Annotated in this window: 28 protein-coding genes and 1 pseudogene (1 of these 29 running past the window's edge); 16 read left to right on the top strand and 13 right to left on the bottom strand. The window is 71.4% G+C overall.

Going from position 1 to position 57,671, the window contains the following annotated elements:
* From ABD932_RS30480 to ABD932_RS30450, 7 genes are all read right to left on the bottom strand, one after another.
* On the bottom strand, positions 1-444 hold the 5' end (the start) of the coding sequence (locus ABD932_RS30480; protein WP_345017506.1) for a M4 family metallopeptidase. It extends 1,221 nt beyond the left edge of the window; the window shows 444 of its 1,665 coding nt (coding positions 1-444); the start codon lies at positions 442-444; the stop codon falls past the left edge of the window.
* Between the two features lie 210 nt (positions 445-654).
* Positions 655-2,721, bottom strand: a complete 2,067-nt coding sequence (locus tag ABD932_RS30475) for a M4 family metallopeptidase (RefSeq protein ID WP_345017504.1) — start codon at positions 2,719-2,721, stop codon at positions 655-657.
* 348 nt (positions 2,722-3,069) lie between these two features.
* Positions 3,070-5,115, bottom strand: coding sequence for an NAD(+) synthase (locus ABD932_RS30470; protein WP_345017502.1), 2,046 nt, complete (start codon positions 5,113-5,115; stop codon positions 3,070-3,072).
* Positions 5,116-5,168: 53 nt separating this feature from the next.
* Positions 5,169-7,034 carry an ABC transporter ATP-binding protein gene (locus ABD932_RS30465; protein ID WP_425587538.1) on the bottom strand — a complete coding sequence of 622 codons (1,866 nt, stop codon included), beginning with the start codon at positions 7,032-7,034 and terminating at the stop codon, positions 5,169-5,171.
* On the bottom strand, positions 7,031-8,743 hold the full coding sequence (locus tag ABD932_RS30460) for an ABC transporter ATP-binding protein (protein ID WP_345017500.1): 1,713 nt from the start codon (positions 8,741-8,743) through the stop codon (positions 7,031-7,033). The genes ABD932_RS30465 and ABD932_RS30460 overlap by 4 nt, the downstream gene beginning before the upstream one ends.
* Before the next feature lie 40 nt (positions 8,744-8,783).
* Positions 8,784-10,640 carry an ABC transporter ATP-binding protein gene (locus ABD932_RS30455; protein WP_345017498.1) on the bottom strand — a complete coding sequence of 619 codons (1,857 nt, stop codon included), beginning with the start codon at positions 10,638-10,640 and terminating at the stop codon, positions 8,784-8,786.
* Entirely contained in the window at positions 10,637-12,472 is a 1,836-nt protein-coding gene (locus tag ABD932_RS30450; RefSeq protein ID WP_345017496.1) for an ABC transporter ATP-binding protein, read from the bottom strand. The genes ABD932_RS30455 and ABD932_RS30450 overlap by 4 nt, the downstream gene beginning before the upstream one ends.
* Before the next feature lie 206 nt (positions 12,473-12,678).
* Here ABD932_RS30450 and ABD932_RS30445 point away from each other — a divergent pair, with 206 nt between their 5' ends.
* Genes ABD932_RS30445 through ABD932_RS30430 form a run of 4 tightly spaced genes read left to right on the top strand, consistent with a single transcriptional unit; the run spans position 12,679 to position 16,255 of the window.
* Complete coding sequence (locus tag ABD932_RS30445; protein WP_345017494.1) at positions 12,679-13,584, top strand: ABC transporter ATP-binding protein; 906 nt, start codon at positions 12,679-12,681, stop codon at positions 13,582-13,584.
* Positions 13,581-14,315: an ABC transporter permease gene (locus tag ABD932_RS30440; RefSeq protein ID WP_345017492.1), complete on the top strand. Its 735-nt coding sequence runs from the start codon at positions 13,581-13,583 to the stop codon at positions 14,313-14,315. The genes ABD932_RS30445 and ABD932_RS30440 overlap by 4 nt, the downstream gene beginning before the upstream one ends.
* Before the next feature lie 25 nt (positions 14,316-14,340).
* Positions 14,341-15,594 carry a sensor histidine kinase gene (locus ABD932_RS30435; RefSeq protein ID WP_345017491.1) on the top strand — a complete coding sequence of 418 codons (1,254 nt, stop codon included), beginning with the start codon at positions 14,341-14,343 and terminating at the stop codon, positions 15,592-15,594.
* A complete protein-coding gene (locus ABD932_RS30430; RefSeq protein WP_345017490.1) occupies positions 15,587-16,255 on the top strand; it encodes a response regulator in 669 nt (222 codons plus the stop codon). Before ABD932_RS30435 ends, ABD932_RS30430 begins: the two co-directional genes overlap by 8 nt.
* Here the strand turns inward: ABD932_RS30430 and ABD932_RS30425 are convergent.
* Both ABD932_RS30425 and glgX read right to left on the bottom strand, forming a co-directional pair.
* Complete coding sequence (locus tag ABD932_RS30425) at positions 16,252-17,667, bottom strand: sulfatase family protein (protein ID WP_345017488.1); 1,416 nt, start codon at positions 17,665-17,667, stop codon at positions 16,252-16,254. The two genes, ABD932_RS30430 and ABD932_RS30425, sit on opposite strands and share 4 nt — an antisense overlap.
* Positions 17,668-17,804: 137 nt before the next feature.
* A complete protein-coding gene (gene glgX / locus ABD932_RS30420; protein ID WP_345017486.1) occupies positions 17,805-20,057 on the bottom strand; it encodes a glycogen debranching protein GlgX in 2,253 nt (750 codons plus the stop codon).
* A 158-nt stretch (positions 20,058-20,215) separates the two neighbouring features.
* Between glgX and ABD932_RS30415 the strand changes: the two genes are divergently transcribed.
* From ABD932_RS30415 to ABD932_RS30380, 9 genes and pseudogenes are all read left to right on the top strand, one after another.
* The gene (locus ABD932_RS30415) at positions 20,216-21,457 is read left to right on the top strand and encodes a L,D-transpeptidase (RefSeq protein ID WP_345017484.1); all 1,242 of its coding nucleotides are present in this window, start codon (positions 20,216-20,218) and stop codon (positions 21,455-21,457) included.
* Positions 21,458-21,641: 184 nt separating this feature from the next.
* On the top strand, positions 21,642-22,883 hold the full coding sequence (locus ABD932_RS30410; RefSeq protein ID WP_345017482.1) for a L,D-transpeptidase: 1,242 nt from the start codon (positions 21,642-21,644) through the stop codon (positions 22,881-22,883).
* A gap of 219 nt (positions 22,884-23,102) precedes the next feature.
* A complete protein-coding gene (locus ABD932_RS30405) occupies positions 23,103-23,870 on the top strand; it encodes an enoyl-CoA hydratase/isomerase family protein (RefSeq protein ID WP_345017480.1) in 768 nt (255 codons plus the stop codon).
* A 296-nt stretch (positions 23,871-24,166) separates the two neighbouring features.
* Positions 24,167-24,670, top strand: coding sequence for an ATP-binding protein (locus ABD932_RS30400; protein WP_093911899.1), 504 nt, complete (start codon positions 24,167-24,169; stop codon positions 24,668-24,670).
* A gap of 493 nt (positions 24,671-25,163) precedes the next feature.
* Entirely contained in the window at positions 25,164-26,348 is a 1,185-nt protein-coding gene (locus ABD932_RS30395; protein WP_345017477.1) for a YncE family protein, read from the top strand.
* Between the two features lie 90 nt (positions 26,349-26,438).
* A complete protein-coding gene (locus tag ABD932_RS30390) occupies positions 26,439-27,110 on the top strand; it encodes an ADP-ribosyltransferase (RefSeq protein ID WP_345017475.1) in 672 nt (223 codons plus the stop codon).
* 134 nt (positions 27,111-27,244) lie between these two features.
* Positions 27,245-27,295: pseudogene (locus ABD932_RS44075) on the top strand (hypothetical protein); the annotation flags it as partial.
* 259 nt (positions 27,296-27,554) lie between these two features.
* Positions 27,555-28,049 carry a hypothetical protein gene (locus ABD932_RS44070; RefSeq protein ID WP_425587537.1) on the top strand — a complete coding sequence of 165 codons (495 nt, stop codon included), beginning with the start codon at positions 27,555-27,557 and terminating at the stop codon, positions 28,047-28,049.
* A gap of 68 nt (positions 28,050-28,117) precedes the next feature.
* On the top strand, positions 28,118-28,336 hold the full coding sequence (locus tag ABD932_RS30380; protein ID WP_126395194.1) for an EF-hand domain-containing protein: 219 nt from the start codon (positions 28,118-28,120) through the stop codon (positions 28,334-28,336).
* A gap of 295 nt (positions 28,337-28,631) precedes the next feature.
* Here ABD932_RS30380 and ABD932_RS30375 read toward each other — a convergent pair whose 3' ends face one another.
* The 4 genes from ABD932_RS30375 to ABD932_RS30360 form a co-directional block, all read right to left on the bottom strand.
* Complete coding sequence (locus tag ABD932_RS30375; RefSeq protein WP_345017471.1) at positions 28,632-29,174, bottom strand: MOSC domain-containing protein; 543 nt, start codon at positions 29,172-29,174, stop codon at positions 28,632-28,634.
* Between the two features lie 53 nt (positions 29,175-29,227).
* Positions 29,228-29,785 (bottom strand): glycoside hydrolase family 25 protein, encoded by a 558-nt coding sequence (locus ABD932_RS30370; protein ID WP_345017469.1) that lies wholly within the window; start codon positions 29,783-29,785, stop codon positions 29,228-29,230.
* An 82-nt stretch (positions 29,786-29,867) separates the two neighbouring features.
* Complete coding sequence (locus ABD932_RS30365) at positions 29,868-30,869, bottom strand: TauD/TfdA family dioxygenase (protein ID WP_345017467.1); 1,002 nt, start codon at positions 30,867-30,869, stop codon at positions 29,868-29,870.
* Positions 30,870-30,951: 82 nt separating this feature from the next.
* Complete coding sequence (locus ABD932_RS30360) at positions 30,952-31,890, bottom strand: TauD/TfdA family dioxygenase (protein WP_345017465.1); 939 nt, start codon at positions 31,888-31,890, stop codon at positions 30,952-30,954.
* A gap of 182 nt (positions 31,891-32,072) precedes the next feature.
* Here ABD932_RS30360 and ABD932_RS30355 point away from each other — a divergent pair, with 182 nt between their 5' ends.
* The 3 genes from ABD932_RS30355 to ABD932_RS30345 form a co-directional block, all read left to right on the top strand.
* Positions 32,073-32,291, top strand: a complete 219-nt coding sequence (locus ABD932_RS30355; RefSeq protein ID WP_345017463.1) for an MbtH family protein — start codon at positions 32,073-32,075, stop codon at positions 32,289-32,291.
* Between the two features lie 431 nt (positions 32,292-32,722).
* Positions 32,723-37,369 carry an amino acid adenylation domain-containing protein gene (locus tag ABD932_RS30350; protein ID WP_345017461.1) on the top strand — a complete coding sequence of 1,549 codons (4,647 nt, stop codon included), beginning with the start codon at positions 32,723-32,725 and terminating at the stop codon, positions 37,367-37,369.
* 71 nt (positions 37,370-37,440) lie between these two features.
* On the top strand, positions 37,441-57,671 hold a 20,231-nt coding region (locus ABD932_RS30345), incomplete at its 3' end, for an amino acid adenylation domain-containing protein (protein ID WP_345017459.1).

Genomic DNA, 57,671 nt, shown 5'->3' with positions numbered 1-57,671 from the left:
GGTGATCGCCGGCTTGAGCGAGGCGACCTTGATGGTGGCCTTCGTCGCCTTGGTGACGCCCTGGGTCCTGCCGGCCGCCGACTCGTGGACGACCAGGTCGCCGCCGAGGACGGGCAGGCCCGCGTAGGTGCGCTCGTAGCGGGTGTGGACCGTGCCGTCGGCGTCCTTGACGACGTCCTTGACGACCAGCTTCTCCTGGGCGCCGAGGCCTATCGCGTCGGCGGTCTCGGCCGCCTCGGCCTGCTGGTCCTTGATGAGGGCGGTGCGTGCCGCGGGGGCCAGCGCGACCGGGACCGCGAGCGGGCTCGCCTTTCTTCCGCTCTGCGCCTGGTCCTCGGCGGCGGAACTGCCCGCGGTCAGACCGGTGGTGAGCAGGGCTCCGGCCGCCACGGCGGTGGCGACGGCCAGAGTGGTGCGCTTGCGACGCGCGTAGAGGGGGGTCACACGAGCTCCTTTGTGGGGGAAAAGCGTTGGTGCTGGTGCGGCGGGTGAGGGAAGCGTGACACCTGGGACGCGTACATGTCAGGAGTGGGTCGTGATGTTGGCCAAAATTTGACTGTCCGGTGAACGTTTCAGAAATGTAAACGGGCGCCGTCCCGGCGGGAGTTGAACCCACCGAGACGACGCCCTGTCCTGGTCGGACCGCCGACGGGCCTACGGGAAAGTGAGCTTCCAGCTGTTGATGTAGCCGGTGTCGATGGCCGCGTTGTCCTGGACCCGCAGCTGCCACACGCCGTTGGCCACCTCGGAGGACGCGTTCACCGTGTACGTGGTGTTGAGGTTGTCCGAGCTGCCGCCGGTGCCGTACCCCTTCAGCGTGTACGCCGTGCCGTCGGGGGCGACCAACTGCACCTGGAGGTCACCGACGTAGGTGTGGACGATGTCCACGGCGACCTGGAGGTTGGACGGCGCGTTGCCGGTCCGGCCGGAGACCGTGATCGGGGACGTCACCGCCGCCCCGTTGTCCGGAATCGACACGTCGGTTCCGCTCTCGAAGGACGTGCCGCCACCGCCGCCGCCCCCGTCGGAGCGCGCACCCACGTTGACGCCCGCCCAGGCGTCCTGCACCGCCTTGTACTCGGCGCTCGTGGTGCCGTACAGCTCACCGGCCGCCGCGAGGGTGCCGGTGCGGGCGCCCGAGTAGTTGGTGGTGGAGGTGAACTTGGTGGTCAGCGCGCGGAACCAGATCTTCTCCGCCTTGTCCCGGCCGATGCCGGTGACCGGAAGGCCGTCCGAGGTGGGCGAGTTGTAGGTGACACCGTTGATCGTCTTGGTGCCGCTGCCCTCGCTCAGCAGGTAGAAGAAGTGGTTCGCGGGGCCCGACGAGTAGTGCACGTCGATCGAGCCGATGCCCGAGTACCAGGCGTCCTTCGACGAGCCGTCCTGGCTCGGCTTGTCCATGTAGCGCAACGGGGTGCCGTCGCCGTTGATGTTGATCTCCTCGCCGATGAGGTAGTCACCGACGTCGGAGGAGTTGTTCGCGAAGAACTCGACGGTCGAGCCGAAGATGTCGGAGGTCGCCTCGTTCAGGCCGCCGGACTCGCCGCTGTAGTTGAGGCCCGCCGTGTTCGAGGTGAGCCCGTGGGTCATCTCGTGCGCGGCCACGTCGATCGACGTCAGCGGGTTGGCGTTGCCCGAGCCGTCGCCGTACGTCATGCAGAAGCAGCTGTCGGACCAGAACGCGTTGACGTAGTTGTTGCCGTAGTGGACCCGGGAGTAGGCGCCGACGCCGTCGCCGCGGATACCCGAACGCCCGTGCACGTTCTTGTAGTAGTCCCAGGTCAGCGCGGCACCGTAGTGCGCGTCGGCGCCCGCGGACTCCAGGTTGGACGGGCTGCCGTTGCCCCAGACGTCGTCGGAGCCGGAGAAGAGGGTGCCGGTGCCGGAGGTGCCGCGGTTCAGGTTGTACGTCTTGTGGTTGCCGCGCGCGCCGTCCGTGAGGTTGTACGTCGAACCGGACTGCGTGGTCGTGAGGTTGACCGTGCCCGAGTACACCGTGTTGCCGGTGCCGGTCTCGATGGCCTCCCACTCGTACAGCTTCTCGCCGGTGGTGGCGTCGGTGATGACGTGCAGTTCCTGCGGGGTGCCGTCGTGCTGGAAGCCGCCGACGACCGTCTCGTACGCCACGGTCGGCTTGCCGTTCGCGGCCCAGATCACCTTGCGCGGCGCCTTGTTGACGTCCGGGCTCTTGGCCTTCTCCGCCTTGGCGGCGGCCAGCGCCTGCTTCTCGGCCTTGGCGGTGGACACGGCGGCCTTCGTCGTCGCCGGCTTGATGGCGGCGCGGGTGGCCTTGACGACGGCCTCGGTCGCACCGGACTTCGCGGTCTCGACGACGAGGTCGCCGCCGAGGACGGGCAGACCGTCGTAGGTCCGCTCGTAGCGGGTGTGGACCGTGCCGTTGCCGTCCTTGAGGACGTCACGGACGACCAGCTTCTCCTTGGCGCCGAGGCCCAGGTCCTTCGCGGTGTCCGCCTTCGTGGCGTTGGCCTCGCGTATCAGCGCGGCGCGCTGGGCGGGGGACAGCTTGACGGACTCGGCGCCCGGGATGACCTTGCCCGCGGCCGACGGTGCCTTCTCCGGGGCTGCGGTGGCGGCGCCCGACTGGACGGCCGCGGCGATCAGGGCGGAGACACCGACGAGGGCGACGGCGGCGGCCCGGCGGTGCGTGGTGTGACGGCGCGTGGTGTGGGGGGCGCGTCTGTGGGAGGAACTGTCTCTCAACACTGACTCCTTCTGCGCGGCCGCGGATCACGCGGCCAGGGGAGACCGGCCGGCGGGTGGGCCGTCCGGGCGACACGGGGTGGTACGCAGAACGACGTGCGCGTGCGGGAACTGACGTGCGCGTGCGGGAGTTCAGCCGCGGGCACCGCCATGTGACGGTGTTGTGGGGTTGCTGTGTCGCGGCCGTGGGAAGAGTGCCAGCTGATTGCGGTTTCTGTCAGGAGCGCGTCAGGAAGTTGGCCGGAAATCGTTCGTTGTCCGGGAGTTCATGTTCGGTATACGGACCGGAACGCCGAGGGCCCACACCGTCCCGTAACGGACGCCGTGGGCCCAGCTGTCCCGCCGTGCCTACTGCTCGCCGCCCGGCAGGTCGAAGCGCGCGAGATCGCGCAACCAGGCGTGGGCCGTGCCGTCCGACGGCGCGCGCCAGTCGCCGCGCGGGGAGAGCGAGCCGCCGGCCGAGACCTTCGGCCCGTTCGGCATGGCCGAGCGCTTGAACTGTGCGAACGCGAAGAAACGGCGGCAGAAGACCTCCAGCCAGCGCCGGATCTCCGCCAGGTCGTACGCCACCCGCTTGGCCTCGGGGAAGCCGGGCGGCCAGGCGCCGGCCTCCGGGTCGTGCCAGGCGTGCCAGGCCAGGAAGGCGATCTTCGACGGCCGGAAGCCGTACCGCAGGACGTGGAAGAGCGTGAAGTCGTGCAGCGCGTACGGGCCGATCTTCGACTCGGTGGACTGCATCTCCTCGCCGGGCACCAGCTCCGGGCTGATCTCCGTGTCGAGGATCGCCGCCAGTGTCCTGCCGGTCTCCACGTCGAACTGCTCGCTGCCGATGACCCAGCGGATCAGATGCTGGATCAGTGTCTTCGGCACCCCGCCGTTGACGTTGTAGTGGCTCATCTGGTCGCCCACGCCGTACGTGGACCAGCCCAGCGCCAGCTCCGACAGGTCGCCGGTGCCCAGCACGATGCCGCCGCGCTGGTTGGCCAGCCGGAACAGGTAGTCGGTGCGCAGGCCCGCCTGCACGTTCTCGAAGGTGACGTCGTACACCGGCTCGCCGGACGCGAACGGGTGGCCCATCTCCTTGAGCATCAGCCGCGCGGTCGGCGTGATGTCCAGCTCGGCCGGGGTGACGCCGAGCGAGTTCATCAGCTTGTGGGCGTTGTCCTTGGTGTGGTCGCTGGTGGCGAAGCCGGGCAGGGTGAAGGCCAGGATGTCGCTGCGCGGGCGCCCGGCACGGTCCATCGCCCGGGCGGCGACGATCAGCGCGTGCGTGGAGTCCAGGCCCCCGGACACCCCGATGACCACCTTCGGGCCGCCGATCGAGGCCAGCCGCTGCTGGAGCCCCGCGACCTGGATGTTGTACGCCTCGTAGCAGTCCAGGGCGAGCCGCTCGGCGTCGGCGGGCACGAACGGGAACCGCTCGACCCGGCGCTTCAGGCCCAGGTCCGTCGTGGGCGGGTCCAGCCGGAACTCCACCCGCCGGAAGTCACCGGTGCGCCCGGCGTGCGCGCGGCGGTTGTCGTCGAACGTACCCATCCGGGCCCGCTCCTGCCGCAGCAGGTCGAGGTCGACGTCGGCCACCGCGTACTGGTCGTCGAGCGGGAACCGGTCCGTCTCGGCGAGCAGGGCGCCGTTCTCGTAGATCATGGTCTGCCCGTCCCAGGACAGGTCGGTCGTCGACTCGCCCAGACCGGCCGCCGAGTAGACGTACGCCGCGAGGCAGCGCGAGGACGCCGCCCGGCACAGCAGCCGACGGTCCTCGGCCCGGCCGACCGTGATGGGGCTGCCCGAGAGGTTGGCGAGCACGGTCGCGCCCGCCAGCGCCGCCTCCGCGCTCGGCGGCACCGGCACCCACATGTCCTCGCAGATCTCCGCGTGCAGCACAAGACCGGGGACGTCCTGCGCCTCGAAGAGCAGGTCGACGCCGAACGGCACCTCCGTGCCACCGATGCGGATCGTCCCGCCGCGCTCGTCCTCGCCGGAGGCGATCTGGCGCCGCTCGTAGAACTCCCGGTAGTTCGGCGGGTACGACTTGGGCGCGACGCCCAGGATCCGGCCCCGGTGCACGACCACCGCGCAGTTGTAGATCCGGTGGCGATGGCGCAGCGGGGCGCCGACGACCAGCACCGGGAGCAGGTCCACCGACCCGGCCACCACCGCCCGGAGCGCCTCCTCGACCTCGTCGAGCACCGGGTCCTGCAGCAGCAGGTCCTCGATCGAGTAGCCGGTCAGGCCCAGCTCGGGGAAGACGGCGACGGCCACGCCCTCCTGCGCGCACGCGCGTGCCTGCCGCAGGACCGCTTCCGCGTTGGCCCGCGGGTCGGCGATGACGGTGTGGCCCGTGCAGGCGGCGACGCGCGCGAAGCCGTGCTGGTAGATCGACCAGAAGTTCAACGGACTTCCCCAGGAGAAGCGGACAGTGCTGCCACCGAGCATAGATCGCCTGATCAGGCCCGCGCCGTTCCGGGCGAGGCGGGCCGCTCCCCGTGCCAGGACCGCCACAGCGCCGCGTACGCCCCGTCCGCCGCGACCAGCTCGTCGTGGGTGCCGAGCTCGGTGAGGAGGCCGTTCTCCATCACGGCCACGCGGTCCGCGTCGTGCGCGGTGTGCAGGCGGTGGGCGATGGCGATGACCGTACGGCCTTCCAGTACGGCGGCCAGGGCACGCTCGGTGTGCCGGGCGGTCGTCGGGTCGAGCAGGGCCGTCGCCTCGTCGAGGATCAGGGTGTGCGGGTCGGCCAGGACGACCCGGGCGAGGGCGAGCTGCTGTGCCTGCGAGCCGTCCGTACGGCAGCCGCCGTCGCCCAGCGCCGTGTCGAGGCCGTCGGGCAGCAGCCGTACCCAGGCATCGGCGCCGACCGCGGTGAGCGCCGCCCACAACTCCTCGTCCGTGGCGGACGGTTCGGCGATACGGAGGTTGTCGCGGACCGTGCCGAGGAAGACGTGGTGCTCCTGGGTGACCAGGACGACCTGGCGGCGCAGCACCTCCGGGCCGAGGGCGACGACCGGCACGCCGCCGACCGTCACCGAGCCGGCGCTCGGCGCGTCCACGCCCGCCAGCAGCCGGCTCAGGGTCGTCTTGCCGGCGCCGGAGGGGCCGACCACCGCGAGCCGTTCCCCCGGCCGTACGGTCAGGTCGACGCCGCCGAGGACCTCGCCGCCGCGGTCGTAGGCGTAGCGCACGCCGGTCACGTCGATGCGGTCGTCGGCGGGGGCCGGCGAGTCGGCGTCCGTGGCCCGCGGGGCCTGCGCGAGGCCCTCCACGCGGGCGAACGAGGCGCCGCTGCTCTGCAGTTGCTCGACCCGCATCAGGATCTCGTCCAGCGGACCGACCATCTGCTGCAGATACAGCGCCGCCGCGACCACGGTGCCCAGGCTGATCGTGCCCCGCGCGTGCAGTGCGCCGCCGACGAGCAGGACCGTCGCCACCGGGACGAGGTAGGCGATCTCGACCGACGGGAAGAACACCGTGCGCAGGAAGAGGGTGTGCAGGCGGGTCCGGCGGGACGTCTCCAGCGCGTCCCGGCTCGCCGTCACCCGCCGCCGCTCCAACCGCAGTGCCTCCACCGTGCGGGCGCCGGACGCGGTCGCCGCGAGGATCTCCGCGACGTCCGAGGTGGCCGCGCCCTCGGCGAGGTAGCCGGTGCGGGCGCGGCGCAGATACCAGCGCAGCACCGGCCACAGGCCGGCCAGGCCGAGCAGACCGCAGGCGCCGAGCAGAGGGTCCAGCGCGACGACCGCGCCCAGCAGGAACAGGACCTGGACGGAGTTGATGAGCAGCTCGGGCCCGGCGTCGCGCAGGGTGGTGCCGACGGCGGCCACGTCCGCGGTGCCGCGCGCCGTCAGGTCTCCGGTGCCGGCCCGTTCCACGACCGACGCGGGCAGGGCGAGCGTGCGGTCCACGAACTCCTCGCGGACGCGGGCGAGGGTGCGTTCGCCGAAGCGGTGGCCTACGTAGCGGGCCCAGCGGGCCAGCAACAGCTGGGCTGTGGCCGCTATCAGGATGGCCAGGGCGAGTTTGTCCACGGTCGTTACTCCGCCGCCGCGTCTGACTTCGTCGATGATGCGGCCCACCAGCCAAGGGGCGGCCAGGCCGGTGATCGCTGCGAGGGAGTTCAGGGCGAGTACGACTGTGAAGGAGCGGGCGTCGGCTCGGATCAGGCGGGCGGTGGCTTGGCGTACGTCTCTTGGCTCGGCGATGGGGAGGGTTTTGCGGCTTGGAGCTCGGGACTTGGGGTTGTCTGCCGGGTGCGGGTGCTTCGTGGCTTGTCGCGCAGTTCCCCGCGCCCCTGAGGGGGGTTTGGCTTCCGTCATCTGGCAAGCTCCTCGGCGTCCTCGTCCCGTGCCACCAACGCTCGGTAGCCCGGCTCTGCGTCCAGCAGCTGGTGGTGTGTGCCTGTGGCCGCCACCTTGCCGTCGACCAGGTAGTGCACCGTGTCCGCTCGGTCCAGGACCAAGGGGGACGTCGTCGTCACCAGCGTCGTACGGCCCCGCCTCGTCGTGTGCAGGCGTTCCGCGACCCTTGCCTCCGTGTGGGCGTCCAGTGCCGACGTCGGCTCGATCGCCAGCAGCACCTCCGGGTCCGCCAGCAGTGCGCGGACCAGGCGGACGCGCTGGCGTTGGCCGCCGGAGAGGTTGCGGCCCTGGGCGTCGATCGGGGTGTCGAGGCCGTCGGGGAGGGCGCGGACGATGTCCTCGGCGACCGCCGTGTGCACCGCTTTGGTGATCGCCGCTTCGTCCCGGTCCGCGTGGCCGGCCGCCAGCTCCCGCAGGGTGCCCGCGAACAGGTCGGCCTCGTGGTCGGCGACCAGGATGCGCGCCCGGACCTGCGCCAACGCGATCTCGCTCAGGGGCACTTCGCCCCAGGTCGCCGCCGACGGGACATAGCGGCCGAGGCGGTCGACGACGGCCGTGGCGTCGGCCGGCAGCGCGGCGGCCAGAGCGGTGAGCCGACCCGGTGGCACCCGCACCCCGGACTCGGGGTCGTGCAGCGCCGCCGGCTCCGCGGGCGCGTCCCGCGTGCCGGTGTCCGCCATCGGCTCCAGCCGCAGGAACCGTACGATCCTCCGCGCCGCCACCACGCCACGGCTGACCTGGTAACCGCACTCGATGAAGAACGCCACCGGCCCCACCAGCACCGCGACATAGCCGTAGACCGACACCAACTCGCCCACGGTGATGGTCCCCTGGGCGGCGAGCCGTGCCGCCAGCCAGGTCACCACGGCCAGGAACAGCGTGGGCAGCCCCACGCCGAGCGCCTGCACCCAGCTGGTCACCGCCCCGACCCGGTAACCCTGTGCCCGCAGCCGCTGCGAGTCGCGGTGGAAGGCGTCGGCGACCAGGCCCTTGCCGCCGAGGCCGTTGAGGACGCGCAGGCCGCCCGCGAGGTCGGCGATCCGTGCGGTCAGTACGCCCTGCCGCTCCCGGTACTCCGTCTCCGTACCCTGCAACCGTCCCAGCAGCGGTCCGACGAGCACGCCGACCAGCGGCATCCCGAGCAGTACCACGACGGCGATCGGCACCGACACGGACACCAGCAGCCCGGCGACCACCAGATAGGCGACGACGGCACCGACGCCCGGGCCGACGACGGTCATGGACTGGCTGATGGTCTGGACATCGCCCACGCCGATCGTGACGACCTCGCCGGCCCCGATCCGGCGTGGCAGCGTGGCACCGAGTCGTACCGCGTGCCCGATCAGCACCTTGACCGTGCGGAAGTTGCTGTCCATCCGCACCCGCGTCATCGTGCGGTGCCGCATGATGCTCAGCCAGGCGTTGAACGCCCCCACCGCGAACAGCGCAGCCGTCCACGCAACCAACGCCCCGTAGTCACCGGCCGCCAGCCCGTCGTCGACGGCACGGGACATCAGGTACGGGGTCGCCGCCAGCAGCACCATCCACACGCTGGAGATCAGCGCCCCCATGGCGGACCGCATGGGCTGGCGCATGACGAGCCACCACAGATACCGCCATCCGCCGCGACAGTCGGGTGTCCCCGGATCCTCGTACGCGTCGATCATCGTTCCCCGTGCCCCGTTCGTCGTCCCTGTTGCCGTTCGACTACGCCAGACTGTCCCGCCACGCCCGGTGCAGATCCGCGAACCTGCCCGTCCCGGCGACGAGTTCGGCCGGTGTGCCGTCCTCGACGATCCGGCCGTGCTCCATGACCAGGACCCGGTCCGCTATCTCGACCGTGGACAGCCGGTGGGCGATCACGACGGCCGTACGCCCGTGCAGGACCGTCGACATCGCGCGCTGCACGGCCCGTTCGCCGGGGATGTCGAGGGAGCTGGTCGCCTCGTCGAGGATCAGCACGGCCGGGTCGGCGAGCAACGCCCGGGCGAACGCGACGAGTTGACGCTGACCGGCGGAGATACGGCCGCCCCGCTTGCGGACGTCGGTGTCGTAGCCGTCGGGCAGGGAGCTGATGAAGTCGTGGGCGCCGATGGCCTTCGCCGCCTGCTCGATCTCCTCGCGGCTGGCGTCCGGCCTGCCGATGGCGATGTTCTCGGCGACCGTGCCGGAGAACAGGAACGCCTCCTGCGTGACCATCACCACCCCGCGCCGCAGTTCGGGCACGGCCAGCTCACGCAGGTCGACGCCGTCCAGCAGGACCCGGCCGTCGGAGGCGTCGTAGAACCGGGCGAGCAGCTTGGCCAGCGTCGACTTGCCCGCGCCGGTGGAGCCGACGACCGCGACCGTCTGGCCGGCCGGGATCGTCAGGTCGAAGCGGGGCAGCACCTCGCCGCCGGTGCGGTAGCCGAACCGGACGCCGTCGAAGACGACCTCGCGGCCGGGGTGCTCGGACTCGAGTGCAGGGAGCTGCCGGGGCGACTTCGGCTCGGGGACGGACGGCGTCTGGGCCAGCAGTCCGGCGATCTTCTCCAGGGAGGCGGCCGCCGACTGGTACGAGTTGAGGAACATGCCGAGCCGGTCGATCGGGTCGTACAGGCGGCGTAGGTACAGCACGGCCGCCGCCAGCACACCGAGGGCCAGCGTGCCGCCCGCGACCCGGTAGGCGCCCCACAGCACGATCCCCGCGACGGCCGTGTTGGCGACGAGCCGCGAACCGACGACGTAGCGGGCCATCTCCAGCAGCGCGTCGCCGTTCGTCCGCTCGTGCCGGCTGTTGAGGACCCGGAAGTCGGCGTCGTTGGCGGCCTCGCGGCGGAAGGCGCGCACCGGGCGGATGCCGTTCATCGTCTCGACGAACTTGACGATCACGGCGGCGATCGCGGTGGACCGCAGGGTGTACACCCGCGCGGCGCGCCGCCGGTAGAGCCGTACGAGGAGATACAGCGGCACGAAGGAGGCCATCGCGACCGCACCGAGCCCGAGGTCGAGCCAGAGCAGCATCGCCGAGATGTAGACGAACGACAGGATGACGGTGACGAGTTCCTGCAAGCCCTCGTCGAGCAGCTCGCGCAGGGACTCCACGTCCGTGGTGGAGCGGGAGATGAGCCGTCCCGAGGTGTAACGCTCGTGGAAGTCGACGCTCAGGGCCTGGGCATGGCGGAAGATCCGGCCGCGCAGGTCGAGGAGCACGTCCTGGTTGACGCGGGCGGAGAGCAGGATGAACGCGTACTGGAGTACCCCGGAGGCGAGTGCGCACAGCAGGTAGCCGACGGCGACCGCGATCAGCGGCCCGAGGTCGTCGCGCCGGAACGCCGGTACGGCCGAGTCGATGGCGTACGCCACCAGCAGTGGGCCCGCCTGCACGGCCGCCTGCTGGAGCAGCAGCAGGAGCGTGGTGACGGCGACGCGGGCCTTCATCGGGGCGAGCAGGGAGCGCAGGAGGGCCGCGGTGGCGCCCGGGGGAGTGGGCAGGACGTCGCGGTCGAAGGGGTCGTCCGGCCTGGGTGATTCGGGTTCCTCGGCCGGTTGTTCCTTGCCCGGTGCGGTGGTGGTCGCCGTCATCGGTCGGCCTCCTCGGTCCCGGCCATCAGGTGGGCGTACTCGGGGTTCGTGCGCAGCAGTTCGTGATGCGTGCCGACCGCGGCGATACGGCCACCGGAGAGCAGGGCGACGCGGTCCGCGAGCAGCACGGTGGACGGGCGGTGGGCGACGATGAGGGCGGTGGTGTCCGCCAGTACGTCCCGCAGGGCGGCCTCGACCGCGGCCTCGGTGTGCACGTCGAGGGCGGACAGGGGGTCGTCCAGGACGAGGAACCGGGGCCGGCCGACGACGGCGCGTGCGAGCGCCAGGCGCTGCCGCTGCCCGCCGGAGAGGCTGAGCCCCTGCTCGCCGACCTGGGTTCCGGTGCCGTGGGGCAGGGCGTGCGCGAAGTCGGCCTGCGCGACGCCGAGCGCCCGCTCCAGCTCGGGCTCTCCGGCGCCGTCCGAGGCCCCCATGAGGACGTTGTCCGCGACGCTGGCCGAGAAGAGGGTGGGCTCCTCGAAGGCGACCGCGACGAGTTCGCGCAGCGACTGTCTGGACATCGCGGAGATGTCGTGACCGTCGAGGGTTATCCGGCCGGACGTCACCTCGTGGAGGCGGGGGACGAGGGCGGTGAGGGTTGTCTTGCCGCTGCCTGTCGCGCCGACCAGGGCCATGGACTCGCCGGGGCGTATGTGGAGGTCTATGCGGTCGAGGACAGATGGTGAGTCGGCGGGGGCATCGGGGTAGCGGAACGAGACTTCGTGGAAGCGGATGCCGTCGTTGTCGGCTGCGGGCCTGTGGGGGCTGGTTGCGCCCCGCGGCGGAGCCGCATATTGACTCAGTCCCGCGCCCCTTTGGGGCGCTTCCGTCTCCGGCGTTTCATCCATGACCTCGAAGTACCGCTCCGTAGCCGTCGCCGCCTCCTGGCTCATCGCCAGCAGGAAGCCGATCGAGTCCACCGGCCACCTGAGCGCCAGGGCCGTCGACAGGAACGCCACCAGCGTCCCCGCCGACAACTCCCCGTCCGCCACCTGCACGGTGCCCAGCACCAGCGCCGCCCCGATGGCCAGCTCCGGCAGTGTCACGATGACGCCCCAGATCGTGGCCAGCAGCCGGGCCTTGCGCAGTTCCGTGCCGCGCAGTGTCCGGGACAGCTCCTTGAACGCCCGCGCCTGGCTGCGGTGCCGGCCGAACCCCTTGATGATCCGGATCCCGAGCACGCTCTCCTCGACGACCGTCGTCAGGTCGCCGACCTGGTCCTGCGCGCGGCGCGCCACCGCGGCGTACCGTCTCTCGAAGATCACGCAGGTGACCATCACGGGCACGGCCGGAATCAGGATCACCAGCCCCAGCGTCCAGTCCTGGAGCAGCATGATGATCACGCCGACGAGGATCGTCACGCCGTTGACCAGCAGAAACGTCAGCGGAAAGGCGAGGAACATGCGCAGCAGCATCAGGTCGGTCGTGCCCCGGGACAGCAACTGCCCGGACGCCCACCGGTCGTGGAACGCCACCGGCAGCCGCTGCAGATGCCGGTACAGATCCGCCCGCATCGCCGCCTCGACGCCCGCCAGCGGCCGGGCCACCAGCCATCGCCGCAGCCCGAACAGCAACGCCTCCGCGAACCCGAGCAGCAGCAGACACAGCGCCCCGAGCCACACCCCGGCCGGATCCCGGTCGGCGACGGGCCCGTCCACCATCCACTTCAGGACGAGAGGAATGACCAGCGTCATACAGGAGGCGATGATCGCCACGAACGCGGCGGTGAACAACCGCAAACGCACGGGCCGCACATACGGCCACAGACGCAGCAGCGTACGTACGGCGGAACGGTCGGTCCTGTCCTCGTCGGTTGCACGTGTCGTCACCATCAGCTGCGAGCCTACGGATCGCCACTGACACTGCCCACCGAGTTTTGGCCGGTCCGCGATCGGCCTCTGGTCCTACGACCTGGGTGTTCGAGGGGTCGTACACCTGCGAAGGGCAAGGTCGTAGGGCGCCATCAACCGATCGGTCGATGCGTCTTCGAGCGTGACGGCCGATGTGCCGGACCCGGCCCCGCCGCGACCCTGATGCCATGTCCGTCATAGAAGTCACCGACCTGCGCAAGTCCTACGGCGGCCGGACCGTCGTGGACGACATCTCCTTCACCGTCGACGAGGGCGAGATCTTCGGCATCCTCGGCCCGAACGGCGCCGGCAAGACCACCACCGTCGAGTGCGTCGAGGGCCTGCGCGTCCCCGACGCCGGCCGGGTCCGCGTCACCGGCCTCGACCCCGTCGCCGACCACGCGCGCGTGGCCCGCGTCCTCGGCGCCCAGCTCCAGGAGAGCGAGCTCCAGGACAAACTCACCGTCCGCGAGGCCCTGGAGCTGTACGCCGCCCTCTACGAGAAGCCCGCCGACTGGCGGCCCCTCGCCGAGCGCCTCGGCCTGACCGCCAAACTGACCACCCGGTTCGGCAAGTTGTCCGGCGGCCAGAAGCAGCGCCTGTTCATCGCGCTCGCCCTGATCGGCAACCCCAGGATCGTGGTCCTGGACGAGCTGACCACCGGCCTCGACCCGCGCGCCCGCCGCGACACCTGGGAACTCGTCGAGGACGTCCGGGCGAACGGTGTCACCGTCCTGCTCGTCACGCACTTCATGGAGGAGGCGCAGCGGCTGTGCGACCGGATCGCGGTGATCGACAAGGGACGGGTGGCCGCCCTGGACACCCCGGCCGGGCTGATCCGCCGCTCGGCGGGCGGCACCGTCATCAGCTTCACCCCGTCCGCCCCGCTGGACGACCGTGACCTGAACGCGCTGCCCGCGCTCGCCTCCGTGGAGCACAAGGACGGCCGTATCACCCTGTCCGGCACCGACGAGACGGTCAACGCCGTCATCACCCTCCTCGCCCGCAGCCACGTCACCGCCCACCAGCTCCGCGTCAGCGACGCCACCCTCGACGACGCGTTCCTCGACCTGACCAAGGAGGAGGCGGCATGAACACCGCCGTACTGAGGACCGAGACCCGCCTGTTCGGCCGCGAACCCGGCAGTCTCTTCTGGATCCTGCTGTTCCCGACCCTGCTGCTGGTGATCCTCGGCTCGATCCCGGCCTTCCACGAGCGCGAGAGCGACCTCGGCGGGCTGCGGACGATCGACGTGTACGTTCCGGTGTCGGTGCTGCTCGGGCTGATCGTCAGCGGCCTCCAGGCGATGCCACAGACCCTCACCGGGTACCGCGAACGCGGCATCCTGCGCCGGATGTCCACCACTCCGGTCCGCCCGTCCGCCCTGCTGACCGCCCAGATGACGGTCTACGGTGCCGCCGCCCTGGCGTCCGCGCTGCTCGCCCTCGTGGTGGGCCGGCTCGCCTTCGACGTACGACTGCCCGAGCAGCCCTTCGGATACCTTCTCGCCCTCGTCCTGACCGTCCTGGCCGCGCTCTCGCTCGGCGCGCTGGTCTCCGCGCTGTCCCGCACCACGAAGATCGCCGGTGCCATCGGGTCCGCGGTGTTCTTCCCGGCGATGTTCTGCGCGGGCGTGTGGATGCCGGTGCAGACCATGCCGGACGTGCTGGCCGAGGCCGTCGGCTACACGCCCTTCGGGGCGGCCTCGGAGGCGCTGAACCAGGCCGCCGCCGGTGACTGGCCGGGCTGGGCCCACCTGGGCGTCGTCGCCGCCTGGATCGTGCTGCTGACGGCCGGTGCCGCGCGCTGGTTCCGGTGGGAGTAGGCGGTCGGCCGTGCAGACTGGTGGCATGACGGCGGTGGACACCGACATCGAGCGGCGCTGGGAGCTCATCCGCAGCAAGGGCCCGTACGGATTGCTCGCCGTCGCCACGCTGCTGGCGGTCGCCACCGCCGAACTGACGCCGAGTACGGCGGAACGCGGCGCGGTCGCGGTGCTGGTCGCCGCGGGGTTCGCACTCCAGCTGTGGTGGGGCCGGACGAGCCGCACCCGCCCGGGCCCGTCCACCGCGGGCACGGTGTACTACGGCGTGCGCTGGGCGCTCGGCTTCGCGCTGACCTGGCTGAACCCGTTCTTCGCGTTCTACGTGGCCGCCGGGTACTTCGACGCCGAAGAGTTGATGCCCCGCCGGAGCCTTCGGTGGATCGGTCCCTTCGCCTGCGCGATCGCCGTCTCGGGTGCGCAGGCCGGGGGACTGCCGTTCCACGCGCCGGTGCAGTGGGCGGTGTTCGCCGGGCTCGTGGTGGTCAACAGCGTCATGCTGACGGTCGTCGGCCACCTCACCTCGCAGCAGGAGGAACGCTCCCGCGCCCGCGCCGAGACCATCGCCGAACTCGAACGCACCAACACCGCGTTGCAGCAGGCGCTCGACGAGAACGCCGCCCTTCACGCCCAACTCCTCGTCCAGGCCCGGGAGGCGGGCGTCGCCGACGAGCGGCGCCGGCTCGCCGCCGAGATCCACGACACCATCGCCCAGGGCCTGACCGGCATCATCGCCCAGCTCCAGGTCGTCGCGAACGCCCCCGACCTGCCCACCGCACGCACCCACCTCGACCGCGCCGCGGCCCTGGCCCGGCACAGCCTCGGCGAGGCCCGCCGCTCGGTGCACAACCTCGCCCCCGTGGCCCTGGAGAACGACGGACTGCCCGAGGCACTGAAGAGCACGGTCGCCGAATGGGGCGAACGGACCGGCGTACGCGCCGAGTTCACGGTCACCGGCACCGCGGAGCAACTCCACGACGAGCTCTCGGCGACGCTGCTGAGGATCGCCCAGGAGGCCCTCTCCAACGCCTCCCGCCACGCCCGCGCGACCCGTGTGGGCGTCACCCTCTCCTTCCTCGGCGACGAGGTGATCCTCGACATCCGCGACGACGGCCGGGGCTTCGACCCGCTCACCCTCCCCGAGCGCACCCACTCCGGCGGCTTCGGCCTGGCCGGCATGCGGGCCCGCGCCGAGCGCATCGCCGGCTGCCTCACCGTCGAGTCCGAACCGGGACGCGGCACGGCCCTGTCGGCTCGCGTACCGTTGGTCCGCCATGAGTGACGCGATGAGTGACGGGACGAGTGACGAGTCGTCCATCTCCCTGCTGATCGTCGACGACCATCCCGTCGTACGCGACGGCCTGCGCGGCATGTTCGAGTCCGCGCCCGGCTTCGTCGTGCTCGGCGAGGCGGCGAACGGCGAGGAGGCCCTGGAGCGGGCCGCCGCCCTCGACCCCGACGTGATCCTGATGGACCTGCGCATGCCGGGCGGCGGCGGGGTCGCGGCGATCGCCCACCTCACCCGCACCGGCGCCCGCGCCAAGGTCCTCGTGCTGACCACGTACGACACCGACTCCGACACCCTCCCCGCCATCGAGGCGGGAGCGACGGGCTATCTCCTCAAGGACGCCCCGCGGGACGAGCTGTTCACCGCGGTCCGGGCCGCCGCCGAGGGCCGTACGGTCCTCTCCCCGGCCGTCGCCTCCCGCCTCGTCTCCGCCGTCCGCGCCCCGAAGGCCCCCGGCAACGAGCCCCTCTCCGCCCGCGAACGCGAGGTCCTGGCCCTGGTCGCCAAGGGCACCTCCAACCGCGAGATCGCCCGCGAACTCTTCATCAGCGAGGCGACGGTCAAGACCCACCTCACCCACCTGTACGCCAAGCTGGGCGTCAACGACCGCGCGGCGGCGGTCGCGACGGCGTACGAGCGGGGGATCCTCGGCTAGCTGGTCGGGTAGGGCAGGAGGCCGGCGGCGATCCTCTCCCAGGAAGCCTTGAGCTCCGCGAGCAACTCCGGCCTGTCGGGCGCCAGATCGGCCTGCTCGCGCTGGTCGGCGCCGAGGTCGTAGAGGTGGTCGGTGCCCTTCTCGTCCCGGTAGTACTTCCAGTCCCCGCGCCTCAGGGCCCGGTTGGCCCGCACCCGCCAGAACAGGTCCCGCTCCGGCAGCTCCGCGCCGCGCAGCAGGTAGCCCGCGAGGCTGGTGCCGTCCAGGGGGTACGCCGGGTCGGGCCGCGCGCCGCCCAGTTCCAGCAGGGTCGCCGTCCAGTCGGGGGAGAAGACCGGCTCGTGGCTGACCTGCCGGCCGTCGACGCGGGCGGGCCAGCGCAGGATGGACGGCACCCGGATGCCGCCCTCCAGCAGCACGAACTTCTCGCCGCTGAGCGGCCAGTTGTAGGAGTAGCGCTCGCCGCCGTTGTCGCTGGCGAAGAGCACGAGGGTGTTGTCCTCCTGCCCCGACCGGCGCAGCGCGTCGAGCACCTCGCCGACGGCCGCGTCCAGGCTCTCGACCATCTGCGTGTACTTCTCGACCGAGCCGCCGTCGTAGTGGTTGAGCGCCCTGCTGACCTCGGCCTGGCTCTTCGCGGCCCGGATCTTCGCCTCGATCTCGGCGCCGGTCTCCTCGTCGCCCTCCGCGAGCCAGGGCCAGTGCGGGGTGGTGAAGTTGAGGTTCAGCAGCCAGGGTTTGTCGTGGTCCCGGCTCACGTACTCGACGGCCCGCTCGGTCAGCACGGTCGTGTAGTAGCGCAGGTCCTTGTACTCGGCGTCGCCCTCGTAGAGGTCGTAGGTGCCGAGCTGGCCGAGCTTGGAGTAGTACTCCAGGACGCCGCCGAAGTTGCCGAAGAACTCGTCCCACCCGGACTTGGTGGGGCTGTGGTCGGGCAGCCAGCCGCAGTGCCACTTGCCGATGAGCGCGGTGGCGTAGCCGGCCTTCTTCAGCAGGGAGGCCAGGGTGGGGTGGTTGGGGTCCAGCCCCTGCGCCTTGTTGGCGATGGGCTCGGCGAGACCGCCCGGCGTACGGCCCGGATAGCGCCCGGTGTAGAGGCTGAACCGGGTCGGCGAGCAGGTCGCCGAGCCGGAGTACGCGTTCGTGAACCGCACCCCCTGCCGGGCCAGCCGGTCCAGGTTCGGGGTCCTGATGTGCGGGGCGCCGTAGGAGGACAGATCGGCCCAGCCGAGGTCGTCGCCGAGGATGACGAGGAGGTTGGGGCGCTTCCCGGAGGCGGCGGGGCGGGCCTTGAAGGGGCGCTCGGCGGGGGCGGCTGCGGCGGCCTCGGCGGCGGTCGTCGTACCGGCGACGGCGGTCACGGCGCCACCGCCGACCAGACCGCCGAAGGCACGGCGGGATATCTCGGGCATGCGCCCCAGTCGATCAGCGCGCCGATCTCATGACCAGGAATCCGACGCGGATTTCATGACCTTGAAACGCCGCCTCAATGACGTGAAACGCTGCCGCAAGGCCCCGGAACGCTGCCGCAAGGACCCGGTGCGCCCTCTCAGTCAACCCTCAGCAACAGCACCGCCCGCGCCGGCACCGTGATCGCCGCCCCCGCCCGGTGCTCCGTCCCGGGCGCCTCCTGCTGGTCCTCCCTCGACGTGTCGACGACCACCTCGTACCGCTCCGCCCAGGGCGGCCCCGGCAGCACGAAGCTCACCGGCCGGTCCCCGGCGTGCAGCACGGCCAGGAAGCTGTCGTCCACTATCGGCGCCCCGCGCTCGTCCCGGCCCGGGATGTCCCGCCCGGACAGATACATGCCCAGCGTGGCGGCGGGCGCGTACCAGTCCCGTTCCGTCATCTCCGTGCCCCGCGCGGTGAACCAGGCCAGGTCCCGCAGCCCGTCCGCCGAGTGCGCCCGCCCGGAGAAGAACGCCCGCCGCCGCAGCACGGGATGCCGGTGCCGCAGCTCGATCAGCCGGGACGTCAGATCGAACAGCGCCTTCCAGCCCGGCTCCTCGAGGAGCCCCCAGTCCAGCCAGCTGATCTCGTTGTCCTGGCAGTACGCGTTGTTGTTGCCCCGCTGTGTCCGCCCCAGCTCGTCACCCGCGACCAGCATCGGCACACCCGTCGACAGCAGCAGGGTCGTCAGCAGGTTCCGCAGCTGGCGCCGCCGCAGCGCCCGTACGCGCTCGTCGCCCGTCTCGCCCTCGGCGCCGCAGTTCCAGGCCCGGTTGTCGTCGGAACCGTCCCGGTTGCCCTCGCCGTTCGCCTCGTTGTGCTTGCGCTCGTAGGACACCATGTCCCGCAGCGTGAAACCGTCGTGCGCGGTCACGAAGTTCACGGAGGCGTACGGCCGCCGCCCGCCCCACGCGTACAGATCGCTCGACCCCGACAGCCGGTACCCCAGATCCCGTACGTCCGGCAGCGCGCCCCGCCAGAAGTCCCGTACGGCATTGCGGTAGCGGTCGTTCCACTCCGTCCACAGCGGCGGGAAGGCCCCCACCTGGTACCCGCCCGACCCCACGTCCCACGGCTCGGCGATCAGCTTCACCCGCCGCAGCACCGGATCCTGCGCGATGACGGCGAGGAACGGCGAGAGCATGTCGACGTCGTGCATGGAGCGGGCCAGCGCGGCCGCCAGGTCAAAGCGGAAGCCGTCCACCCCCATCTCCGTCACCCAGTACCGCAGCGAGTCGGTGATGAGCCGCAGGACGTGCGGCTGGACGACGTGCAGCGTGTTCCCGCAGCCCGTGTAGTCCGCGTACCGGCGCGCGTCCGACTGCAACCGGTAGTACCCCCGGTTGTCGATGCCCTTCAGCGACAGCGTCGGGCCCAGCTCGCCCGCCTCCGCCGTGTGGTTGTAGACCACGTCGAGGATGACCTCGATCCCGGCCGCGTGCAGCGCGTGCACCATCCGCTTGAACTCGCCGACCTGCTGACCGGTCGTACCAGAGGCGGCGTACGCGGCGTGCGGGGCGAAGTAGCCGATGGAGTTGTAGCCCCAGTAGTTGCGCAGGCCCTTGCGCAGCAGATGGTCCTCGTGCGCGAACTGATGAACCGGGAGAAGCTCGACGGCCGTCACGCCCAGCTTCACCAGGTGCTCGATCGCCGCCGGGTGCGCAAGGCCGGCGTACGTCCCCCGCAGCTCCGCCGGGATCCCCGGGTGCAGCTTCGTGAAGCCCCGCACATGCACCTCGTAGATCACCGAGTCGGCCCACGGCGTCTTCGGCCGGCGGTCGTCCATCCACTCGTCGTCGGGGGCGTCGTCGTGGACGACCACGCCCTTCGGGACGTACGGCGCCGAGTCCCGGTCGTCGCGCACGGTGTCCGCGACATGCTGCTGGGGCCAGTCACGGACATGCCCGTACACCTCCGGCGGCAGGCTGAAGTCGCCGTCCACCGCGCGCGCGTACGGGTCGAGGAGCAGCTTCGCCGGGTTCCAGCGGCCGCCCGTCCACGGGTCCCAGCGGCCGTGCACCCGGTAGCCGTAGCGCTGCCCCGGCATGACACCCGGCACGAACCCGTGCCAGATCTCGTGCGTCAGTTCGGTGAGCTTGGCCCGCGTCTCCTTCCCCTGCTCATCGAAGAGACACAGCTCGACGGCTTCCGCGCCCCCCGCCCACAGCGCGAAGTTGGTGCCCGCCACCCCGTCCGGGCCGACCCGGTAACGGGCGCCGAGCGGCACGGGCGTGCCCGGCCACACGGGCACCGCGGGGGCCTTGCGCCGCGCGCCGTTCACGACGGCGGCCGGGCGCCCCTCCTCAGCGGCGACCGCGGCGGCCACCGCCTCCTGCTCGGCTGCGCTCGACACCTGACGGCCTCCCACGGCTCAGGGACCACACGAATGTGGAAGGAGAGCCCCGGTGTCCCGGTCCGCGGCTCCCCGTCGCGTCGTCCTCCCCACTGTTCTGCCCACCGCTTGGCTCGCACTCACGTTTCCCCAGGACCACCCCGGTCGTTGGGGTCTTCGTGAGGCACGTACAAGGGCGCGCGCGGCGCGCGGGGGCCGTGTTGGCCGCCGTACTGACATGGGCCGGCCTGCTGGCCGGGGCGACCGGCTGCACGTCGGACGGGGGCGGCGTCGACGAGATGCTGGGCAAACCGCCGGCGCCCGAGGAGGTCATCCGGGTCCTGCCCGACGACGGCTCCAAGGGCGCACGCCCCGACGACAAGCTGCTCGTCCGGGTGCTCAGCGGGCGCCTGGAGTCGGTGAAGGTCGTCAAGTCGCAGGACGCCCAGGAGACCCCGGTGCCCGGGCGCATCTCCGAGGACGGCCGGCGCTGGGAGCCCGACGACCCCGGACTCGCGCTGGCCGCCCGGTACACGGTCGACGCGGTGGCCCTCGACGGCCACGGGCGTCGCAGCGCACGGCACACGACCTTCACCACGTACGTCCCCGACGAGCGGTTCATCGGATACGTCACCCCGGAGAACCGCTCCACCGTCGGCACCGGAATGATCGTCTCCCTGGAGTTCAACCGGGAGATCGAGCACCGCGCCGCCGTCGAACGCGCCGTCCAGGTCACCGCCGAGCCGGCCGTGGAGATCAGCCCGCACTGGTTCGGCAAATCCCGCCTCGACTTCCGCCCCCAGCACCACTGGAAACCGGGCACGCAGGTCACCGTGGCGCTGCGCCTGCGCGACGTCGAGGGCGCGCCGGGGGTGTACGGCCTCCAGCACAAGACGTTCTCGTTCACCGTCGGCCGCCACCAGGTCTCCGTCGTCGACGCGGCCCGCCACACCATGGAGGTACGGCGCGACGGCGAGCTCCTCGCGACCGTGCCGATCACGGCGGGCGCCCCGAAGATGACCACCTACAACGGCAAGATGGTCGTCACCGAGATGCTCGAACTCACCCGGATGAACGGCGCCACGGTCGGCTTCAAGAAGAAGAACGGCAAGGGCGAGTACGACATCCCGGACGTCCCGCACGCCATGCGCCTCACCGACTCCGGCACCTTCCTGCACGGCAACTACTGGGCGGACGCCACCACCTTCGGACGGACCAATGTCAGCCACGGATGCGTGGGACTCAGGGACGTGAAGGGCGGCAGCTCGGAGACGCCCGCGGGCTGGTTCTTCGACCGCAGCCTGATCGGCGACGTCGTCGAGGTCGTCCACAGCAACGACAAAAAGGTCGCTCCCGACAATGGCCTCGGAGGATGGAATATGGGCTGGAAGGAGTGGAAGGCAGGGAGTGCGGTGAAGTAACAGGACAGGGGGGTGAGTTGCTCGACCAACCGGCTATCTGCTGATGTTGGAACTGAACAGTGACAATCGCGCGGCGCCGACGCACATGACCTTGTGGTTAATATGCGCCGGTGCGCGCGTCGGACGCGCGGGGGAACGGGCGGACCAGGCCCGAGGGCCTGGGGGCCGGGGAGGGGAGAAGGACTTGAACGTGCGGCCGATATCGGGGGCGTCGGTTGACGCGCGCGGCAGGCGTGGGCACAAGTGGTCGGCGGCACTCGCCGGTGCGCTGCTGCTCGCCGTCACCGCGTGCGGCGGGGGCGGCGGATCGGACTCGGGAGCCGGTGACGGCAAGGGCAAGGACGCCGGCACGGCGGAGGCCAAGAAGTCCCAGGCCGTGGTGACCATAGCTCCGGGGGACGGCGCCAAGTCCGTCGAGACCAGCGGCGCGCTGAAGGTCACCGCGGCCAAGGGCAAGCTGACGGACGTCGAGGTCAAGGACGCCAAGGGCAAGGCGATAGCCGGGGAGATATCCGGCGACGGCGGCACCTGGACGCCGTCCACGCATCTCGCGGCCGCCACGAAGTACACGGTGCACGCGGTCGCCAAGGACTCCGCGGGCCTGGAGGCGTCCAAGGAGGCCGACTTCACCACCCTGACCCCGAAGAACACCTTCCTCGGCCGGTTCACCCCCGAGGACGGCTCGGAGGTCGGCGTGGGAATGCCGTTCTCCCTCCGCTTCACCCGGGGCATCACCAACCCCGAGGACGTCGAGAAGGCGATCACCGTCAAGACCGAGCCGGCCGTCGAGGTCGCGGGCCACTGGTTCGGCAACGACCGCCTCGACTTCCGTCCCGAGAAGTACTGGAAGGAAGGCACCAAGGTCACCGTCGACCTCAACCTCGACGGCGTCGAGGGCCGCGACGGCGTCTACGGCGAGCAGGACAAGAATGTCACCTTCACCATCGGCCGCAACCAGGTCTCGGTCGTCGACGCGAAGGCCAAGACGATGAAGGTCACGCAGGACGGCAAGGTCGTCAAGACCATCCCCGTCACCACCGGCGCGCCCGGGTACGAGACCTGGAACGGCCAGATGGTCATGACCGAGAAGTTCGTCCAGACCCGCATGAACGGCGACACGGTCGGCTACGAGGGCGAGTACGACATCAAGGACGTCCCGCACGCCACCCGCCTGACCGACTCCGGCACCTTCATCCACGGCAACTACTGGGCCGGCGGCGCCTTCGGCAACACCAACGCCAGCCACGGCTGCATCGGCCTGCGCGACGTCAAGGGCGCGTGGAGCAAGGACACCCCGGCCGCGTGGTTCTACAACCACTCGATGATCGGCGACGTGGTGGTCGTGAAGAACTCCGCCGACGGCACGGTGGCTCCGGACAACGGCCTGAACGGCTGGAACATGTCCTGGGAGAAGTGGAAGGCGTAACGCGCGCCTGATCGGTGGCCCCGGCGCCCGTCCTCTCTGTGAGGTACGGCACCGGGGCCACTGCCGTTGGTCCCTGTGCGGTGCTGTGTGAGCGACCGCACCGGACCAGTTCCCGTTAGTCCCCGTGCTGTGCTTGCCTGGGGGCAACCCCCAGACCCCCGGCCGAGTGTGAGCGACCGCACCGGACCAGTTCCCGTTAGTCCCCGTTAACCTGCTCGCATGACCGTGAATCTCGAAGTCGCCGAAGGTGTCGGTACCCTCCGCCTCGACCGCCCGCCGATGAACGCGCTGGACGTCGCCACCCAGGACAGGCTCAAGGAGCTCGCCGAGGAGGCGGGCCGGCGTGACGACGTACGGGCCGTGGTGATCTACGGCGGGGAGAAGGTGTTCGCGGCGGGCGCGGACATCAAGGAGATGCAGGCCATGGACCACACGGCGATGGTCCTGCGCGCCCGGGCCCTGCAGGAGTCGTTCACGGCGGTGGCCCGGATCCCGAAGCCCGTGGTGGCGGCGGTGACGGGCTACGCGCTCGGCGGCGGCTGCGAGTTGGCGCTGTGCGCGGACTACCGGATCGCCGCGGACAACGCCAAGCTGGGCCAGCCGGAGATCCTGCTCGGCCTGATCCCGGGCGCGGGCGGCACGCAGCGCCTGTCCCGCCTGATCGGCCCGTCGAAGGCGAAGGACCTGATCTTCACCGGCCGTATGGTGAAGGCGGACGAGGCACGGGAGTTGGGCCTGGTGGACCGCGTCGTGGCGGCGGACCAGGTCTACGCCGAGGCGCACGCCTGGGCGGCGAAGCTGGCGCAGGGACCGGCGATCGCGCTTCGGGCGGCGAAGGAATCGATCGACACGGGCCTGGAGACGGACATCGAGACGGGCCTCGCCGTCGAACGGAACTGGTTCGCGGGCCTGTTCGCGACGGAGGACCGGGAGCGGGGGATGCGGATCTTCGTGGAGGAGGGCCCCGGCAAGGCGAAGTTCCTCTGAGGGCCGGGGAAACCCTCGTCTGAAACTCGGCCGAATCACTTGCAATTGACGGGATGTCTGATCCGGGTCCCTCGATGGGGCGGTTTATGGCAGCCTTAAGGCAGCCTTAAGCCTGTCTTGTCGAGGGAGCCTGTCGATTGCCTCCAGCCGAGCCGTCATCGCAGGTCGGACGGGCTGTGAATGACCCCGAACTGCCCCTGTCATATGCCGTTGGAGCCCTGCGGAATAAGGAATTCCGGGGAGTGCATTCCGCGGTAACGGCCCCGGAGGGCGCTGTCGGCGGCCATGATGGGGTCATGGCGGGGCTGGAGGGTATTGAACAGCCGCGGGGACACGGCCGTGCGACTGCCGCACGCTGGTCGCCGGGGGTCGAGGACGAAGCTGCCTCGAAGGCGCTCGAACTGTTCGGCAATCCCACGGAGGCGGAGGTTCCGCTCCCGTCCCGCCCCGAGTCCGCGGCCACGGCACGGCGGCTGGCCCAGGTGGTGGTCCTGCGCCAGTGGGGCCTGACCCCGAAGATGACGGAGGACGCGGTCCTGCTCGTCTCGGAACTGGTCGGCAACGCCGTCCGCCACACCGGCGCCCGCGTCTTCGGCCTCCGCATGCGCCGCCGCCGCGGCTGGATCCGCATCGAGGTCCGCGACCCGTCGCGCGGGCTGCCGTGCCTGATGCCGGTCCAGGAGATGGACGTCAGCGGCCGGGGCCTGTTCCTGGTGGACAAACTCTCCGACCGCTGGGGCGTGGACCTGCTGCCGCGCGGCAAGACGACGTGGTTCGAAATGAGGGTGGCCGACCGCTAGCGTCCGGCGCCGCGACGAGCCTGGGGGTTCCGGGACTGTACCCGGCCGAGGTACCCACCACTGGCGGGCCGTCACCTCTGAACGCCGGCCCAGGTATTTCAGCCCGTCCGGCGTTCGAGGATGAGAACGCGCCGTCCCGATCCTCCACCCACCCGAGGGGGATGCCGTCCCCAGCCCTCACCCACCCTCAGCGGGCCGTCACTTCTGGACGCAGGCCCAGGCACTCCAGCCCGTCCGGCGTTTGAGGACGAGGCCCTTCGGGCCGAAGCGGGGGTCTGGGGGCGGCAGCCCCCAGGGACGGGACGGGTAGGGGCGGCGGGGGCGAGAAAAGGCTGTTGGGCAGCGACCCGGGACGAGCCGCTTATCGGGTGAATCATGCGTTTTTCAAAGCAATCCTCATTAAATAGTCCGGTGACCTAGACCGACTCCCCGCCGGACCCCCAGTCGGGCCCGCCCCCGCCCCGCCCAACCCCGCCGCACGGAAGAACCGCCGATGAACCTCATCCACCGCACCCTCCTCGCCGGCCTCGGCCTCCTCGCCCTCGCCGCCTGCGGCACCGAATCCGCCAAGGGCAAGACCCGCCCCGCCACCGACGCCCACGGCACCCAGGCCGCCATCCCGGCCCCACCGAAGAAGAGGCCCGTCGACGGCCTCCCCGGCATGCCCCCCGTCCTCGACCCGAAGGACGTCTACGCCGCCGACCGCCCCAACAAGCTCTCCCCGGTCGTCAAGGACTTCCCGTCCCGCGTGTACGTCCCCAACAGCGAGTCGGACACCGTCTCCGTCATCGACCCGAAGACGTACGAGATCATCGAGACGATCCGCGTCGGCCGCCAGCCCCAGCACGTCGTCCCGTCCTGGGACATGAAGACCCTCTGGGTCAACAACAACCGCGGCCACACCCTCACCCCCATCGACCCGAAGACCGGCAAGGCGGGCAAGGAGGTCGAGGTCCACGACCCGTACAACCTCTACTTCACCCCCAACGGCAAGTACGCCGTCGTGATGGCCTCCCTCGACCGCGAACTCGTCTTCCGCGACCCCCACACCATGAAGCGGATCAAGACCGAGCCGGTCACCTGCTACGGCGTCAACCACGCCGACTTCTCCCTCGACGGCCGGTACTTCATCGTCTCCTGCGAGTTCAGCGGCGAACTGCTCAAGGTCGACACCCAGAGGATGAAGGTCGTCGGTCAGCAGAAGCTCCCCTTCGACGGCGCGATGCCCCAGGACGTGAAGATCTCCCCGGACGGCAAGAGGTTCTACATCGCCGACATGATGGCCGACGGCATGTGGGTCCTGGACGGCGACAAGTTCACCGAGCCCACCCTCCTGCGCACCGGCAAGGGCTGCCACGGCCTCTACGTCAGCCGCGACTCACGCGAGATGTACGTCTCCAACCGCGGCGAAGGCAGCGTCTCCGTCTTCGACTTCACGAAGAACAAGCTCACCAAGAAGTGGCGCCTTCCGGACGGCGGCAGCCCCGACATGGGCGGCGTCTCCGCCGATGGCAAGGTGCTGTGGCTGTCGGGCCGCTACGACTCCGAGGTGTACGCCATCGACACCCGCACCGGGAAGCAGCTCGCCCGCGTCCCGGTCGGCAGCGGCCCGCACGGCCTCGCCGTCTACCCGCAGCCCGGCCGCTACTCCCTCGGGCACACCGGCATCTTCCGCTAGCCGCCCGGCAGTTGACCGGCGGTCAGCGGACACGCCGCCGTACGAGTGACGCTCCACGCCCCACCGCCGTGGGCCCGGGATGGTACTCCCATGATCACAACTCGCCTGCGGCGGCGGGCCGCTGCCGCCGTCCTGTCCCTCTCGGCCGTCCTCGCGACGACGGCCGCCACGGCTCCGGAGTCCCCCCGCACCTCGGTCGCCGATCTCCCCGCCTCGGTCGCCGCGACCGTGGCCAGGGCCGCCGTCCCCGCCCCGGCCGCCGCCCCCGCTCCGGCCGCCTGTCCCGTCCAGTACGAGGACAAGGTCAAGGCCGCCGCCGACCGCCGCGTCGACGTCGACCGCATCACCCCCGACCCGGCGTGGCGCACGACCTGCGGCACGCTCTACCGGGCCGACGGCCGCGGCCCGGAGATCGTCTTCCAGGAGGGCTTCAAGCCCAAGGACGTGGTGGGCGGCCAGTACGACCTGGAGCAGTACGTCCTGGTCAACCAGCCCTCCCCGTACGTGTCCACGACGTACGACCACGACCTGTACAAGAAGTGGTGGAAGTCGGGCTGGAACTACTACATCGACGCCCCCGGCGGCATCGACGTCAACAAGACCATCGGCGACACCCATAAATGGGCCGACCAGGTGGAGGTGGCCTTCCCGGGCGGTATCGACCGGAAGTACATCATCGGCGTCTGCCCGGTGAACAAGACGACCAAGGTCGAGATCATGAGCGGCTGCCAGAGCAACCCGCACTTCGAGGCCTGGCACTGAGCGACAGCCGGCCGCCTGGAACGCCCGCACGCTGCGGGCGTTCCCCGGCGGCCCGAGGGGTCTCCGCTTGAGTCTCCACCCACTGGAGGGCCCACACTCGCAGACATGACCGAAGACGGCCCGGACTCTTCACCATCGGCGAGCTGGCCCGGGCCACCGGACTGACCGTCCGGACCATCCGCTACTGGTCCGACGAGGGTGTCCTGCACCCCGTGACCCGGTCGTCCGGGGACGTGGCGTCGGTGGCGGCCACGCATGTCGCCGCGCCGGACGCTCAGATCCGGTCCCTCAGAGTGACCCGGGCGGTGCTGTCGACCGTTGCGAGGCGCGGGTCGACCGCGGAGGAGATGACGCTCTTGCTGTGCTTTCTGGGGGGATACCCCCGGGCCCCCCGAGCTGGCGCGACTGTCGGCCGCCGAGCGGGGGCGGATCCTCGAGGAGTTCGTGGACGAGATGTTCCACGGCCTGGACACCGCGGACCCCGTGATCCGCGAGCGGATGCGGAACATGGCCGTGGATCTGCCGGACGAGCCGACGCCCGAGCAGGTGGACGCCTGGGTGGAGCCGGCCGAGTTGCTGCGGGACCCGGAGTTCCGGGCGCACATGCGCACGGTGGCCGAGTTCAACGCGTCCGGCCGGGGGCCCGAGACCCCCGTCGGGGCGTCGATGTGGTTCGCCCGGAATCTGGTGCGGCTGGCGGCCGAGGCGCGGGAGCGGGGCGTTTCCCCGGAGTCGCCCGAGGCGGAGCGGATCCTGCGGGACCTGCTCGGCGACGCCGACCCGGCCGCGGTACACGAACGCATGAGGTCCAGCGCGAACGACAACGTCTCCCGGTACCGCGAGCTGCTGGCCGTAGTGAAGGGCCACGGGCCCGCGTCGGCGCACCGTGCGGAGTTCGCGTGGGTGGTCGCCGCGCTGGAGGCGCGGGCGGGCGGTTAATCTGACCTGCGGCAGCAAGCCAGCACAACACGACAGACGCGAGCAAACGCGAGTAAAGGGGCGGACCGGTGGCGCACATCGACATCGAGGAAGCACGCAAGCAGTTCGAGCGCATCGATGCGGACGGTGACGGCACCATCACCGCCGCCGAGTTCAAGTCCGCTCTGGCCCAGGGCGGCGACTGGAACGTCACCGAGGCGGTCGCCGAGGCGATCATCAAGAGCCGCGACCTGAACGGCGACAAGCTCCTGTCGTTCGACGAGTTCTGGGCCTTCCTGAGCAAGTGACGCCCGGCGAAAGGGGTGCCCGGCCGGCCTGTACGGCCGACGGGTGCCCCTTTCGGCATGTCCGGGACCCGGATCCGTACGGTCCACGGGCAGCCGTGCCGCTCCAGGGCCGGCGATCCGTCCGGGGGCGGGCCGGGGTGCCGTGGACGCAGCGCACGCCGCCGCTATGGCCGGGGCCGGTCAGGGCGGCCGTTTCCAGCCCGTGGGGCCGGCGGGCCGACGGCGGCTTCCGCCTGGTGATCGCCGAGGGTTTCGAAGGCCGGGACGCGATCCGCGGCGCACCGGCGCAGCCACCTCACACGATCTCCAGCGGCCGGTGCGGCCCGTCGGGCAGTTCGACGTCGATCGGGTCCCCCGCTCGCACCGGACCCCCGCTGACGACGACGCTCATGATCCCGGACTTGAACCGAGTGCGGCCCTCGTCGTCCCGCCCGACGACCTGCTTCATCAGGCCCTTGTGGAAGCCGTCGATCTGAGCACAGGGATTCCGCAGGCCGGTCACCTCGACGACGGCCTCGTCGCCGAGTCTCAGCAGGGTCCCGGTGGGCAGCCCCAGCAGGTCGATCCCCCGGGTGGTGATGTTCTCCCCGAGTTCCCCGGCCCCGACCTCGAATCCGGCCGTGCGCACCTCGTCGAACAATTCCGCATGGATGAGGTGCACCTGCCGCAGGTTCGGCTGTGAGGGGTCCTTGCGCATGCGGAACCGATGCTTCACCGTCGCACCCGCGTGCACGTCACCCTCCACCCCGAACCCCGCGATCAGCGTGATGCTCTCCCGGTTCGGCTTGGTGAACGAGTACGTCCCGTTGCTGCTGACCGCGGCGACAGTGCCACCCATGACGTGAAGCTCCCCTCTTCTGCAGCGACGACTGCTTCGCCGCAGGTCAGAGCCTATGCGTCCAGGGCCCACTCGCGCAGTGCGGCCTTGCTGGAGAAGTCCGCCACGTTCTTGTCCAGCGGGTCGTCCGTGTACTGGTGGAAGCGCCACTTCGCCTTGATGCGGGGCTTGCCCGCCGTGACGTAGTCGGCGATCCAGAGACCGTCGCCGGCGTAGGACGTGGTGTCCACGTTGAGCCAGTAATTTCGGTTGCAGTAGAGAACGACCGGATTGTTCGGCCGCTTCTCCTTGACCTTGCGGATGAAGAGATCCTTCTCCGCGTTGCTGGCATGCGTGCCCTCGCTCGTCGTCTCCCAGTCGACGGCGAGGATGTCACCCGCTCTCTCGGGGGCCTTGCTGACGAAGTACTCCGCCTGGGCCGAGAGGTTGCCGGGCCACAGGAAGTGGTAGAAGCCGACGACCAGGTCGGCGTCACGGGCTCGCTTGGTCTGGGCGGCGAGTTTGGGGTTGATGTAGGAGCGGCCCTCCGTCGCCTTGATGAAGACGAAGGAGAGGCCGTCCGTGGGGTAGGAGGAGGACTGGTACGCGCTTACGTCGACGCCGCGCAGCATGTGGGGTGGGCTCCCGAAGTGTGAGTGGGGGGATGGGAGTTGATGATGCCCTGTTTGCGCGAGGTCGGAACGTCGGCAGCGGTCACACGAGGACGCTGCCGTTGCCGGGGCGGCTGCCGCGGGTGCGGCGGTTGTCGAGGAGGACGAACGTGCGGTGCAGCCAGCGGTCGTGGCCGTCGTAGCGCGGAGTGAAGGCCGTACGGCCGTGGATGGCCAGGCGGTTGTCCACGAACGCCATCTCGCCGGAGCGCAGCGGCAGTGACGTGGAGGCTTCGATGAAGGCGTCCCGCAGCTGCTCCAGGGCCGTCGCGGCCTCCGCGTCGACGGCGGCGGTGGCGTGGAAGTCGACCTTGACGTCGGGGTCTTCGGGGTCTCCGGTGAGCACCGCGTGGGCGACGGCCGCGTCCCCCGACTGGAAGGACGGCGGCGGCACGGTGGTGAAGCGCTCCTGGTGCAGCACCTGCCGGGTCTCGGGGGCCAGCAGGCGCAGCGCGCGGCGGATCGACGAGACGAGGGTGCCGGCGGCGTCGTCGCGGTCGCCGCGCAGACACAGCAGGCCCACGAAGTCGGGGCGGTGCGGGTGGAAGGCGTTCTCGACGTGCAGTTCCAGCGGGGTGGAGCCGGCGTTGCTCTGCGTCTCCTCGCGGCCCGGCACCGGCACCACGTTCTGCACGAGGGCGCCCGACTTCTCGTTGCGGTAGGCGGCGATCTCGCCCAGTTCCGAGGCGATCAGTACGGCGATGGCGGCCGGGACGGTCGCGTCCCGCTCCACGGACTCCGGCACGGTCGGTGTCGGCGGCAGCGCCTCCAGGCCCACGGGCAGGTTGCGCAGCACGAGGATGCCGTCCTCGCCGGGGTCGTGCCGATAGGCCCGTACGACCTGGCGCAGTCTCGGCGGAAGGTGGGCGGCCAGCTCGCGGGCCGCGGCCACCCACTTGGCGTCGTCGACGAGTTCCGGCGCCGTGGTGGCCAACTGCCGTGCCAGCGTGGCGAATGCGTCGCGCTCCGGGTCGGTCAGGGTCAGCGAGAGCGGTGCGTCCGCGTCGGACCGGACCGCCCCCGGATCGGGGGTCGCGATGGACATGCGTCTCCTTCGGGCCTGGGCTTGCGGGTTGCGTCGCCCGACGGGTCTTCGGCGGCCGTCCGGGCGTGCGGGAATCGGTGTTTCAGCTGGACATGGCCACGAGCACCCGGCGGCTGCCGGTGAACGCGCGGCGGCCGTGGGCGACCAGCACGTTGTCGATCAGCAGCAGGTCACCGCGGTGCCAGTCCACGTCGACGGCGGCGGCCAGGCCGCGGTCGCGCACCTGGAGCACATACGCGTCGGGGATCGGGCTGCCGTCGGCGAAGCTGACGGACTGCGGCAGTTCGTCGGCGGGCAGTACCCGGGCCAGCGCGGCCGCGTCCTCGCCGAGTGCCGCGGGGTGCCACTGGTCGGACTGGTTGAACCACACCTCTTCGCCGGTCACCGGGTGCCGCAGGGTGGCCGGGCGGTCCTGGGTGACGCGCAGGGCGTCGCCCGGCAGCCACTTCCAGTCGGCCTCGGTCGTGGCGAGGAACTCCTCGACCGCGTCGCGGTCCTCCGTCTCGAAGGTCTCCTGCCAGCTCTTGCCGAGGCCACGGCCGCCGTGCAGGTTCTGCGTGTAACGCACGCCGCCGGCGAACGCCTCGCGCACCTCGTCGTCCAGCGACGCCAGCCACAGCGCGCCGTTCACCACGGGGGTGGCGCCGCCGGTTTCCGGGGCGGTGTGGCAGAAGAACAGCAGTCGGGTCGGCCAGCGGTGCGCATACGAAAGCTCGTTGTGCATCGAGATGACGAATTCCGGCGGATATTCCGTCGAGGTGTAGACGTTTCGCCCGACCTTGGTACGCGGGGAATTCCCGTGCACATAAGCCGCCCGGTCGGGCAGCAGACGGTCCATGACGGTGTCGAGTTCGTCGGGGTCGACGCCGAAGTCCCGGAACACCAGCGCACGCTCCCCGACCAGCAGCCCGGCCAGGTCGGGAAGCGCGTCGAGATACGCGGCGAGACCCTTGGCGCCGGGTTCCGCGCCCACGCTCGCCGGGGTGATCTCCAGTGGTTTCCAGTTCCGGTGGTCCGGCATCCCGGCCTTCCCTTCTGCGCCGTGGCACGGCGTGTGGAATGCGATTCGCCGGACAGCTTGCGGAGCGTTTCTATATCGGCTCTACACGCCGGGGCCGACCGATATAGAAGGCCTATAGCGCCGGTTCACAGACTCCCGAAGCCGATACGACACGTTCGAAACCCAATCGATCAGGGAGCGACATGGCCGAGCAGAACACCGACGCGCAGACCTACCTCGTCGTCCTCAACGACGAGGAGCAGTACTCCATCTGGTGGTCCGAGCGGGAGCTGCCGGCGGGCTGGCACGCCGAGGGCACCCGGGGCACGAAGGAGGAGTGCCTCGCCCACATCGGCGAGATCTGGACCGACATGCGTCCGCTCAGCCTGCGCCGCCGGATGGCCGAGCAGGCGGCCGGCTGAGCGACGGGACCCGGCGCCGGCCCGGGGTGGTCGGCTCACCGGGCGCCTGCCGGGCCCCGGTCGCGGTCATGCCCCGGCGGGCTGAGCACGGGTGCTCGGTACGGATACCTGCGCCACGTGACGGGACGTGGCGCGCAATGCGTGGACGGTTCGTCCCGACCGCCCGATCCCTGCGTACGCCCATCGGGCCCGCGCATCGCGAGGCGAGCAGCATGCCGGTGATCCCGGCCGCCTGCACGACGGTCCTGCCGCCCGCCGTCAGACCCACAGGGCGCCGTCGGCCCACAGGCCGCCGCCGGCCCGCGCGCACCCGCCTTTCCCCGGGCACCCACCCCGTCCGCCCCCGGTGCCACATCCGCCCGGCCCGGGACTCGCCCGCCCCTTCACCCACCCCGCCCACCCACCGCACAACGACCCCACGGGGAGCACTTGTGGCACGTCAGTCGCCCCTCCACCTTCTCTTCTCGGACCTGGCAGCCCAGGCCCCCGACCGGCCCGCAGTCGTCGACGGCGGCCCCGGGATCGGTTACGCGGAGCTCGACGCGCAGGCCAACCGGCTGGCGCACCTGTTGTGCGCGGCCGGGGTGGGCCGCGGATCGCTCGTCGCCGTGCACCTGCCGGCCTCCGCCGACCTGCCCACCGCACTGCTGGCGGTCTGGCGGGCGGGCGCGGCCGTCGTGCCGCTGTCGGCCGATGCCCCGGAGGAGGCGCTTCGGGCGCTGCGTCGGCATGTCGAGCCGGCGGCCGTCCTGACCCATGGCCACGCGGCCGCCGCGCTGCGAGCCGAGGCCGGACCGGCCCTGGTGATCGCCCTCGACGGCGAGCGCGACACCCTGCGTTCCCAGCCGGCCACCCCGCCCGCCGTCACCGTCGAGGCCGACGACCTTGCGTGGGTGTCCCGGCCGGCCGACGGCAGCGGGCATCTGATGGTCGATCACGCGACCGTCGCGCACCACGTCCGCTGGACCACCCGTCGCTTCGGTGTGTCCGACGCCGACCGTGTGCTGTACACGCCTTCCGGTCTTCCCGCCTACTGGCCGCTGTTCACCGCCCTCGCCGCCGGTGCGACCGTGGTGACGGCCGCCACCGGGGAGGCCTCCCTCGCCGACACGGTCGCCGCCCACGGCGTCACCGTGCTGCCGGTCGCCGCACCCGACCTCAACTCCTCGACGGCGTCGGGTGACTGGCGCTCCTGCACCGCCCTGCGCCTCGTCCTCGCCGCCGGAGCCCCCGCCGATTCCGCCACCGCCGCCGTCACCGCGTCCGGTGGCCAGGCCTGGCAGGTGTACGGCCCCGACGGCGGCGCCCTCGCGGTCACCGCCTCCCCCGTCGACGGGGGATCCGGCGACGCCACGGCCGCCGTGGCCCTCGGGCGGCCGGTCGACAAGGTGCGGGTCCTGGTGCTGGACGCGTACGGCGACCCGGCGCCTCCCGGCGTCCCGGGCGAGCTGCATGTCGCCGGGCTCGGCGTGGCGCGCGGCATCCTGGGTGACCCGAGGGCGACGGCCGAGCGGCTGCGGCCCGCCCCGTTCGGAACGCCGGGCTCGCGCATGTACCGCACCGGCGACGAGGTCCGCTGGCGTGCCGACGGCGCCCTGGAGCTCCTCGGCCGGGTCACCGAGGGCGCTGTCGTCCCCGTCGCTCCCGAACTCCCGGGGCGACCGCCCCACGTGGCTCCGGCCACCGAAGCCGAGCGGGCCGTCTGCGCGACGTGGTCGGAGCTGCTCGGCGTCCCCGACGTCGGCCTCGACGACAACTTCTTCCAGCTCGGCGGGCACTCGCTGGTCCTCACCCAGCTCGCCGAGATGCTGCACCGGGCCACCGGCCGCCAGGTGGTGCTGGCCGACCTGTTCGCCGCGGTCACCGTCCGCGAGCAGGCCGCGCTGGTCGAATCCGCCGCCGACACCGAACCCGCCGTCACACCGGTGCCCCGCGACGGGGAACTCCCGCTGTCCTTCGGGCAGCGGCGGCTGTGGTTCATGGACACGATGCACCCCAAGAGCCCGGAGTGGGCGGCGCCCCTCTTCATCCGGCTCTCCCCGGACATCTCCGCCGACACCGTCCGCCGCGCGCTGGACATCCTCGGCGAGCGGCACGAGGCACTGCGCACCCGCTACGCCTCCCGCGGCGGCGAACCCGTGCAGATCGTCGAGCCGTACACGCCGGTCGAGCTGCGGGTCGTCGACGGCGACCGGGACGAGCTCGTCCCCGTCTACGCCGAGCAGTTCGAGGCGGGCTTCGACCTGGAGGGCGGCCAGGTCTGGCGGGCTCTGCTGGGCCGGGCGCCCGGCGAGGACCAGCTGCTGCTGGTCACCATCCACCACATCGCCTGCGACGGCTGGTCCTCGGCCGTCCTGGAGGACGAGTTCCGCACCCTGTGCCGCGCCCTGCACGCCGGTGAGACGCCCGAGCTGCCCGAACTGCCGGTCCAGTACCCGGACTTCGCGGCCTGGCAGCAGCAGTGGCGCACCACCGAGCGGCTCGCCGACGACCTGGACTTCTGGCGCCGCACGCTCGATGGCATGGCCCCGCTGGAGCTGCCCACCGACCACCCGCGCCCCCCGGAGCGCGACCCGCACGGCTCCGCCGTCACCTTCACCATCCCGCAGCCCCTCGTCGAGGCCGCGACCGCGCTGGGCCGCCGTCACGAGGCCACGCCGTTCATGACGCTGCTCACCGCGTTCGGCACCCTGCTGGCCCGGCACACCGGGCAGTGGGACGTAGTCGTAGGCGCACCCGTCGCCGGCCGCACCCGGCCCGAACTGCGGCCCATGGTCGGCTTCTTCCTCAACTCCCTCGTGCTGCGCTGCCCGTTGGACGCCGGACAGTCCTTCGAGGACGCCCTCGGCCGGGTGCGCGGCGCCTGCCTGGACGCCTTCGCCCACCAGGACGTGCCGTTCGAGCATCTCGTCGAGGAACTGCGCCCCGAGCGCGACCTGTCCCGCACCCCGCTCTACCAGGTCGCCTTCAACATGCACGACGAGCAGCTCACCGGCGGCATGCCCGACCGCACCGACCTGGACTATCTGCGCGGCGCCCGCCAGGTCTCCAAGACCGACCTCACCCTGTACGTACGGCGCGAGGCCGACGGCACCTGGACCGGCGCCCTCGAATACGCCACCGCCCTGTTCGAGCACGCCACGATCGAGCGGTTCGCCGACCACTTCGTCCGCCTGCTGACGTCGGTGACCGCCGCCCCGGCCACCGCGCTCGCCGAGGCGGACATCCTGCCCGACGCCGAGCGCGCCCGCCTGCTGGGCGAGTGGAACGCGACCGCCGAGGAGTTCCCCGCAGGCACGGTCCTCGACCGCATCGAGGCCACGGCCGCCGCCCGCCCCGACGCCCTGGCCGTCGTCGCGGGCGACGCACGGCTGTCGTACGGCGACCTCGACGCGCACGCCAACCGCCTCGCCCACCATCTCGCCGCGCACGGCGTCGGTGCGGAGTCCCTGGTCGGCGTCTGCCTCGACCGGGGCCCCGACCTGGTCGCCGCCCTGCTCGCGGTGTGGAAGACGGGCGCCGCGTACGTCCCGCTCGACGCGACCAACCCGGCCGAGCGGCTGCGCCACGTCCTCACCGACAGCGGGGCGGCCGTCCTGCTCACCGAGTCCGCGCTCGCGCACGCCACCGACGGCTTCACGGGCACCCGGCTCCTCCTGGACCACGAGCGCACGGCGGTCGCGGAACGGCCCGCCGACGCCCCGCCGCGCCACAGCGACCCGGCCGCCCTCGCCTACGTCATCTACACCTCCGGCTCGACCGGCACCCCCAAGGGCGTCATGGTCACCCACGGCGGCCTGGCCAACCATCTCGGCTGGGCGGCACAGGAGCTGACGTCCGGCGGCGACGGCGGAGCGCCCCTGTTCTCCTCCATCGCCTTCGACCTGCCCGCCACCAACGTGTACGTGCCGCTGATGACCGGCGGCCCCGTGCACGTCCTGCCCGCCGATCTGGACCTCGCCGGACTGGGGCAGGCACTGGCCGACGCCGGCCCGTTCGACTTCGTCAAGCTCACCCCCGGCCACCTGGACCTGCTCGCCCACCAGCTCGACGCCGCTCGGACGGCCCGCCTGGCCGGGACCGTGCTGGTCGCCGGCGAGGCGCTGTCCGCCCGGACCGCCAACCACTGGCTGACCGCCCTCGGCGACCACCGGCTGATCAACGAGTACGGCCCCACCGAGGCGTCCATCGGCTCCACCGCCCACCCCGTCACCGAGACCTACGACCGCCCGGTCCCGCTCGGCGGCCCCCTGCCGAACACCACCGCGTACGTCCTCGACCCCGCCGGACACCCCGTCCCGGTCGGCGTCGCGGGCGAGCTGTACGTCGGCGGGCACGGCGTGGCCCGCGGCTATCTGCGCCGCCCGGCGCTGACCGCCGAGCGCTTCGTGCCCGACCCGTTCGGGCCGGCCGGCGCCCGCCTCTACCGCACCGGCGACCTCGCCCGCCGTCTCCCGGACGGCGCCATCGAGTTCCTCGGCCGCATCGACGACCAGGTCAAACTGCGCGGCTACCGCATCGAACTCGGCGAGATCCGAGCCGCGTTGACGGAGCTTCCCGGCGTCCGGGACGCCGTCGTCGTACTGCGCACCGACGACGCGGGCGAGAAGTCCCTGGCCGCCTACCTCGTCCCGGACGGCCCCGTCGAGCCCGACCTGACCGCCGTACGCGAAGGGATCGCGGCGGTACTCCCCGAGTACATGATGCCGACGGCCTACGCCGTCGTCCCGGCCATCCCGCTCACCTCCAACGGAAAGGTCGACCACCGCGCCCTGCCCGTCGTCGACCTGACGGCGGGCGCCTACCAGGCGCCGTCGACGCCGACCGAGGAGCGCATCGCCGAGATCTGGGGCGAGGTGCTCGGCCTGGAGCGGATCGGCGTGCACGACAACTTCTTCGCACTGGGCGGACACTCCATCCTCGCCATCCGGATGACCTCCCGCCTCCAGGACGCCTTCGACGTCGACCTGACCATCCGGACGGTCTTCGAACAGCCCACCGTCGGCGGGCTGGCCCAGGCGATCGAGGAGCGGATCCGGGCCGAGATCGACCAGCTGACCGATTCCGAACTCGCCTGACCGCGCGAGCCGTTGACGACCCACCCGACGAACCGGGCGCTGTGACACACCCGTTGAGGAGCGGAAAGACCATGAGCATCGGCGACACGCCGTCCACGAACGACCAGGAAGCGGCCGCGCTGCGGGAGGAGCTGCTGCGGAGCAGGCTGGCCGGCCGACGGAGTGGACGCCGAGCTCCGATCCCGCGCGTCCCGCGGGAGAAGGGGCTGCCGCTGTCGTTCGGACAGCAGCAGCTGTGGTTCCTCCACCGCATGGACCCCGCGAGCCCCGAGTACGCGGTACCGCTCGCGATGCGGCTGCACGGCACCCTCGACCCCGAGGCCCTGCGCGCCGCCCTGGCCCTGATCGTCGAGCGGCACGAGATCCTGCGCACCCGCTACACGCTGGCGGGGCGGGAGCCGCTCCAGGTCGTCGACGAGCCGAGCGCCCCGGAGCTGCCGGTCGCCGACCTCACGGACATGCCCGCAGCCGAGGCCCGCACCCGCGCCGAGGCCGACGCCGGCCACCCCTTCGACCTGGAACGCGAGTGGCCGGTCCGGCCCCGCCTCTACCGGCTCGGTGACGACGAGCACCTGCTCGTCGTCACCTTCCACCACATCGCCTGCGACGCCTGGTCGATGGGCGTCTTCGCCCAGGAACTCGGCGCCTTCTACACCGCGTACAGCACCGGTACGACCCCCACCCCGGACCCGCTGCCCGTGCAGTACGCCGACTACGCGTCCTGGCAGCGCGGCGAGCTCACCGGCGCCGCTCTGGAACGCCAACTCGCCTACTGGCGCGAGCAGCTGGCCGACCTCCCGGTGCTGGAGCTGCCCACCGACCGCCCGCGCCCCGCCCGTCGCGACCCGGCCGGTGACGCCGTCGCCTTCACGGTCCCCGCCGACCTCGCCCGACGCGTCACCGAGGTGGCCGGCGCCCACGGCGTCACCCGCTTCACCGTCCTGCTCACCGCCTACCAGCTCCTCCTCGCCCGCTACACCGGCACCACCGACATCCCGGTCGGCGTGACCGTCTCCGGCCGAAGCCGCCCCGAGCTCCAGCAGCTCATCGGCTACGGCATCAACGTGCTCGTCGCCCGCGCCAGTTGGCAGGACGACCCCACCTTCGCCGAGCTCCTCGCCGCCGGCCGCACCACGGTCCTGGACGCCTTCGACCACCAGGCCGTGCCGTTCGCCACCCTCGTGGACGAACTCCAGCCGGACCGCGACCTGTCCCGCACCCCGCTCTACCAGGCCGACTTCATCCTGCGCGAGCGACAGGCCCCCGACCTCGCGCTGCCCGGCCTCACGGTGACGCCCGAGACGGGCCACCGCATCGCCAAGACCGACCTCACCCTCGACGTCGCCGACGCCACGGACGGCCCGCTCGACGCCCGTCTGCTGTTCGCCACCGCCCTGTTCGACCGCACCACCGCCGACCGCATGGCAGGCCACTACCTGCGCCTCCTCGACGGCCTCACCGCCGCGCCCGAGGCCCGGGTCTCGACCGTCGAGATGCTCTCCGACGACGAGCGCGCCCTCCTCCTGGGCGCCTGGGCGGCCGGCGAGACCGTCGACCGCGGCGACGCCACCACCGTCGACCTGTTCACCCGGCAGGCCGCCGCCACCCCCGACGCGGTGGCGGTCAGGGCCGGCGGCGAAGAGCTGACGTATCGACAAGTGGACGAACGGGCCAACCAGATGGCCCACTACCTCCTGGAGAACGGCGTCGGCCCCGACACCCTCGTCGGCGTCTGCCTGGACCGCGACACCCACCTGGTGCCCGCCCTCCTCGGCATCTGGAAGGCCTCCGCCGCCTATCTCCCCCTCGACCCGAGCGTCCCGAGCGAACGCCTCGCGTACATGCTCACCGACACCGGAGCCGACCTCGTCCTCACCACCGGCGCCCACCTGCCCGCGCTGTCCGCCGTCCACCACGGCACCCTGACCGTCCTCGACCAGGACGCCTGGCTCATCGACGAACAGCCCACCACGCCACCGTCGCGCGCTGCCGACCCGCGCCAACTGGCGTACGTCATCTACACCTCGGGCTCCACCGGCCGCCCCAAGGGCGTGATGATCCACCACCGCGGCCTGGCCAACTACCTCTCCTGGACCACCGACGCCTACGCCGCCCAGGGCACCGGCGGCGCCCCCCTGTTCTCCTCCATCTCCTTCGACCTCGGCATCCCCGACCTCTTCACCCCCCTCATCACCGGCCGCCCGGTCACCCTGCTGCCCACCGACCTCGACACCGCCGCCCTCGGCAGCACGCTCGCCGCCCACGCCCCCTTCAGCTTCATCAAGCTCACCCCCGGCCACCTCGACCTCCTCACCCACCAGCTCACCCCCGCCCAGGCACGCGACCTCGCCGGCCTCGTCATCGCCGCCGGCGACAGCTTCACCACCGACCTGGTCGCCCGCTGGCGCGCCCTCGCCGGACCACAGGGCACCCGGCTGGCCACCGAGTACGGCCCGACCGAGATCACCATCGGCAACTCCGGCCAGATCATCGACACGCTCCCCGAGGGCGAACTGATCCCGCTCGGCGCCTCCATCCCCAACTCCCAGATGTACGTCCTCACGGACGACCTCCGCCCCGCCCCCACCGGCGTCGCAGGCGAGGTCTACATCGCCGGCGTCGGACTCGCCCGCGGCTACCTCGGCCGCCCCGACCTGACCGCCGAGAGGTTCCTCCCCGACCCGTACGGCCCGCCCGGCACCCGCCTCTACCGCACCGGCGACCTCGGCCGCTTCCTGCCCGACGGGTCCCTCGACTTCCTCGGCCGCATCGACAACCAGGTCAAGCTGCGCGGCTACCGCATCGAACTGGGCGAGATCGAGGCCCGTCTGCGCCAGCACCCGACCGTCGCGGAGGCCATCGCCGCCGTACGGCGCACGACCCACGGAGTGGAGCGCCTGGTCGCGTACGTCGTCACGGCCGACGGCACGGACCCCGACCAGCAGTCCCTGCGCGGCCACCTGTCGGCGGCCCTGCCCGACTACATGGTCCCCACCGGCTACGTCCGCATCGACGCCGTCCCCCTCACCCGCAACGGCAAGGTCGACCACCGCGCGCTCGCCGCCCTCGACCAGGGCTCCGAGGCCGGAACCGGCGGCACGGCGCCGCGCACTCCGGTCGAAGAGCGGCTGGCGGCGGTGTGGGCCGACGTCCTCGGCCTGGACGAACTCGGCGTCGAGGACAGCTTCTTCGCGCTCGGCGGCGACTCCATCGCTGCCGTACGCCTCGTGGGCGCCCTGCGCGAGGCCGGCCACGACGTCACCGTCCGCGATGTCTTCGAGCACCGTACGGTCGCCGACCTCGCGGTCCTGCTGGCCGGCCAGGAGACGGAGGCCGCGGGCTCACTGGTGTCCCGGGTGGCGCCGTTCGCGCTGATCGGCGACGAGAACCGGGCCGCTCTGCCGTCCGACGTGGTGGACGCGTACCCGCTGTCGCAGATCCAGACCGGCATGCTCGTCGAGATGCTGGCCGCCGGTCCCGGCACGAAGGACGTCTACCACAACGTCAACTCCTTCCGGGTGCCCGACGAGCACGCCTTCTCTCCCGAGGCCTTCCGGGCCGCCGTGGACACCGTCGTCGCCCGCCATGACGTCCTGCGCACGTCGATGCACCTGTCCGGCTACTCCCAGCCGCTGCAGCTCGTCCACGCCGAGGCACGGATCGGCGTGCAGACCCATGACGTGCGGACCCTCGGCGGCCCGGAGCGGGAACGGGCCGTGGCGGAGTACGTACGCGGCGAACGCGACCGCCACTTCGACCTCGCCACCGCGCCGCTGCTGCGGTTCGGCGTGCACATCGAGTCCCACACCGGCTGGTCCCTGACCCTCAGCCACTGCCACGCGGTGACGGAGGGCTGGACGCTCAACACGCTGCTGGTTGAGCTGCTGGAGTGCTATCGACGGCTGCGGGACGGTGGCGAGGCGCCGGACCACGAGGCGCCGTCCGTCCGGTACGCCGACTTCGTCGCGGCCGAGCTGGCGTCGGTGGCGAGCGAGGAGGACCGGGCCTTCTGGCGTGAGGTGACCGACGGGCACGTGCCGGTGCGGCTGCCGGAGGTATGGGGTGATCCGGAGGGCAGCGGCGCGGAGCGGCTCGGTCTGGAGATCCCGTTCGCGGATCTGGAGGGGCCGCTGCGGGAGTTGGCGCGGACGGCCGGGACATCGCTGAAGAGCGTGCTGTTGGCAGCGCATCTGAAGGTACTGTCCGCGCTGTCGCCGGAGGGGGCCTTCCACGCGGGGGTCGTCTACCACGGCCGTCTGGAGGCGCCGGGCGCGGAGCGCGTCCTGGGCATGCATCTCAACACCCTCCCGTTCCCCGCGACGTGCCCGACTTCGGGTACCTGGCGTGAGTGGGTGGAGCGGGTCTACGCCCAGGAGACCGAGATCTGGGCTCACCGGCGCTACCCCCTTCCCGCGATCCAGCGCGACTCCGGGGACGGTGACCGGCTCGTCTCCGTGCTGTTCGAGCACCAGGACTTCCGTCCGGCCGGCGCGGAGGCGTACGGCAGCGGTGCGTCCTGGGACGTCGGCGGCAACGAGTTTCCGCTGAACGTGGTGGCTGCCGACGGGGCTGTCCGGCTCGGGTCCACGACGGATGTGATCAGTCGGGAGAACCTGCGGCGGCTGGGGTCGATGTATCGGCGGGTGCTGGAGGCGATGGCGGGGGATCAGGAAGGGGGTGCCGGGGGCGCCTTCCTGCCCGAGGGGGAGTTCGATGCCGCCGCGGATGTGACCGCGTGGCGGTCTGGGCATGCGTTGGAGTTGTTTGCGGCGCAGGTGACGGCGGCTCCTGAGGGGGTGGCCGTTGTCTGTGGTGAGCAGGCCGTGACGTATGGGGAGTTGGAGGAGCGCTCGAACCGGCTGGCGCATCATCTGCGGGGTGCGGGTGGTGTGGTGCCGGGCGGTGTTGTGGGTCTGGCCCTGCACCGGACGCCGGATGTGCTGTTGAGCATGCTGGCGGTGTGGAAGGTGGGGGCGGCGTATCTGCCGATCGACCCCGCCCTGCCGGCGGAGCGTGCCGCCTATATGGCCGAGGACGCGGGGGCGACGCTGGTGGTCACCGATGACTACCTCGCGGGTGTGGAACTTGACCGTCTGCCCGCCGTCTTCGAGAGGGTGTCGGTGGATCCGGAGCAGGCGGCCTACGTCCTGTACACCTCGGGTTCGACCGGTCGGCCCAAGGGTGTGGTCATCAGCCATCGCGCGCTGCACAACCTGCTGGCCTCCCTGCGTGATCAGCTCGCCGCCGACCACGCGGGCGTGTGGCTGGCATCGACGTCGATCTCGTTCGACATCTCGGGGCTGGAGCTGCACCTGCCGCTGATCAGCGGTGGCCGTGTCGTCCTGGCCGGGGACACCGAGGCCAAGGACGCCACCGCGCTGATCGCGCTCACGGCAGCGCACGGCGTGACCCATGTGCAGGCGACCCCCTCGGGCTGGCGCCTCCTGCTGGCCGCCGGGTTCGACGACCGTGCCGTCACCGGCCTGGTCGGCGGTGAATCCCTGAACGGGGAGCTGGCTCGTGAACTCGGTTCGCGTGTAGGCCGGTTGGTGAACGTGTACGGCCCGACGGAGACGACCATCTGGTCCTCCGTCTGGGAGGTGCCGAACGCCCTCGACGGCGGCGTCTCCATCGGCGACCCGCTCGCCAACACGCAGCTGTACGTGCTGGATGCGCACGGTCGGCCGGTGCCGTCGGGTGTCGTCGGTGAGCTGTGCATCGCCGGCGACGGCCTGGCGCACGGCTACCACGGGCGTCCGGGGCTGACGGCGGAGAAGTTCGCGCCGAACCCGTACGGTCCTGCCGGTTCCCGCCTGTACCGCACCGGTGACCTGGCCCGTCGCCTGTCCGACGGCACCTTCGAGTGCCTGGGACGGATCGACAGTCAGGTGAAGGTGCGCGGCTACCGCATCGAACTCGGTGAGATCGAGGCACGCCTGCGCGAGCACCCCGACGTCACCGACGCCGTGGTCACCGTGCGCGAGGACCAGGCCGGGGACAAGACCCTGGTGGCGTACCTCGTCGGCGACGCCCCGGCGGATCTGCGCCGGTACCTCGGCGCCACGTTGCCCGAGTACATGGTCCCGGCGGCGTACGTGACCGTCGAGGCGATCCCGTTGACCAACAGCGGCAAGGTCGACCATCGGGCGTTGCCTGCCCCGGACCAGACCGCGTTTGCGGGCGGTCGTCGTACGGCTCCGCGCACGCCGTCCGAGGAGCGGCTGGCGGCGATCTGGGCGACCGTCCTGGAACAGGACGAGGTCGGTGTCGAGGACAGCTTCTTCGACCTCGGCGGTGACTCCATCCGGGCCGTGCGCCTGGTCGGCGCCCTGCGCGCCGCCGGCTACGACGTCGACGTACGCGCGGTGTTCGAGCACCGCACCATCGCCGCGCTGGCCATGCACGTGACGGGGGACAGCTCTGTCTCGCTGGTCGGCACGGTGGAGCCGTTCGCGCTCATTGGTGAGTCGGACCGGGCCGCGCTGCCGGCGGATGCGGTGGACGCGTATCCGCTGTCGCAGATCCAGACCGGCATGCTGGTGGAGATGCTGGCCGCGCAGGAGCAGGGCAGGTCGGCGTACCAGAACATCAACTCCTTCCGGATCCCGGACGACCGGCCGTTCTCGGCGGAGGCGTTCCGCGCGGCCGTCGAGCACATCACCCAGCGGCACGAAATGCTGCGTACGTCGATCGACTTCGTGCGGTACGGGCAGCCGCTGCAGGTGGTGCACTCCGGTGCGCGGGTCGGGCTGACCGTGACCGACGTGCGGGGGCGGGACTCCGAGCAGCGGCGGCGGGAGTTGGTGGCGTTCTTCGCCGCTGAGGAGGCCGCGGCGTTCGAGCTGTCCGACGCCCCGTTGATCCGTATGGCCGTGCATGTCGAGTCGGACGAGGCCTGGCGGATCACCTTCACGTACGTCCACGCCATCGCGGACGGCTGGAGCTACCACAGCCTCGTGATGGAGCTGCTGGACTGCTACCGGCGACTGCGGGACGGCGGTGAGGTCCCCGCGTACGAGGCGCCGGCCGTCCGGTACGCGGACTTCGTCGCCGCCGAGCTGGCCTCGCTGGACGGCGAGGCGGATCGCGCCTTCTGGCAGGACGTCGTCGAACGCCACACTCCCTTGCCGCTGCCGGACGCCTGGCGTGCGACGGCGACGGCGGCGGCCGGGGCGAGCGAGCCGCTGCGGTTGCGGGTCGACTACCAGGACCTGGAGCAGGGCCTGCGCGGGCTGGCCGCGCTGGCGCGGACCTCGCTGAAGAGCGTGCTGCTGGCCGCGCATCTGAAGGTGCTGTCGGCACTGACCGCCGAGGACGCCTTCCACACCGGCGTCGTCTACCACGGTCGGCTGGAGGCGCCGGGCGCCGAGCGGGTGCTGGGCATGCACCTCAACACCCTCCCGTTCCCGGCGACTCGGCCCTCATCCGGCACCTGGCGGGACCTGGTCGAGCGGGTCCACGTCCAGGAGACGGAGATCTGGGCGCACCGCCGCTACCCCCTGCCCGCCATCCAGCGCGACACCGGCGACAGCCGTCGGCTGATCCCGGTGATGTTCGACTTCCAGGACTTCCACCAGGTCGACACCGACTCGGTCGACGTCGCCTCCGGACTCGGCGCGGGCGTCAACGAGTTCGCGCTCGGCGTCGTCGCCACGGGCGGCGGGCTCGTCGTCAAGACGCACACCGGCGCCCTCAGCCGCGCGGGCGCCGAGCGGCTGACCTCGATGTACCGGCTCGTCCTGGAAGCCATGGCCGCCGATCCCGACGGCGACGCCACCGCCGCCTACCTACCCGATGTGGAGCAAACCCCAGTGTCCCGGCGCACCGAAGCGACCAGCACCGTGCTGACCCTCGAGACGTTCGTCAACCAGGCGTCGACGACTCCCGAGGCCGTGGCCGTGGTGTGGGGTGAACAGCGGCTCACCTACCGGGAGTTGGAGGAGCGGTCGAGTCGGCTGGCGCATCATCTGCGGAGTGCGGGTGGTGTGGTGCCGGGCGGTGTTGTGGGTCTGGCCCTGCACCGGACGCCGGATGTGCTGGTGAGCATGCTGGCGGTGTGGAAGGCGGGGGCGGCTTATCTGCCGATCGACCCCTCCCTGCCGGTCGAGCGTGCCGTCTATATGGCCGAGGACGCGGGGGCGACGCTGGTGGTCACCTATGACTACCTCGCGGGCGTGGACCTCGACCGTCTGCCCGCCGTCTTCGACACGGCCCCCGTCGATCCGGAGCAGGCGGCCTACGTCCTGTACACCTCGGGCTCGACCGGTCGGCCCAAGGGCGTCGTCATCAGCCACCGCGCCCTGTTCAACCTCCTGGCGTCCGTCCGGGACGACATCGGCACCGGGCGTCGGGATGCCTGGCTCGCCTCCACGTCGATCTCGTTCGACATCTCGGGGCTGGAGCTGCACCTGCCGCTGATCACCGGCGGACGTGTCGTCCTGGCCGACGACGCGGAGGCCAAGGACGCCACCGCGCTGATCGAGCTGATGGACCGGCAGCGGGTCACGCATGTGCAGGCCACGCCGTCGGGCTGGCGGCTGCTGCTGGCGGCGGGGTTCGACAACTACGCCGTGACCGCATTGACCGGCGGTGAGCCGATCTCGGCCGGGCTGGCCCGCGAGCTGATCACGCGGGTGCAGCGGCTGGTCAATGTGTACGGGCCGACGGAGACGACGATCTGGTCCTCGTTCTGGGACGTACCGGACTCGATGGACGCCGTCTCGATCGGCGGTCCGCTCGCCAACACGCAGCTTTACGTGCTGGATTCGCAGGGGCGCCCGGTGCCGGACGGGATCACGGGTGAGCTGTGCATCGCCGGTGACGGCCTGGCGCACGGCTACCACGGGCGTCCGGGGCTGACGGCGGAGAAGTTCACGCCGAACCCTTACGGGCCCCCCGGCTCCCGGCTGTACCGCACCGGTGACCTGGCCCGCCGCCTGTCCGACGGCACCTTCGAGTGCCTGGGCCGGATGGACAGCCAGGTCAAGGTCCGCGGCTACCGCATCGAGCTGGGCGAGATCGAGTCACGGCTGCGGGAGCACCCCGCCGTGACCGATGCCGTGGTCGTGGCCCGTGCGGACGAGGCCGGGGACAAGAGCCTGGTGGCCTACGTCGTCGGTGCGGCGGACGCTGCCCCGCTGCGGGAGCACCTCGGCGAGGCGCTGCCCGACTACATGGTCCCGGCGGCCTACGTGGCCATCGACGCGATCCCGCTGACCAACAGCGGCAAGGTCGACCAGCGTGCCCTGCCCGCCCCCGGCCAGGACGCCTTCTCCGGTGGCCGGCACCTCGCTCCCCGGACCCCGGACGAGGAGCGGCTCGCCGCCGTCTGGCGCGAGATCCTCGGGCTGGACCGCGTCGGCGTCGAGGACAGCTTCTTCGACCTCGGCGGCGACTCCATCCGCGCCATCCGCCTCGTCGGCGCCCTGCGCGCCGCCGGGTACGACATCGGCGTACAGGACGTCTTCGAGCAGCGGACCGTCGCCGAACTCGCCCGGGTGATGGCGGGGCAGGACACCGGCGCGTCGCTGACCGAGGCGGTCGCCCCCTTCGCGCTCATCGGCGACGAGGACCGGGCCGCCCTGCCGGCCGACGTGGTGGACGCGTATCCGCTGTCGCAGATCCAGACCGGCATGCTCGTCGAGATGCTGGCCCGCCCGGACAGCGGCCTGTACTACAACATCAACTCGTTCCGGATCCCCGACGAGCGTCCGTACGCGGTGGACACGCTGCGCGCGGCGGTGCGCTCGGTCGTCCAGCGGCATGACGTCCTGCGGACGTCCATCGCCATGACCGGCTACTCGCAGCCCCTGCAGCTGGTGCACGCCACCGCCGACGTACCGGTCGCCACACACGACTGGCGCGGCCTGGACAGGGCCGAACAGGAGCGACTGGGGCGGGAGTTCGTGACCCGCGAACGGTCCGAGCCGTTCGACCTGACCACCGCCCCGCTGCTGCGGTTCGCGGTGCATGTGGAGTCCGACACCGCCTGGCGGCTCACCCTCAGTCACTGCCACGCCGTCACCGACGGCTGGACCGTCAACTCCCTGCTGACCGAGGTGCTCGACACCTACCGACGCATCCAGAACGGCGACGACGGGACGACGGAACCCGCCCCGCTCGCCGTGCGCTACGCCGACTTCATCGCAGCCGAACTCACGGCACTCGCGTCGACCGAGACCCGCGCCTTCTGGTCCGACGTCGTCGCCCATGCCGCGCCGACGGTCCTTCCTGCGAACTGGGCGGCAACGGACGGCAGTTCGGCGGAGCGGCACTGGTCCCGCGTCCCCTTCGCGGACCTGGAACCGGGCCTGCGCCGCCTGGCGACCCGAGCCGGCGGCTCCCTGAAGAGCGTGTTGCTGGCGGCGCACCTGAAGGTACTGTCGACGCTGACGGCGGAGGAGGCCTTCCACACGGGTGTCGTGTACCACGGTCGCCTTGAGGCCCCGGACGCCGAGCGCGTCCTGGGCATGCACCTCAACACGCTGCCGTTCCCGGCGACTCGGCCCTCCTCCGGCACCTGGCTGGCCTTCGTCGAGAAGGTGTTCGCCCAGGAGGCGGACATCTGGGCCCACCGCCGCTACCCGCTCCCCGTCATCCAGCGGGACTCGGGCGCCGGCGACCGCCTGCTCACCATCCTGTTCGACTTCCAGGACTTCCACCAGGTCGACACCGAGGCCGTCGACGTCGAGGCCAACCTCGGCGACGGCGTCAACGAGTTCGCCCTCAGCGCGATCGCGTCCGGCGGTCACCTCAACCTCGGCACGACCACGGATGTCGCGAGCCGGGAGAACGTAGCGCGTCTCGCGTCGATGTACCGGCGGGTCCTGGAGGCCATGGCCGCCGATCCGGACGGGGACGCGGGGGCCGTGTACCTGCCGGAGGGCGAGGAAGAGCGCCTGCTGGGTGAGTGGGGTGCCGGCGCGACCGTAGAGGTACCGGTCGGTCGGCGGGTGCACGAGGCGTTCGCCGAGCAGGCCGCCCGGACACCGGAGCGTACGGCCGTGGTGTGCGGGGACGTTCGACTGACGTATGCCGACGTCGACGCGCGGGCGAACCGTCTTGCTCATCATCTGCGGGAACTGGGCGCGGGGCCTGACATGTTGGTCGGGCTGTCGTTGGAGCGGGGGATCGATCTGATTCCGTCGCTGTTGGGTGTGCTGAAGTCGGGTGCGGCGTATCTGCCGTTGGATCCGGCGAACCCGGACGAGCGGCTGGCGACGATCCTGGAGGACGCTGCCGCACCGATTCTGGTGACGCAGCGGAGTCTGGTCGATCGGCTGTCGTCCTTCGCCGGGCGCCTGGTCGTGATCGACGAGGATGGGGATCGGGCGGCGATCGATGCGCGTCCGTCCACGGTGCCGGTGGTCGAGGGCACGCCGGATGACCTGATCTACGTGATCTACACGTCGGGTTCGACGGGCAAGCCGAAGGGTGTCGGCCTGAGCCACGCCAACGTCCTGCGGCTGTTCAGCAGCAGTGAGCGGCACTACGGCTTCGGTGCGGATGATGTGTGGCCGCTGTTCCACTCGTACGCCTTCGACGTCTCGGTGTGGGAGATGTGGGGCGCCCTGCTGCACGGCGGCACGCTGGTCGTGGTGCCCGCGCAGGTGACCCGGTCGCCGGAGGAGTTCCTGGAGCTGCTGGTCGAGGAGCGGGCGACGATTCTGTGCCAGACGCCGACCGCCTTCCGGTCGCTGACCGCGCTGGCGGGGGAGGGCGATCCGCGGGTCGACCAACTCGCCCTGCGGGCGGTCGTCTTCGCCGGTGAGCGGCTGGATCTGAGTGAGCTGCGTCCCTGGACCGACCGGGTGGGTGTGGAGCGTCCGGCGCTGGTGAACATGTACGGCATCACCGAGACGACCGTGCACTCCACCTACCACCGCATCACCGACGAGGACCTGGCCCACCCGGCGCTCAGCCCGGTCGGCTACCCCCTCGCCGACACGGCCATTCATTTGCTGGACGCACAGGGCCGGTTGGTGCCCGTCGGGGTTCCGGGGGAGATCCATGTCTCCGGTCCGGCGGTGTCGCGCGGGTATCTCGGACGCCCCGAGCTGACGGCCGAGCGGTTCGTGCCGAACCCGTTCGGGCCGGCCGGTTCGATGCTGTACCGCAGCGGTGACCTGGCCCTGCGGCGTCCGGACGGCAGCCTGGAGTCCCTGGGCCGTATCGACAAGCAGGTCAAGATCCGCGGCTACCGGATCGAGCTCGGCGAGATCGAGACCCGGCTGCGTGAGCACGCGGCGATCAAGGACGCCGTGGTCGTGGCGCGCGAGCGCCAGGCCGGGGAGAAGTCCCTGGTCGCCTACCTCGTGGGCATGACACCGGGGTCGGCCGAAGTGAGCGAGCTGCGCGGGTACTTGAGCGTCTCGCTGCCGGACTACATGGTCCCGTCGGCCTTCGTCGCCCTCGACGCCATCCCGCTGACCACCAACGGCAAGCTCGACCACCGTGCCCTGCCCGCCCCCGACCAGGCCGCCTACACCGGTGGCCGGCGCGTGGCGCCGCGGACGCCGGTCGAGGAGCGGCTGGCCGAGGTGTGGGCCGGTGTCCTGGACCTGGAGGAGGTCGGCGTCGAGGACAGCTTCTTCGAGGTCGGCGGTGACTCGATCCGCGTGGTGCGTCTGGTGGGCGCGCTGCGGGCCGCGGGCTACGACGTCGAGGTGCGCGAGGTCTTCGAGCACCGCACGATCGCCGCTCTCGCTGCCCTGGCCGAGGGGCGGTCGGCCGCCGAGGTGACGGCGGCGGTGGAGCCGTTCGCGCTGATCAGCGTGGACGACCAGGCCGCTCTGCCGGCGGACGCGGTGGACGCGTATCCGCTGTCGCAGATCCAGACCGGCATGGTCGTGGAGATGCTGGCCGCACGGGACGAGGGCCGGGATGTCTACCACAACATCAACTCGTTCCGGATCCCCGACGAGCGGCCGCTGGACGCGGAGGTTCTGCGGCGCGCGGTGGACACCGTCGTCGCCCGTCACGACATCCTGCGCACCTCGGTGCATCTGGGCGGTTACTCGCAGCCGCTGCAAGTGGTCCACGGCCAGGTCGAGTTGACTGTGAACGTCGAGGACCTGCGTGGGCGGGACGTCGCTGCCGCGGGGGAGGAGTTCGCGGCGCGTGAACGGGCCCGCGGCTTCGACCTGGGCGCAGCACCGCTGATGCGGATCTGCGCGCACGTCGAGTCGGACGACGCCTGGCGGCTGACGGTCAGCCACTGCCATGCGGTGACCGAGGGCTGGACGCTCAACACGTTCCTGATGGAACTCCTCGACGTCTACGAGCAGTTGGCGGACGGTGGCGAGGTGGTCGCCTCCTACGAGGCACCGTCCGTCCGGTACGCCGACTACATTGCAGCCGAACTCGCCTCGCTGGACAGCGAGGACGACCGTGCCTTCTGGCAGAACGTCGTCGGCAGCCACACGGCACTCCGCCTACCCACGACCTGGGCCGACGCCAACGGCGACAACGGCGACCGCTACTGGGTACAGGCCCCCTTCGGCGACCTCGAAGACGGCCTTCAGCAGCTGGCGGAACGAGCAGGTGCCTCGCTGAAGAGCGTGCTGCTCGCGGCGCATCTCAAGGTGCTGTCGATGCTGACGGCGGAGGAGGCCTTCCACACGGGTGTCGTGTACCACGGTCGGCTCGAGGCCCCGGATGCCGAGCGTGTGCTGGGCATGCACCTCAACACGCTGCCGTTCCCGGCGACTCGGCCCTCCTCCGGCACCTGGCTGGCCTTCGTCGAGAAGGTGTTCGCCCAGGAGGCGGACATCTGGGCCCACCGCCGCTACCCGCTCCCCGCCATCCAGCGGGACTCGGGCGAGACCCAGCGCCTCGTCACCACCCTCTTCGACCACCAGAACTTCCACCAGGTCGACACCGACGTCGTCGACACGGCGTCGACCCAGGACGCGGGCGGCAACGAGTTCGCGCTGAGCGCGATCGCGGCCGGCGGCAACATCAACCTCGGTTCGACGACCCAGGTCATCAGCCGCGAGGACATGCGGCGCCTGGCGTCGATGTACCGGCGGGTTCTGGAGGCGATGGCCGCCGATCCGGACGGGGACGCGGGTGCCGTGTACCTCCCGGAGGGCGAGCAGGAGCGCTTGCTCGGCGAGTGGTGTGCCACCGTCGAGCTGCCGGTCGGCCGGCGGGTGCACGAGGCGTTCGCCGAGCAGGCCGCCCGTACGCCCGACCACACTGCTGTGACCTGCGGCGACCACCGTCTGACGTACGCCGAACTGGACGCGCGGGCCAACCGCCTCGCCCACCACCTGATCGGCCTCGGCGCCGGTCCCGACACACTGGTCGGGCTGTCGTTGGAGCGGGGGATCGATCTGATTCCGTCGCTGTTGGGTGTGCTGAAGTCGGGGGCGGCGTATCTGCCGTTGGATCCGGCGAACCCGGACGAGCGGCTGGCGACGATCCTGGAGGACGCTGCCGCACCGATCCTGGTGACGCAGCGGAGTCTGGTCGATCGAATGTCGTCCTTCAGCGGACGCCTGGTGGTTGTGGATGACGACCGGGCGGCGATCGACGCCTGCCCATCCACGGTGCCGATGGTCGAGGGCACGCCGGACGACCTCATCTACGTGATCTACACGTCGGGTTCGACGGGCAAGCCGAAGGGTGTCGGCCTCAGTCACGCCAACGTCCTGCGGCTGTTCAGCAGCAGTGAGCAGCACTACGGCTTCGGCGCTGACGACGTATGGCCGCTGTTCCACTCGTACGCCTTCGACGTCTCGGTGTGGGAGATGTGGGGCGCCCTGCTGCACGGCGGCACGCTGGTCGTGGTGCCCGCGCAGGTGACCCGGTCGCCGGAGGAGTTCCTGGAGCTGCTGGTCGAGGAGCGGGCGACGATTCTGTGCCAGACGCCGACCGCCTTCCGGTCGCTGACCGCGCTGGCGGGGGAGGGTGATCCGCGGGTCGACCAACTCGCCCTGCGGGCGGTCGTCTTCGCCGGTGAGCGGCTCGATCTGAACGAGCTGCGTCCCTGGACCGACCGGGTCGGGATCGAGCGTCCGGCGCTGGTGAACATGTACGGCATCACCGAGACGACCGTGCACTCCACCTACCACCGCATCACCGACGAGGACCTGGCCCACCCGGCGCTCAGCCCGGTCGGGTACCCGTTGGCCGACACCGCCATCCATCTCCTCGACGCCCGCGGACACCTCGTCCCGGTCGGCGTTCCGGGGGAGATCCATGTCTCCGGTCCAGCGGTGTCCCGCGGCTATCTCGGGCGCCCGGAGCTGACCGCCGAGCGGTTCCTCCCCGACCCGTACGGGCCGGCCGGATCCCGCCTCTACCGCAGTGGTGACCTGGCCCTGCGGCGCCCGGACGGGAGTCTGGAGTCGCTCGGCCGTATCGACAAGCAGGTCAAGATCCGCGGCTACCGGATCGAGCTCGGCGAGATCGAGACCCGGCTGCGTGAGCACCCGGCCGTGCGGGGTGCCGTGGTCGTGGCCCGGGAGAGCCAGGCCGGCGAGAAATCCCTGGTGGCGTACGTCGTCGGAGACGCGGACGCGGCCTCGTTGCGGGAGCATCTCGCGCCCGTCCTGCCGGACTACATGGTCCCGGCTGCGTACGTCGCCATCGACGCGATCCCGCTGACCACCAACGGCAAGCTCGACCACCGCGCGCTGCCCGCCCCGGACCAGGCCGCCTACACCGGTGGCCGGCACATCGCTCCCCGTACGCCTGCCGAGGAGCGGTTGGCCGCGGTGTGGCGGGAGATCCTCGACGCGGTCGAAGTCGGTGTCGAGGACAGCTTCTTCGAGGTCGGCGGTGACTCCATCCGGGCCGTCCGGCTCGTGGGCGCGCTGCGGGCCGCCGGGTACGACATCGACGTACGGGAGATCTTCGAGCACCGCACGATCGCGGCGCTCGCCGCGCGGCTGTCAGGACAGGGCGGGGGTGCCTCGCTGATCCGTGCCGTGGAGCCGTTCGCGCTCGTGTCGGCCGAGGACCGTGCCGCGCTGCCCGCGGACGTGGTGGACGCGTATCCGCTGTCGCAGATCCAGACCGGCATGCTCGTGGAGCTGCTCCGGGCCGGTGAGCTGCACACGTACCACAATCTGACGTCCTTCCGGATCCCCGACGAGCACGCCTTCTCGGTGGAGGACTTCCGGGCGGCAGTGGACGCCGTCGTCGCGCGTCACGACATCCTGCGTACGTCGATGCATCTGGACGGCTTCTCGCAGCCGTTGCAGCTCGTCCACGCCACGGCCGTCCTGCCCGTGACCGTGCATGACTGGCGGGGTCTGGACGCCGCCGAACAGCGGCGGCTCGGCCGGGTGTACGCGGACGAGGACCGGACCGCCGGCTTCGACCTGGGCCGTGCGCCGCTGCTGCGGATCGGCGTCCAGCTGGAGTCGGACACCGCCTGGCGGCTGACGCTGAGCCACTGCCACGCGGCGACCGAGGGCTGGAGCTACCACTCCCTGCTGATGGAGATCCTCGACTGCTACCGCGACCTGCGGGACGGTCGTGAGCCGGCGGCGTTCGAGGCGCCCGCCGTGCGGTACGCCGACTTCGTCGCGGCCGAACTCGCCTCCCTGGCGAGCGACGACGACCGTGCCTTCTGGCAGGACGTGGTGCGCGGGCACGCCCCGCTGACGCTGCCCGACACCTGGGCCGACGAGGACGGCCACGCCGGTGACCACCACCGTGTGTACGTGCCGTTCGCCGACCTGGAGGAGGGCCTCGGACGACTGGCGGCCCGTGCGCGTACGTCGCTGAAGAGCGTGCTGCTGGCGGCCCACCTGAAGGTGCTGTCGACGGTGACGACGGAGGACGCCTTCCACACCGGTGTCGTCTACCACGGTCGGCTCGAAGCTCCGGACGCCGAGCGCGTGCTGGGCATGCACCTCAACACCCTTCCGTTCCCGGCCGGTCGGCCCTCGGGCAGCTGGCGTGAGCTGGTCGAGCGGGTCTACGCCCAGGAGACGGACATCTGGGCCCACCGCCGCTACCCCCTGCCCGCCATCCAGCGCGACACAGGCGAGTCCCAGCGGCTGATCTCCGTCCTCTTCGAGCACCAGAACTTCCACCAGGTCGACCGCGACGCCGTGGACGTCGACGCCGGCCTCAACTCGTCGCCGAACGAGTTCGCGCTGAGCGTGGTCTCCGGCGACGGCCGGTTCAACCTCGGCACGTCCACCGACGTACTCGGCCGGGCAGCGCTGCGCCGCCTCGGCGACCTGTACCGGCAGGTGCTGGAGGCCATGGCCGCGGACCCTGACGGGGACGCCACGGTGGTGCCCCTCGCCCAGGACGAGCTGACGCGGCTGCTCGCCGACTGGAACTCCACCGACGAGCAGGCGGACGGCCAGCCGGTCGAGCGGTGCGTGCATGAGGCGTTCGCCGCCCAGGCCGCCCGTACGCCCGACCACACCGCCGTGACCTGCGGTGACCGCCATCTGACGTACGCCGAACTCGACGAGCGGGCCAACCGGCTCGGGCACCGGCTGCGCGACCTCGGCGCCGACCGGGGCACGGTCGTCGCCGTCCTCCTGGACCGCGACCTCGACCTGATGCCGACCCTGCTCGGCGTGCTGAAGTCGGGCGCCGCCTATGTGCCGCTCGACCCGCACAACCCCGACGACCGCCTCGTCCACATCCTGACCGACGCGCGGGCCGGGATCCTGGTCAGCGCGAGCGGGCTCGCGGACCGGGTGACGGACGCCTTCGAGGGCGAGCTGATCCTCGTCGACACCGAACACGCAGATGCTTGGCCGGCCACCGCGCCCGAGCCGCTGACCGGGCCCGACGACCTGGCCTACGTGATCTACACGTCCGGTTCGACGGGCACGCCCAAGGGCGTCGGCGTCAGCCACGCCAACGTGCTGCGGCTGTTCCGCGCGACCCGCGAGCAGTTCGCGTTCGGCGACACCGACGTCATGACGCAGGCCCACTCGTACGCCTTCGACGTGTCCGTCTGGGAGATGTGGAGCGCCCTGCTGCACGGCGGCCGTCTCGTCGTCGTCCCCACGGACGTCAGCCGCTCGCCGGAGGAGTTCCTCGACCTGCTCGTCGCGGAACAGGTCACCGTGCTGCTCCAGACCCCGACGGCGTTCCGCGCCCTCAGCGCGCCCGCCGACGACGGCGACCCCCGGTTCGACCGGCTCGCCCTGCGCCTGGTCGGCTTCGGCGGCGAGAAGCTGGAGACGGCCGAACTGCGGCCGTGGGTGGACCGGATGGGCCTCGAGAAGCCGGTGCTGGTCAACCTCTACGGCCCGACCGAGACGACGATGCACGCCTGCTACCACCGCATCGGCGCCGACGACCTCGCCCACCCGGCCCGCAGCGTCATCGGTCACCCCCTGTCCGACCTGCACGCCCACATCCTCGACCCGCACGGTCGCCTCGTGCCCGTCGGCGTGCCCGGCGAGCTGTACGTCGGCGGCCCCGGTGTCGCCCGCGGCTACCTCGGCCGGCCCGCGCTGACCGCGGAACGCTTCGTGCCCGACCCGTACGGGCCCGCCGGAGCGCGCCTGTACCGCACCGGCGACCTGGCCCGCCGACTGCCCGACGGCTCCCTGGACTTCCTCGGGCGCATCGACAGCCAGGTGAAGGTCCGCGGCTACCGCATCGAACTCGGCGAGATCGAGGCACGGCTGCGCGAGCACCCGGCGGTGCGCGACGCCGTCGTGACCCTCACCGAGCCCGTCCCCGGCCACAAGGCCCTCACCGGCTACGTGGTCCCGGCCGGCCCCGCGCCGACCGCCGAGGAACTGCGGGACCGCCTCGCCGACGCCCTGCCCGACTACATGGTCCCGGCGGCCTTCGTCACCATCGACACCGTCCCGCTCACCACCAACGGCAAGCTCGACCACCGCGCCCTGCCCCTCCCCGACCGCGACGCCTTCGCCACCGCCCACCGGGTGGCACCCAGGACTCCGGTCGAGGAGCGGCTCGCGGCGGTGTGGGCCGACGTACTGGACCTGGAGGAGGTCGGCGTCGAGGACAGCTTCTTCGAGGTCGGCGGTGACTCCATCCGGGCCGTCCGGCTCGTGGGCGGTCTGCGGGCCGCCGGGTACGACGTCGAGGTACGGGAGATCTTCGAGCACCGGACGATCGCCGCGCTCGCCGTCCTGGTCGACGGTCGCTCGGCCGCTTCGGCGACCGAGGCCGTGGAGCCGTTCGCGCTGATCTCGGACGAGGACCGCGCTTCGGTGCCGGCGGACGCGGTGGACGCGTATCCGCTGTCGCAGATCCAGACCGGCATGGTCGTGGAGATGCTGGCCGCGCGGGGTGAGGGCCGGGATGTCTACCACAACATCAACTCGTTCCGGATCCCCGACGAGCGGCCGCTGGACGTCCATGCCCTTCAGCAGGCGGTGGACATCGTCGTCGGCCGTCACGACATCCTGCGCACCTCGGTGCATCTGGACGGTTTCTCGCAGCCGTTGCAGGTGGTGCACGCCCGGGTCGAGTCGGCCGTGGAGGTCGTCGACCTGCGCGGGCAGGACGTCGCCGCGGCCGGTGCGGAGTTCGCGGCCCGTGAGCGGGCTCGCGGCTTCGAGCTGACCGGTGCTCCGCTGATGCGGTTCTGCGCGCACGTGGAGTCGGAGGACGTCTGGCGTCTGACGGTCAGCCACTGCCACGCGGTGACCGAGGGGTGGACGCTCAACACGTTCCTGATGGAACTCCTCGATGTATACGGGCAGTTGAGGGACGGCCGTGAGGTGTCGGCGTCGTACGAGGCGCCGTCCGTCCGCTACGCCGACTACATCGCGGCCGAACTCGCCTCCTTGGCGAGCGACGACGACCGCGCCTTCTGGCAGAACGTCGTCGGCACCCACACCCCGCTGCGTCTCCCGGCCACCTGGGCCGACGAGGACGGCACCCCGGACGACTTTCACTGGGCGCACGCACCGTACGCCGACCTGGAGGACGGACTCCGGCGGCTGGCCACGCAGGCGCGTACGTCGCTGAAGAGCGTGCTGCTGGCGGCGCATCTGAAGGTGCTGTCGACGGTGACGACCGAGGACGCCTTCCACACGGGTGTCGTCTACCACGGTCGGCTCGAGGCCCCGGATGCCGAGCGCGTCCTGGGCATGCACCTCAACACGCTGCCGTTCCCGGCGACTCGACCCACCGGAACCTGGCACGAACTGGTCGGGCGGGTCTACGCCCAGGAGACCGACATCTGGGCCCACCGCCGCTACCCCCTCCCCGCCATCCAGCGGGACTCGGGCGAGACCCAGCGCCTCATCACCACCCTCTTCGACCACCAGAACTTCCACCAGGTCGACACCGACGTCGTCGACACGGCGTCGACCCAGGACGCGGGCGGCAA

Origin of the sequence: Streptomyces shaanxiensis (assembly GCF_039537145.1) — a bacterium.
In the GTDB taxonomy this organism is placed as follows: Bacteria; Actinomycetota; Actinomycetes; order Streptomycetales; family Streptomycetaceae; genus Streptomyces; species Streptomyces shaanxiensis.
This window is presented reverse-complemented; position numbering and strand designations above follow the sequence as displayed.

Excerpts from the sequence above, each read along its gene's own strand:
- ABD932_RS30465 (WP_425587538.1), bottom strand. The coding sequence starts at position 7,034 with ATGACGGAAGCCAAACCCCCCTCAGGGGCGCGGGGAACTGCGCGACAA.
- ABD932_RS30460 (WP_345017500.1), bottom strand. The coding sequence starts at position 8,743 with ATGATCGACGCGTACGAGGATCCGGGGACACCCGACTGTCGCGGCGGA.
- ABD932_RS30455 (WP_345017498.1), bottom strand. The coding sequence starts at position 10,640 with ATGACGGCGACCACCACCGCACCGGGCAAGGAACAACCGGCCGAGGAA.
- ABD932_RS30450 (WP_345017496.1), bottom strand. The coding sequence starts at position 12,472 with ATGGTGACGACACGTGCAACCGACGAGGACAGGACCGACCGTTCCGCC.
- ABD932_RS30445 (WP_345017494.1), top strand. The coding sequence starts at position 12,679 with ATGTCCGTCATAGAAGTCACCGACCTGCGCAAGTCCTACGGCGGCCGG.
- ABD932_RS30440 (WP_345017492.1), top strand. The coding sequence starts at position 13,581 with ATGAACACCGCCGTACTGAGGACCGAGACCCGCCTGTTCGGCCGCGAA.
- ABD932_RS30435 (WP_345017491.1), top strand. The coding sequence starts at position 14,341 with ATGACGGCGGTGGACACCGACATCGAGCGGCGCTGGGAGCTCATCCGC.
- ABD932_RS30430 (WP_345017490.1), top strand. The coding sequence starts at position 15,587 with ATGAGTGACGCGATGAGTGACGGGACGAGTGACGAGTCGTCCATCTCC.
- ABD932_RS30425 (WP_345017488.1), bottom strand. The coding sequence starts at position 17,667 with ATGCCCGAGATATCCCGCCGTGCCTTCGGCGGTCTGGTCGGCGGTGGC.
- ABD932_RS30405 (WP_345017480.1), top strand. The coding sequence starts at position 23,103 with ATGACCGTGAATCTCGAAGTCGCCGAAGGTGTCGGTACCCTCCGCCTC.
- ABD932_RS30400 (WP_093911899.1), top strand. The coding sequence starts at position 24,167 with ATGGCGGGGCTGGAGGGTATTGAACAGCCGCGGGGACACGGCCGTGCG.
- ABD932_RS30395 (WP_345017477.1), top strand. The coding sequence starts at position 25,164 with ATGAACCTCATCCACCGCACCCTCCTCGCCGGCCTCGGCCTCCTCGCC.
- ABD932_RS30390 (WP_345017475.1), top strand. The coding sequence starts at position 26,439 with ATGATCACAACTCGCCTGCGGCGGCGGGCCGCTGCCGCCGTCCTGTCC.
- ABD932_RS30375 (WP_345017471.1), bottom strand. The coding sequence starts at position 29,174 with ATGGGTGGCACTGTCGCCGCGGTCAGCAGCAACGGGACGTACTCGTTC.
- ABD932_RS30370 (WP_345017469.1), bottom strand. The coding sequence starts at position 29,785 with ATGCTGCGCGGCGTCGACGTAAGCGCGTACCAGTCCTCCTCCTACCCC.
- ABD932_RS30365 (WP_345017467.1), bottom strand. The coding sequence starts at position 30,869 with ATGTCCATCGCGACCCCCGATCCGGGGGCGGTCCGGTCCGACGCGGAC.
- ABD932_RS30360 (WP_345017465.1), bottom strand. The coding sequence starts at position 31,890 with ATGCCGGACCACCGGAACTGGAAACCACTGGAGATCACCCCGGCGAGC.
- ABD932_RS30355 (WP_345017463.1), top strand. The coding sequence starts at position 32,073 with ATGGCCGAGCAGAACACCGACGCGCAGACCTACCTCGTCGTCCTCAAC.